We start from the raw sequence: 57,671 nt of genomic DNA, 5'->3' as shown, positions 1-57,671 counted from the left end.
TTCTCAATACGGTTGGAGCCTGGATCGGATTTGCCGGTTTCCGCTTACTGATAGGCTCGCCAAGAAAGACTCGAAGCTGATCGCGCCATGCGATTGCGGTTTCGGGCCTTTTGTCTTTTTGTATAAAACCTAAGTTCAGGTGTTTATAAGGGTTTCTTTTCGGATAAAACATATTAACGGGTGAATTGCTTCACAAGAGAAGAAAGCGAGGTGGGTGTTATCGTTTGGTGGAAGGAAAGTGTGGTATATCAGATTTATCCAAGCAGCTTTAAAGACAGCGACGGAGATGGATATGGCGATTTGCAGGGAATTTATGAAAAGCTTGATTATTTGCAAAAACTCGGCGTGGACGTCATCTGGCTGTGTCCCATCTATGATTCACCAGGTCATGATAACGGATATGATATCCGAGATTACTACGCGATTTTACGAAAATATGGGACGATGGAGGACTTTGACCGGCTGCTTGCTGAAGCGCATAAGCGCGGACTCAAAGTCATGATGGATCTTGTACTGAATCATACTTCGGATGAACATGCCTGGTTTGCGGAATCCCGTTCTTCCAAAACCAATGCAAGGCGTGACTATTACATCTGGCGTTCCGGTAAAAACGGGCAGGTGCCGAACAACTGGGAGTCTTATTTCGGGGGTTCGGTGTGGAAGCATGACCCGGAAACGAACGAATATTATATGCATCTATACTCGGAGCATCAACCCGATCTGAACTGGAATAATCCGGAGATGGCTGAAGAAATGTACGAGATGGTGCATTGGTGGCTGGAAAAAGGGGTGGATGGCTTCCGCTTTGACGCAGTAGCCCATATCGCCAAAGCCGATGGCTTGCCAAATGCACATAACCCGAACAACCTGCCTGTCGTGCAGGCGTATGAGCTGTTTTCCAATCTGGAGCAGGTCCATTCCATCCTCCGCAAGTTGAATCAGATGATTCTAAAGCCGTACGGGCCGATGACGGTCGGAGAAACTTCAGGACTTGGGCCCGAGCAGGCTTTAGCTTATGTAGGTACGGATCGGGATGAATTAAACATGGTGTTCCAGTTTGAGCACATGTTCATTGATGCCCGGTCTTCGGGCATTGGGAAATGGAACTATAAACCTTGGAAGCTCACGGAGCTAAAAGAAATCATGAGCCGCTGGCAGACGGTACTGCATGGCCGGGGCTGGAACGCCAATTATATGGGGAACCATGATCAGCCGCGTCCGGTGTCGCGTTTTGGAGATGACGGGAAATACCGCGTGCGTTCTGCACAGATGCTCGCTACCTGGATGTTAACGCTGGAAGGCACACCGTACATCTATCAGGGGGAAGAGATTGGCATGACCAACGTATCGTTCCCTGAGATTGACCAATACCGGGATATCGAAACAAAAAATTATTACAATCATTATATTGGCCAAGGGAAATCCAAGCATGAGGTGATGGAGGCCATCTGGCTAAAAAGTCGGGATAATGCACGAACGCCCATGCAATGGGATGAATCCGAGCATGCAGGTTTTACGGCAGGTGATCCTTGGATTGAAGTGAACAGCAATTATAAGGACATCAATGTGGCGGATGCGGAGACGGACCCACATTCCATTCTGCATTATTACCGTAAATTAATCACATTGCGCAAGCAAAATCGGGTGTTGATTTATGGAGCATATGAACTGCTTTTGCCAGATGACCCGGAAATTTATGCATATACACGTACACTGGATGATGAGCAGTGGTTAATCGTGATGAATTTTAGTGCAAACGAGCCAGAGATGATATGGCCAGAAGGCTGGAATGCAGAAGACTGCAAATTAATGATTGGCAACGTGAGCAGGCGTTATTCAACCGATGAAGGAGCTATTTTATTGCAACCCTATGAAGCGAGGGTGTATTGCAAGAAGCGCAAGAGCGGCGAGTAAGCAATGCGCAAGCAACGTGTGAAAGTGATTATTCTGTATTGCTGGCTGACGAACGTCGTAACAAGGAATGCAGTTTTGCGCTCGCAGAGCGTTCTGAATTATAATAATTAAAAAATATAGCTTAATATAAGTTGAATTTTTTTGTTCACACAGAGATGTCAAGGACAACTTATATCAATGTCAGGAGGAATCTGAATTGTTGAATATTACGTACCACGGACACTCCAGTGTACAACTGGGCACAGAAAATAAATCACTCGTGATTGATCCATTTTTGCGTGGCAATGAGTTAGCGGTAACCAAACCAGAGGACATCAAGACGAATGTAGTCCTGTTGACACATGCACACATGGATCACATTCTGGATGCTGAACCGATCGCCAAAGCAAATAATGCCAAAGTGGTGGCGATTGTGGAATTGGCTACATATATGTCATGGAAGGGTCTGGATACCCTCGGCATGAATATGGGCGGTACGGTGGATCTGGAGTTTGCCAAAGCGAAAATGATTCAGGCGTTCCATACGTCCGGTATTGTGCTGGAAGAAGAGCAACGGATTATGTATGCAGGTTTGCCTGCCGGATTTATCATTGATATTGGTGGTAAAACGGTGCTGCATGCCGGAGATACAAGTCTCTTCGGCGATATGAAGATGATTGGGGATCGGCATCAAATCGATGTTGCCTTCCTGCCTATTGGTGGACATTATACAATGGGGCCTGAAGATGCACTACAGGCAGCGGAATGGTTTAATGCCAAACTGACGATTCCCGTTCATTATGATACCTTCCCTGCGATTCGTCAGGATGCAGAGCATTTTGTACAGCAACTGGCTTCCAAAGGATTAGAGGGTCGTGTGCTGGCACCTGGTGAGTCCATTTCCCTGTAAAAAGGAAGCTGATTTGAGGTCAGTTTCATAATCATAAAAATTTATAAAAAGCGAATGATGCGTCAAGAAAGATGATGCGTCATTCGCTTTTTTGTGCTGAGTATTCAATTTTGAGGGCAATTATTGGTCACCATCACAAAATGAACGAAATGGCATTGTAGCTTGAAAGTCAGCAATGATATAAAAAGTTACACGGAAACCAACCGGATATCCGAAACGATTGCAAACGGGGGAGCGTTCATGACATTTGTGAAATCTTTATTTTTTCAGATCATTGCAGCAGTAGTCATCGGTATTGGAGTAGGTATTCTGTGGCCCGATCTAGGAAGTCTATTGCAACCCTTGGGTACAGGCTTTATCAAATTAATCAAGATGCTGATTGCACCGTTGATTTTTATGGTCATCGTTACAGGTATCGCCAAAATGGGCGATCTGAAGTCTGTTGGTCGAATCGGACTTAAAGCGATTCTGTGGTTTGAGCTTGCCACAACGGTTGCACTTGTGCTTGGTTTATGCACAGCCAATCTGCTTCGTCCAGGGGCGGGAATGAATGTAGATCCTGCCAGCATTGACGCCAGCGGAATTGAGGCAAAAACAAAGGGGTCCGAGCTTCCGCACACGGTTGATTTTATTATGAACATTATTCCAACAAGTGTGGTGGATGCGTTTGCCCAGAATGCCTTGCTGCAAGTGCTGCTTGTTGCCTGTCTGTTCGGGGTTGCCTTGGCAGCCACGGAGAATAAGGCCAAGGAGAATGTACTGAACCTGGTGGAACAGCTGCTTGGGATCGTGTTCCGGATGATCGGTTATATTATGAAGCTGGCTCCGGTAGGCGCTTTTGGTGCAATGGCCTACACCATAGGGGCGTACGGGGCGTCCACCCTTTCGTCTTTTGGATTGTTAATATTGGCTTGTTACGGTGCTGCCCTGTTGTTCCTGATGCTATTAGCGCTGGCTGCCTGGTGGATTACAGGGCTGAACTTTATACAGTTTGTCCGATACACTCGTTCAGAAGTGATGCTTGCGATTGGAACAGGCTCTTCAGAAGTTGTGATGCCGCGTATGATGGACAAGCTGACGAAGGCGGGGTGTGACCGTGCAGTCGTTGGACTGGTCGTACCTACGGGATACTCATTTAATCTGGATGGGGCTTCCATATATCTATCGTTAGCGACGGTTTTTGTTGCCCAGGCTGTTGGTATTGATCTGACCTTGGGTCAGGAGATCACCATTCTGTTAGTGCTGATGCTAAGCTCGAAAGGCATGGCGGGTGTTCCCGGCTCAGCGTTTCTTGCTCTGTCAGCTACGGCGGCGGCAGTGAATGCTTTTCCCGTAGCAGCAGTGGCTCTGCTGCTTGGAGCAGACCGTTTTATGGATACGATGCGTGTTTTCACGAACTTGATGGGGAACTGTGTAGCGGCATTTGTAGTTGCCAGATGGGAAGGACTGCTGGATCAGAAACGGATGCGTGCTGTGCTCTCCGGTGAGATTAGTGCCGCTGAACTGGAAGCAGAAGAAAAGGCTGCGCGATCTGCTTTGAAGCTGAATCTCCGAGAGAATCAGGGCCAATCTCTAGCAACACCTGAGGTACTTTAATTGTAAAATAGTTTGAAGCTATATCTTTCAACCGTCTGAAAAACCGGGATAAATCCAGGGGAACAGACGGTTTTTTTGCGATGTAATACACATATCATGGAGTTTGCGAGACGAATTCCTCAAATAAATGTTACAGCCAAAACATTAATGGGGAATGAGTAGGAGAGAAGAAGAACAACCATATTTGCGTTTCAACTTGTATATACATGTTTACTTATGTAATATAGATGAAGAAGTTAACAGGTGGGTTAGATAAGAGCAATACGACATATTGGAGGCGTTAACATGAGTTCAAAACATAAGGAGCCGTCCACATGGTGGAAGAAGTCAACGGTATACCAGGTATATCCGAAGAGTTTCAATGATACAACGGGATCGGGAACGGGGGACATCCGGGGGTTAACCGAGAAGCTGGATTATTTGCAGCACTTGGGGATCGACATTGTTTGGCTGCAGCCCGTATACGTATCCCCGCAGCGGGATAATGGGTATGACGTAGCAGACTATTACCGCATCAACCCTGACTATGGAACGATGGAAGATTTCGATGGATTGCTTGCCGAGTTGAAAGCGCGTGACATGAAGCTGATGATTGACATTGTGGTGAATCACTCCTCAACCGATCATGAATGGTTCAAGCAGTCTCGTTCATCGAAGGATAATCCTTATCGGGATTATTACATATGGAGAGACCCCGCGCCGGACGGTGGTGTACCGAACAACTGGCAATCCAAATTTGGCGGGCCAGCGTGGCAGTATGATGAGCAGACCGGACAATATTTTCTAACGTTGTTTGATCAAACGCAGGCAGACCTGAACTGGGAGAATGAAGAAGTACGCAAGGCTGTACGCGACATGATCAAGTTCTGGGCGGAAAAGGGAGTCGATGGATTCCGGATGGACGTCATTAACCTCATCTCCAAAGACCAGCGTTTCCCGGACGACGATGGCAGCGTGTCGCCAGGCGATGGACGCAAGTATTACACGGATGGACCGCGCGTGCACGAGTATATTACGGAAATGTACGATGAGGTATTTGGACCCTATAACATGGTGACGGTGGGGGAGATGTCCTCAACCACGCTTGCGCACTGTATTCGTTATTCCAATCCGGCTTCAAGAGAGTTCTCGATGACCTTTAACTTCCATCACCTGAAGGTGGATTATCCGGATGGACAGAAATGGGAGCTCATGCCATACGATTTTGAATCCTTGAAGCAACTGTTCAGTGAGTGGCAGACCGGAATGCAAGCTGGTGGCGGCTGGAATGCGCTTTTCCTGAACAACCATGATCAACCTCGTGCGTTATCCCGTTTCGCAGATGATGGAGAATACCGTGTGGAGAGTGCCAAAATGCTGGCGACGACTCTGCATGGATTACAAGGTACGCCTTATGTCTATCAGGGCGAAGAGATTGGTATGCCCAATCCCGTTTGGAATGATATTAGCGAGTTTCGCGATATTGAGTCCACGAATATGTATCGTTTGTTGCAGGAAGAGCGGGGCAAAACGGCCGAAGAGGCTTTCCATATTGTGAAGGAGCGTTCCCGGGATAATTCCCGAACACCGATGCAGTGGGACGGTACGGCTAATGCTGGATTCACAACCGGAACACCTTGGCTCAAGGTGGATGAGAGATATCCGTCCATTCATGTGGAAGAACAGATGGCCAACCCGGATTCCATCTATCATCATTACCGGAAGTTGATCGCTCTGCGCAAAGAGGTGGATGTGCTGACTGACGGTTTGTACGAACGGTTGGATGATGCGCACCCGGAGGTATTTGCATACGCACGAACCAATGGGAACGAGACATTAGTTGTGGTGTCAAATTTCCGCAAACTGGATACAGCATTTCAAGTTCCTGAAGCGGTCTGGAACAACCATATTGCAGATAAATCACCTGAGCTGCTTATCAGTAATACCGAAGTTAAACCTGAGCTGAAGCAGCAAATCACGCTCAGTCCGTATGCCTCTTATATGTGGCTAATCAAGCAGTAACAGAATAAATTCCATTTTATAAATAGGAAGTGACACTATGGCAATCGATAAAAAACAGGTCGAAGAGATCGTCCGGGCCGTCGGCGGCAAAGACAATATTGAAGCGGCGACACACTGTGTGACACGGCTACGGTTTGCTCTATATGATGAGGACAAAGTGGATACAGAGCTTCTCGATCAGAATGATCTGGTGAAGGGGCAGTTCTCCTCTCAAGGTCAATTCCAGGTCGTCATCGGACCAGGTCTGGTGGATAAAGTTTATGAAGAGATGATTCAGATTACCGGAGGCGAACGGTCTTCCAAAGATGATGTGAAGGCAGCCGCGGGCAAAAAGCAGAATCCGTTGCAGCGTGCGATCAAAACGCTCTCGGACATTTTCATTCCGATCTTGCCAGCAATCATTACCGCGGGTCTGTTGCTCGGGATTAACAACATTTTGACAGGCCCCGGTATCTTCTTTGATGGAAAATCATTAGTGGATGTGTACCCGGCATGGAAAGACCTTGCCTCCATCATTAATACCATAGCAAGCACTGCGTTTACATTCCTGCCAGCTTTGATCGGTTGGTCAGCGGTGACCCGATTCGGCGGCAGTCCGCTGCTCGGGATTGTGCTGGGTCTGATTCTGGTACATCCCGATCTGCTGAGTGCATATGGTTACGCTGATGCGGTGAACAAAGGCACGGTTCCGACTTGGAATCTGTTTGGCTGGGAGATTGAGAAGATCGGTTATCAGGGTCAGGTTCTACCTGTATTGGTATCGGCTTATCTGCTTGCCAAGATGGAAATTTTCCTGAATAAAAGAGTGCATGATTCTATTAAATTGCTGGTCGTAGCTCCTGTGACATTGCTGGTTACCGGTTTTCTGGCATTTACGATTATCGGACCGGTTACATTTGCAATTGCAAACGCCATCACATCCGGTTTGATTTACATCTATGATTCGTATGCTGCGTTAGGTGGTTTGATCTATGGTGGTCTGTATGCGTTACTTGTTATTACCGGTATGCACCATACGTTCCTTGCGGTAGACGTACAGCTGATTGGTAGCCAAGGTGGTACTTTCCTGTGGCCAATGCTGGCTTTGTCCAATATTGCGCAGGGTTCGGCAGCACTTGCGATGATGCTGGTATTACGTGAGAAGAAAATGAGGGGGCTTGCAGCAACCTCGTCCGTATCCGCTTTCCTCGGTGTGACCGAACCAGCCATTTTTGGTGTGAATATTCGTTACCGTTACCCGTTTATCTTCGGTATGGTCGGTTCCGCCATTGGTGGTGTACTGCTTACGATGAATAATGTTCAGGCCACATCCATCGGTGTAGGCGGTGTGCCTGGATTCCTGTCCATTTTCCCGGATAAATGGGGCGTGTTCTTTATCGGTATGGCCATCGTTCTGGTAGTTCCGTTCCTGTTGACCGTTGTGTTTGGACGGGCGAAGTTGAGAAAAGAAGATCAACTTACGGCGAAGGGAGGGTCGGCTTCGGGAATCACATCCACTGAGACAGCAGCAGGAACAGAGATGGCTGAACGTAATCGTAGTGCAGCGAAGCCTGGAAATGCATCTGCCAAAACAATCGAAGTCATGGCGCCATTGACGGGTACAGCGGTACCGCTGGAGCAAGTTCCTGACCCGGCTTTTGCTGAGAAACAAATGGGTGCAGGCATCGCAATCGAACCTTCGGGGAATCAAGTGGTTGCCCCGTTTGATGCAAAAGTGGCACATGTGATTAAGAGTAAACACGCGGTTATATTGGAACATGCGAGCGGACTTCAAGTGTTAATTCATGTCGGCATTAATACGGTATCACTTAAAGGTGAAGGTTTCTCTATGTACGTAGACACGGGTGATCGCGTGAGAGCCGGGGAGAAGCTGCTTGAATTTGACCGAACCGTCATCGAAAATGCGGGTTATCCACTCATTACGCCTGTCATTATCCCGGATGGTCAGGATATGGTTGAACGGGTTGAAACGGTGACAGGAGATGTCACTTCAAGTCAGAACGGCGTTCTCAAAATTTATCTGAAAGGATAAATTGATATTTGCTTGTAGTCAAAAGGAGCTGTGAAACCTACAGCTTCTTTTGGCATTTACAGGTGTGATTTTCCATAGGCATCATGATAAAATAGTTATGTGATCAAGTAATTACAAATTTTGATAATAAGTCGAAGTGGGCACGTTTGGCGTTTAAGTTGAATGTCAGTCATACGGAGAAAAAGCAGTTCATACAGTGGGTGTACAAGGAGCGTTCCTAGTCAAATGATAAGGAGGAGAGCCATGACTCGGGTAGCGGTGATGGTCATTCATGGACTGGGTATGCAAAAAGAAGACTACGCTGACAAGCTGATCGCTTGCTTGAGCAGAGAAATGGAACGTGTCATGGTGCTGCCAGGCGCCGCGAAACAGATGCTCGATATTGAACCCGTCTTCTGGGCCGACGTGTTCGAGGAGCGAGAAGAGGCTTTGTTTCAACAGTTGGTTCGTTCACCGGGATTAAACTACCAGGCATTACGCCGTTTTGTCATTCATTATCTCGCCGATGCGGTGGCATATCAGCCCGTAGAGAACCAAGGACATCATTATGATGCCGTGCATCGAACGCTACATCAGGCCATGCACGTTCTCGCACAGCGTAATGGGCCAGAAGCGCCGCTTTGTGTCGTCGCCCATAGTCTCGGAGCTGTCATTGCAAGCAACTTTTTCTATGATCTGCAGTATCCGTCATCTAATCGAATGCCGGAAATTGTGGATGTGAACTCGGCTTTGGAGCGTGGAGATACGCTGACCAATTTTTACTCCTTTGGCACAACACTGCCGCTATGGAGTTTGCGCTATGAACATTTCAGCCGGCCCATTCAGGTGCCTGCGCCGCAAGCCACGCATCACTTTCCACGACTGGAAGGGGAGTGGGTTAATTTTTATGAAAGCAACGATATTCTGGGCTATCCGCTACGTCCTATCGATCCGGCTTATGCGTCGGCTGTGAAGGAGGATATTAAGGTTCACGTCGGTGGACCAGCTACAAGTTGGAATCCACTGAGTCATGGAGGGTACTTTACCAGTGAGCATATGAACCGCAGAATCGCTCAAGGGTTAGCACGAACATGGACATGGGTAAATCGCTCAAAGTAACAGCGTGTTATAAGAGGCAAATGAAGGAGGAAATATCATGGAATGCAGGACGGGATGTGCCGCATGTTGTATTGCCATATCCATATCATCACCGATTCCCGGCATGCCTGAAGGCAAACCCGCGGGAGTGCGATGTATCCAACTGACGGACGATAATCGTTGCGGTATATTCGGTCAGGCGGGCCGCCCGGCGGTATGTAGTGGATTGCAGGCTGAGGAAGAAATGTGCGGCCGCACCAATCAGGAAGCATTTCATATTTTGACACAGTTGGAACGGCAGACAGCACCAGGCCTAAGGTGAAAGGACTTGTTTGATTATAGAAGGTTAATTATACTTAATATGGAATATTATTGATTATGAAAGGGGGATTAATAATGGATTGGATAAAACGTCTACTGAAAGTGGTTGGCCATATGATGAGCGATCTGTGGATGGGGTCTTATCGCCGCAACTCCGATCATTATGATGAACAAGCTCCAAGTCCAGAAAATAAACCGAGATATTACACTTTTGTTGTTCTAGCAACGTTAGTCACGGTGGGTATAGTCGTTCTTATGTATAATCCAAAATACTGGTAGGTCATCAAGGGGAAATAATCAGAAAAAAGAGAGTATCCTGTGAATGCTGCAGCATTCACAGGATACTCTTTTTTTAGTTGTATATGATTAGGATCTGTCTGCAAGAACAGCAACAGAAGGCTTGGGCTCTCTAAACATAAAGAAGTACATCAGGGAAGAAATGACGTAGAGACAACCCGTAATGCTGAACGTAATCGCGTATCCCCAATAGGTTCCATATGTAGTAACCAGATATGACTGTACTGGTCCCATCGTAGCCCAACCAATCATAAACGAAGTTTGCATCATAGAGTTAGCTATCCCGCGGCGTTTATCCGAGATCCGATCCACTAATATGGCAGAATGAATTGGATTAGCAGCATTCATGAGGGCTTGTCTGAACAAAAAGCTGACAGATGCAATGAAAAGCAGGTTCGTAAAACCTGTGAATAACAGGAAGGGCAGCGATAATACTTGAAAAATAACTACGGCTCGTACACTGCCAACTTTGGCAGCTAACGTTGGGCCAATCAGCATGGATACAATGGTCATAATCTGACCGAGTGCAATCAGGATGCTCATGCCGCTTAACGATACGGCGAAGCGATTCGTAAAATACAAATTCAGATAAGGCACAACGAGCCCTGATCCTAAGCCGATCAGCAACTGTGTCACAATAAACTGACCAATCAGCTTGCTATCTCTTTTTTTAATACGTGTGTCATCATCAATGGGCAATGGTGTAATCACAGCACGAGTAAGCTCTGCTTCAGCCCCCCGAACAGAGTGTTGGCGAGGCTGAAGCTGTTTCGGTTTTAGATCTGTCCGAGACTCCTGATTCTCGGTTACAAAAAGCAACGGAATAAATGCCGCTAGTGTCGCAGCTCCGCCCATAAATAGTACCGTCTGCAATCCGGTGACTTTGGCCATGCCGGCAGAATGAAGCACGTCTGCAAGCACGCCTCCGCCCAGACTGCCAAGAACCTGAGAAGCCAGCACCAAAGAGGAATAATAACTGAACATTTTGAGGCGCTGGCTTTTTTTGACGTTCTCTGCGAGATAAGGAATGGCAAGTACCTGGAAAACACCAGCAAACAGGCCGGAAAATACAGCAAACCAAATCAACCCGCTCGCGGCATAATCGAAGGATCGTCCGATTAGAAAAGCACCGCTGAATAGCGCCCCGATAATCAACAGTTTTTTGCGGCTGAACTTGTCACCGCTAAATCCAATAGGAATGAACATAATTGCTGTAGCAAGAGATTGGATACTGACAATTTGGCCATTCATGGTGTCATCGTAACCTAAGCCTTGAATGTACAGATTATAAAGAACCGAGAACATGCCGTTTCCGATCTGATACAGCAGACTTGCCAGAAAGAACAGTTGAATATTGCGAGACCACCCGCCAATTTCAACATGAATCTGTCGTAAAGCTCTCAAGTAACTCCCTCCAGTCTGCCTGTGCAGTGATACCAGTGTAACAGGAAAGGCAGATTTTCGGAAGAATTGACCACTGTTTATTTTGTTGCAGGGGTATCTGTGACACGAGCAATCACAAATCCGTCGTATCCTTTACTGCCTACGGTTTGTAGTGCCGTGGCTTCAAGATGGGGGTGATTTCCGATGCATTCGAGAAAGGTTCGAACCCCTTGAACTCTTGCGTCTTCACTGTCGGAGTGAATGACTTCCCCATCCCTGACAATATTATCTCCGATGATCAAGCTTCCTGGTCGTGTCAGACGTAAAGCCCATCTCAGGTAATCCGGATTACTCGGTTTATCAGCATCGATGAAAATCAGATCAAAGGGTTCAGGGTACTCTTCCTTTATATCGGGGAGGGAGGTTAGTGCCGGGCCTACTCGAAGATCTACTTTGTGCATTAGTCCAGCTCGGGTCAGATTGGCTTGTGCAATTTCCGCATGTTTAGGTTCTGACTCCAGCGAAACGATTCGTCCATGGTCTGGCAGAGCTCTGGCCATCCAGATGGTGCTGTATGCACCTAGAGTTCCAATCTCCAGTACGCGCGAGGCCCCCTGTATTTTCAGCAATAGCTGAAGGAACTTTCCTTGATTCGGTGTGACATCATGTGACGGTAGTCCTGCTGCAGCATTGGCTTCAAGTGCAGCTTCCAAGTCTTTGTCGTTTGGAATAAGAAGGCTGTTGATATAATGATCGACCTCATTCCAACGGGCCGGCTGGTTAACCTTGCTATCGTTCAAATCATACTTACTCATTACACATCTTCCTTTCTATGTTGCTGAATTAATATTTCTTATAATTCAACTATAGAGGTGGTTAACGTATAAATAAAATATATATTTTGTATGTTAATATATAAATAAGTTATACAATATGATGGTTAAAATTCTGGATCAATATTCCAGTAAGCAAGGAAGAGGCGAAAATGTATGAACTTGCATGGATTACGACTGTTTCACGCCATTGTGAGGTACGGCGGAGTTACCCGGGCTGCGGAAGAATTGAATATCAGTCAACCAGCGGTATCTTCTCAGGTAAAAAAGTTTGAGCGTGAACTAGGCATAGGGCTGTTCGGTTCCGAAGGGCGAAAGCTTGTACTCACAGATGCAGGAAAACAATTAATGGAATATGCCGAGCGTTTGTTCATGCTGGAACAGGAAGTGGAACAATTTGTAGAGGACATGAGGGAGGGGAAAAAAGGACTGATTCGCCTTACCGCGACTTATCTGCCGTCCAATTTTTTGCTGCCGCGTTGGATTGCCACGTTTAAGCAGACACATGAGGAGGTCGAGCTTGTCGTAAGCACAAGCAATACACAGATGGCTTTTGACCAGTTGCTTCGTTATGAAGCCGAGATTGCGATATACGGAGGAAGTGGAGTCAGTCATCCGGGTGTGCATTGGGATAAGTTATTCGAGGATGAAATGTGGTTTGTGGTGCATCCGGATCATCCGTATGCAGGTCAAAACATTACATTGCACGAGATGATGGCTGAGCCATTCATTATGCGTGAGAAAGGCAGTGCGACAAGAGAACGACTGGCTGCCTTGTGTACGACCAATAACCTGCCCTCTCCACGAATAACACTTCAGTTCAACGGATTGAACGAAACGATTAGTGCAGTAAAGGCAGGATATGGTGCCAATTTCATCTCATCCCTTGTTGTAAGAGAGGACGTTAATCAAGGCAAACTTGCCCGTGTATATGTACAAAACGTACAGTTACAGAATACGATTGCCATCTGTACACGGGCAGGAGAACAGTTGTCGCCAGCGGCAAAACAATTGGTTCAATGGATCAGGCAAGAAGCACTTGCCATGCATTCTTGAATAAATTGTTCAATATTGTGAACGTGTTTCAGCAGCACATAATCGCAAGATGTCCTCTCACTCAGGATTACGATGTAGCTCCAGCTCTTTCCCCCAAGACGCGAATCTTGCTTGAAATGTAACACCGGCGATGACCAGTACAGGAATCCAGACCGCTATTAGAGGCATATGATGGAAAAGCAATGCTGCGACGATGACCCCGCCGAGATAGATCACAACGGCACCTGCTCGCAGGTAGGCGTCAGTGGACAGTGCTTTGGGCAAGGAGCGGATATTGGCATGTTTTAACCGATGAAGGATGCTTACAGCATCTTCAATCACGGCTGCCAGATTATTGGTGAGCACCGTTGTAGAGATTCCCGCAATACCAATTCTTCGGGCAACCGTTGTTTGCATCCCCATGGCGACCGCAAGCAGTACAATTAACAGATAAGATAATGGCTCGGAAAAGGGACTGATCATAAGGATTGCAAACAGCAGAAGCAGTATGCTTTCAACGGAGAATACGGCAGTAACACGCGGGGACCAGCCATTTATGGTTTTGGTCTTTCCAAGCATATGTGCCGCGATTGCATTCCCCGCAATAAACCCGATGAGGGCAAGCAAAGAACGCAGTACGACAAATTCCTGAGCACGGGCAATCGCGATGCCTAGCAGTACAATATTTCCTGTCATATTGGCTGTGAGTACATGTCCAAGCCCTAGATATCCGATGACATCGACCATACCGGCGGACATGCAGAGCAGTAACATGGCGTATTTCTGGAGGTGATTGTGATTCATATTTTCCCGTCCTTTCAAGCAAACATAACTTCTCCAGTATACAGCTATTGTACCGCCTTCTTCAAAACGAAATCTGAACCAAAGCGGCACACGTACATTTCTAATATTCGTTTATTCATGTCAGATGTTTTATAATGTTATAGAAGACATGTCATAAGACCAGCGTTCGTACGAACGTATACATGTTGGTTATCAAATCATAGAGGTGTCAAAAGAAAGGAAGAAACTGATGATGAATGCTCCGCATCCGATTGACCAGTTCAAGAAATTCAAATACGAAATTACACGATTTATGATGATTTATAAATTTGCGTTGGATCAGATGGAAACTAAGATTGAAGTGCTAAAAGAAGAGTTCCAGTCCCTTCATGACTATAGTCCGATTGAGCATACCAAGTCGAGATTGAAGTCTCCCGAGAGCATTATGAATAAAATGTTCCGTAAAAATCACGAGCTGACGTTTGAAAGCATCAAGGAGAATATTAAAGATATTGCCGGTGTGCGTATTACATGTTCGTTCATTTCTGATATTTATCGAATTAAGGATATGCTTTGCAACCAAAGTGACTTGCGTGTTCTCGAAGTGAAGGATTACATCCAAAATCCGAAACCGAACGGGTATCAGAGTTTGCATCTGCTTGTTGAAGTTCCGGTATATATGTCCAATGGTGAGGAACGTGCCTGTGTGGAAATTCAGATTCGTACGATCGCGATGGATTTCTGGGCGAGTCTGGAACATAAAATCTTTTATAAATACAACAAAGATGTTCCGGAACATTTGACAAGAGAATTGAAGAATGCGGCGGATTCTGCCAACGCATTGGATCACCAAATGGAACGCTTGCACCGTGAGATCCAGGAGATCAAAGACGCCGAGAACGAGCGGGATGAAGAGGAGCTACGCCGCATTATTATTAATAACCAGCAGTTTACCTTACCGAACAACTTGCTAAGATTGCTTGGAGGCGGAGAGGACTAAGAATGGGCACTAGAGCACAATCTGAAGGCAAAGGAAATGTTTTTGGATGAAAAGTAAACCTGCGTCATTACACATCCCTGCTACGCCGCGAGTGAGAATGGCGCTAATTCTTGGGACGCTATCCGCCTTCGGACCGCTGTCTCTGGATATGTATCTGCCAGCCCTGCCAACGCTGGCGGATGAATTCGGCTCGTCCACTTCGTACGCTCAGCTAAGCCTGACAGCATGTATGATTGGGCTTGCGCTGGGCCAGCTGCTTGCGGGACCATTAAGCGATGTGAGAGGTCGCCGCATACCGCTGATTGCAGGACTTGTGCTATATACGATTACGTCGATATTATGCCTTGTCAGCCCAACGATGGGCTCGTTTGTTGTGTTACGTTTTATTCAAGGATTGGCCGGAGCGGCGGGGATCGTCATCGCGCGAGCGGTGGTGAGGGACGTATACGAGGGGCCAGAACTAACCCGGTTCTTTTCTTTGTTAATGCTTATTAATGGAGTGGCACCTATTGCAGCACCAATTATAGGTGGACAAATCCTTACGTATACTTCATGGCGAGGCGTTTTTATTTTGCTAAGTCTTATCGGTGCGCTCGCGCTTTTCGCGGTCATCTTTGGTTTGGGGGAGACGCTTCCGACACAAAAAAGATCGAGCGGGGGGCTTAAGCAGACGTTGCTGACGTTTGGCAGCATAGCGAGGAATCGCCGTTTTATGGGTTATGCTCTAACACAAGGTTTCGCAATGGCAGGCATGTTCGCTTACATATCGGGATCACCATTTGTTCTTCAGAAAATATACGGAGTATCCCCTCAAATGTTCAGTATATGTTTTGCCATTAACGGATTAGGCATTATTTTTGCCAGCCAGATTGCAGGTCGGCTTGCCGGTAAGGTATCGGAGACACGGCTGCTAATCGCCGGATTACTTATGGCGGCTGTCGGAGGAACTTCTTTACTTATTGCGATCCTTGCTGGAGGCGGGCTGATTTCAGTTCTAATCCCCCTATTTATGGTCGTGTCCAGTGTGGGGTTGATTAATACAGCATCGTTCGCGCTGGCTATGGCGGATCAGGCGAAAGCTGCTGGAAGTGCATCGGCGTTGATTGGTGTTATGACCTTTCTGTTCGGTGGACTCGTAGCTCCCCTTGTTGGTCTTGGAGGAGAACATACGGCTGTACCCATGGGAATTGTGATTGCATGTGCTGATCTGGGGGCATTGTTCTTGTATTTTGTCATGATCGGTAGAAGCAAACCGAAACAGACCATTTCTACAACTCCATAGTGCTTTGGTATAACCAGGAACGGCCCGCAGGGAAGCATAGTCTTCCAATGCGGGCCGTTTCAGTTTGTCTGCCACTAACAAAGGGCGAATAATATTTGGGTGTTGAGCAGAATTCCTGGTGTTTGATATGGATAGAAATAGCCGACAACGAAGCCGAACAGATTAATGGCAGGCCACATTAAATACACATCATTATACGTAAAAACGAGCGACCAGCGGTTATAACAGAAGTTAGGGAGTACACGCTGCTCTTGGTCGCGTGGCGCGGCTGCACCTGTCTGTGCAAATTGAACGGCTTGTGTCAAGCTTTGCGGTTGCTGCTGGAGGAAGAGTGGCAGTAGACCAGGACTGCTTTTGATAAGGTTATACAAAAATAACATCTCCGCTGGCGGCTGACCAACCGGGCGAGGATAGGCACTTAGCAAGGAAGGAAGATTTCCCTGAGCTAGCTGTGCGGGTACACCTGGAGCTGGGCCCGGACCAGGACCCGGCATGCCGCCAGGGAAATAGGGACCCGGAGGGGTACCTACACCGGGAACGAAAGGAGGATAGGAGCCTGGGCTTCCGGGAATGCCTGGCGGAGTTTGCCCTCCAGGGAGACTGCCTCCACCCGGGAAGAGTGGAGGGAATTGAATGGAACGATCTTCTCCGTAACTTGTATAACGACCATCATAATAACCTGCATAAGGGGAATAAACATGGTTCATGTTCCAGAACATCCTTCCTGTCATCTTATTCTGAAAACAGTCTATGACGGTATTCGCCTAGATGTGATTGTTTAACAAGTGTGTATTTCTAAACATGAGCAGTAAAGATGGGACATTCATGATTGCCGGCAAGTCTATACAAGTATTTTTTTGTTTTTATGGACAGTATGCATATATAATAACGATGAAGAAAGTAGAGGATTAAGAAGATGAGGATCAGCCTCATGCATGCGAGTAGGAGAGGGGACTTACATATGTATTCACTAAATCCGGAAGAACTTACGCCTAAAGATAATTATAAATTAATGAGCGGTTCGATCGTGCCCCGCCCGATTGCCTTTGTGACCACGCTCTCAGATCATGATGGAATCATTAATGCAGCGCCGTTTAGCTTTTTCAATGTCGTGAGCTCGGATCCGCCACTGTTATCCATCTCGGTTGGACGTAAAAATGGTGTAATGAAGGACACGGCACGCAATGTCCTCGCACATAATGAACTGGTTGTGCACATTTGTGACGAAAATATTATTGAAGACGTCAATGAAACGGCGGCTTTACTGGAACCGCATGAAAGTGAATTGGAAAGAACTCGTCTGACAACTGTACCCAGTTCCGTGGTCGCTGTACCCGGAATTCAGGAAGCCTTGATTCGGATGGAGTGCAAACTGTATCAGCATATTCCGATCTCGAATGATGCAGGCGTGCCTGTAAGTGACCTGCTTCTCGTGCGCATTGTGCATTATCATTTTAGCGAAAAGGTCTATCTTGCGGATAAAGGTTATATCTTGATGGATCAGTTAAAACCGGTCAGCCGTCTGGCAGGTAATGATTATGCCAAACTTGGTGATCGATTCACTGTCATTCGACCCGAATAAACAGCTGTGAAATGAACAGTGAGGACAGACAGCCCCATGTAGCATATACATGAGGCTATTTGTCTTTATTTCATTAGGAACATAATCATGTTTGATCATGAATAGACTTGTACTACATCAAGCATATCTCATGGTGTTAATCATAATTAAAATCCAATTTATATGCAGAGGAGCCTGGGTATGGGATATCGAAGTTTGGCTACTCTCATCAGTCGATATCCGCGGTTTATTATCATCTGCTGGGTAGTTATCATCGGGATGTCAGTCGCCTGGGCGTGGAAGCTGCCTGACATGGTTCAGGATCACGGGTTAAAGCTGGCTCGGGGACAAGCCCAGGCCGTAGAACTGATATTGGAGCAGGAATTTGGCTCCCCGCCTGATCCGGTCGTGTTACTTTTTAATAAACATCCGAATACTTCTGAGATCGCCTTCAGAACGTGGATTCAGGAACGGCTTGCCGCAGTCCGCACCTTGCCAGCGATATCGTCAGTAGTTTCCCCTTTTGATGTGAACACACAGGGAAGAATGCTGCGTGATGATCAGGCTTACGCTCTGGTACACATGGACATCCCGCCTCACCGGATGAAGCATCCACTAGCTCAATTACGCGAGGTTCTTGAAGTGGACAAGCAAGCTGATCTGCCTGGAACCGTGCAACTTACAGGGAAAACCGTTGTGCAAGAGGATGTAAATCGACTGAGCTTTCAGGATTTAGAACGAGCAGAGATCATAGGGATACCGATCGCATTAATCATTCTTTGCTTTGCATTCAGAGGACTGTATGCGGCATGTATTGCTGTCATGATGGGGATCAGTGCAGTGATTACGGCGATGGGCATAACGTCTTTGCTGGGTCATTATCTGGAGTTATCCAACTTTATTATTAACGTGATTCCAATGGTCGGAATGGCGCTCAGTATTGATTTTGCACTGATCATTTTAAGCAGATACAGGGAGGAACTACAGCAGCGTTACGCAAATAGAGGCAAGTCCAACGTCGAGCGTAACATCCACATGCAACGTGAACTTTTGCAACAGACATTACGCACAGCTGGCCGCGCCGTGCTGTTTTCAGCAGCATGTGTGTTTCTGGGTTTGCTGGGTCTGCTCTGGATCAGGCTGCCTATGTTTCTCAGTGTGTCGCTTGGAGCTACCATTGTTCTTGTGCTGGCGTTGTTGTTAAACGTAACCTTGTTACCTGCTATTCTTTGCCTAAGTGCAGACCGAGTATTTGCTCGCATAACACGCACATCCGGAGTTACAGGACAACAAACAAGGGATAGCACACTTGAACACAGCTTCTGGCACCGCTGGTCAGCGATCGTCATGAAACGTCCTGTATGGATGGGACTCGTAGGTACGACACTATTGCTGTGTTGCGTGTTTCCCGTTACAAGGATGGATTTGTCCGTACCCGATGCTTCTTCCTTACCTGCCAGAATGGAGTCCCGTCAAGCATCTGAGCAGATCGAGCAAAATTTCGGTCAGCAGCATATTTCTTGGCTTGATATTATCATCGGGAAAAAGGAGGAGCCGTTAACAGCCTCTCACTGGGAGACGGCCAAACACAAAGTAACCAAGCTTCAACAGGATGAAAGAGTGGTGAGTATCCACTCCCAAGGAGACGTTTCGAATTCTTTTATCCGATTAACGGTTGGTGTATACGGGGAAGCGGGTTCAGATGAGATGAAAGAATGGTTGCGGCAGACAAGGACAGATGATGTAACAGCTATGCCAGAGACCATTCCGATTCGTTATGGTGGTGAAGCAGTTTATGAGGATGAGATTATGCATGAAATTGCCCAGCAACTGCCCAAAGTACTGGTATTTGTCATGGTAAGCAATTATCTGGTGCTGCTAGTGGCATTCCGTTCTCTACTAATACCACTAAAAGCGATTCTGATGAACTTGCTTAGTCTGGCCGCTTCGTTTGGCATACTTGTATGGGTCTTTAACGAGGGTCATCTGGGAATGGAAGTATCATCAATCGCCATCATGATTCCGGTATTTATTGCTGGGCTGGTATTCGGCATATCGATGGACTACGGTGTTTTTATGTTGAGCCGGATACAGGAAGTGTACAGACAAACAGGGGACAGTGACACAGCGGTTCAACAAGGCTTGGCTTCAACAGGGCGTTTAATTACGTCTGCAGCAGGTATTTTGCTGGCGGTAACGGTTCCTTTTGCTTTTGCCGAGGTCGAAGGGGTAAGGCAATTGGGCATCGGCATCACGGCAGCCGTGCTTATTGATGTAACAATCATTCGGCTTGTGCTTGTCCCGTCCTTGATGAAATTGATGGGGAGATGGAACTGGTGGATGCCTGGTCAATAACAATAAAAGCTTAGAAGAAAATTTGAAGAAAATCGCTTGTAAGTATAAAACGGATATGAAAATTTCACGACAACACATAAAGGATATTCCGAAGCCTGAATCAGGGGAGGGAGTATCTTTTTTTTATTAAAATCAACGCCCACTTTTTAAAGTAAACTTTGTATTCAACTGAAGTATAGTCTCAATAATATCGTTCAGAAGAAAAAAATTGTCAAATTTAGAGTGAAAGTGACTTATATTATATAACTCTCATAGTAAATATTCTATTATTTGGTTGTATTAAATATTTTTTGATCAATATATCTAATTTTATTCAAAAAAGGAGGCTGTGGTTGGTTTTTTGTAGGATACTTTAATTTTTCCAAAAACAATTTATGAGGAGGAAAAAACATGGATCAACAAATTGGTACAAACAGTTGGTTGTGCAGTGTTACTTGCTTCGGAGGTTGTTTGGTGGGTTGTGCAGCAGGATGTGCAGTGGATGGACCGGTGCCGATCTCGGATGTGATTGGTGCAACGGCAGTTAATGCAACAGCAACAACGGTTTCTACAGGAGCTACCAAGTCAGCATTATAGAGTAAATGTATATAAATTGAAATCTTAACCATTTAATTAAATCTAGGAGGAAGTAAATATGGATCAACAAATTGGTACAAATGGCTGGCTCTGCAACGTAACTTGCTTTGGTGGATGTCTAGTAGGCTGTGCTGCAGGATGTGCAGTAGATGGACCTGTGCCGATCTCCGATGTCATAGGTGCGACCGCTGTCAACGCAACAGCCACAACTATTACTTCAAGTAAGACAAGCTCTGCACTTTAAGTTCTGAGCTGTTGGTGGGGGCATTCCGAACACGTGGTGCGGGATGTCCTCTTTAGTACATTTTTAATCCAAGTTAAGGTGGGTTGCATAATGAATAATATAGGTGTATTTGAAACCAGGCAGGGAAACAAATACATTTTCGATGGTGCGACGAATATGGTTCTTTCCGCAAGCGAAGAGCTGGCTCATACGATTGAGAGTCACGACAAACTGGACAGAGAACTTATATATGAAAAAGCAGATTTACCGTTGAGGCAACTCATGAAGAAGTGGGATCTTTTCAAATTGCATGAGGTGGAACTGAGCCAAGATATGATTTTGGATGAGCTTAGGACCTATCCTTATCCGCAGATGATCCTTGGACTTACGGAGAATTGTAATTTGAGGTGTAAGTACTGCATTTTCTCCGGAAATTATGAAGAAATGAGAACACATACATTTAAACGTATGGAGAAAGAGACTGCGTTAAAAAGCGTACAAAAGTATATCGATTATATTGAGGAATGGAGAGCGTATGCTCCGGATAAACAGCCTGTTATTTCATTCTATGGCGGGGAACCGCTGCTCAGATTTGATCTCATTCAAGAAGTTGTCGCCTATGTAAAGCAAACGGGTTTCAAGACCATGTTTTCTATGACGACAAACGGAACATTACTTACAGATCGCATTATTGAATTTTTAGTCACGCATAACGTCATGATATCAGTCAGTTTAGACGGTTCGAAGGAAATGCATGATAAAAATAGAGTTTTTGTAAATGAGCAGGGAACGTTTGATGTTGTCTATGGGAATATTCGTAAGTTGCTCGCAGAAATAAAGAGACAGGGGAAGGAACAGATTCTCCCTATGATGATACTTAGCTGTTATGAAAATGAAACCGATATGGTTGCGATGAACGATTTTTTCGTACGTGAAAAACATCTCTTGAAATCGATGGGCGGAAGACTATCCAAAATTTTGGATACTGAATTAGGTGAGAGTGGAGCTGTTCATGAGAGTATGTCTGTGCTGCTCGATGAATACCTTCAGGAAATCAGTACACCAAATAACGAGGAGCAGGTTTCCGAGCTATTCTTCAAAGAGAGACTCTTTGGCTCCAGTCTTAAAGTGAGCCATAACCGTAACATTAACCCATATGGCAGAAACTACTCTTCAATCCTTGGTAACGCCTGTATCCCGGGGAGTCGAATGTTCGTAGACGTGGACGGTACCTTTCATATGTGTGAGAAGATAAGTTATCAATTCCCGATTGGAAACTGTGAAGAAGGTCTGGATATTAACGCGATCAGTCGAATCGTTGAAAAGTGGAGCGAAAAATTTACAGCACAATGTAAAGAATGCCCCTATCAATCGATTTGTGGACTATGTTACGCCAGCTGCGCTTCAGGAGATAATTTCGATATACAAGGTATCTGTACTACACGAAGAAAGGATATTGAGAGACAGTTGTCTATCTTATACAGCACTCTCGAGCAGAATCCAGATGCTATGCGTGATTTTTCAGCACATAAAGACAGTATCGACCGTAAGTATGATTCGTTTCGTTTTGTTATGGATAAATGCTGAGGTCGTTTCTAGCAAAGGGACATACAAATGGAGGTGTCTAATGTGTATTTTAAAACCGGGTCACATTGTTACATTGTACAGGGGGAGCGTCAAGCTTCATTATATGATTTGAGTGAAAATAATATGTTGAGGATATCACCAGCAGACGCATCAATGCTGCTTGAATTGAATAGGGGCGTACCTGTCGAAGAGGTAGACAACATAAATTACATCCTGCTCTCTCAGCTTATAGAGCAAGGCATGGGCAGCTACTATTCCCATAACGCCTATATCGAAAAGGTTCGTTTTGGCCTTCCGCCATCCATTCGAGATTTTGCCAAGAATAGAGTAAGAATATCTAATCTGTATCTCAACATTAACGATGAATGTAATCTGGAGTGCAGTTTTTGCAATACGGATAGTATGGTGCACCGAATGACCGGGTGTAAACGTTATGGCGGGTTTAGTCAAGATAATCTTATGGAGGAGAAGGATTATCGTATCGTATTGCAGCAGAGCCATAAGATGGGATGCAGATCATTGCATATCATTGGTGGAGAGCCTTTGTTGAAGTGGGAACTTCTCTCGGTAATCCTCGCTGAGGCGCGTCAACTCGGTTACAGTAACATCTTTATCTATACGAATTTAATGGACACAGGAGAGCTGAACTGGGAAGAGTTATCTGGTGTCAGCTTGGTTATCCATACGTCTTCCCATAATCAGGATTTAACCAATCGTATGATAGAAAATCATCCTGACTTCTCAAATTTCTACGAAAATATGAATAAATTGAAAAAAACAGGAATTTCCTTCTATTTTAATGTAGTATTGAATAAAATGAACTATATATTTCGAGAGGAGATTGTAGACTACTATAAACATTTCAATCCATTGGGTATGCAGCTCAGTTTTATTCATGAAATTGGTGATGACCCGGTGTATAACGAGCTCTTATTTAGCGACAAGGGCGCTCAAAGCTGTTTTACAGATCTCAGTTTTTTTCATAACGTCGACTTTCATCCTTGTTTGAATGGCAAGTTGTCCGTATTTCGAAACGGCGATGTATCGGTGTGTCCCATGATGAGAAATGAAACGATCGGGAATGTGTTGAAAGACTCTTTCAAACGGATTGCTGATCAACGAGACTACCAGGAGTATTGGACGTATACGCTGGATAGAGTAGATTCTTGCCGGAGCTGTAGCTCGCGGTATGCATGCTCGGATTGCCGGGCGATCGAGAGTAGTGCAGGTGGATCATTATCCTCCAAGGTGTATTGTAAACAAGCTTTAAAGGAGAGCTTGGTATGAACAATATAATTATGGTTTTAAGTATTGTGGCCATAGGTATACTGACGGTCTTTCTGAACAGGAAGGTCAAGAACAAAAGCAGGATGAGCATGATTCTGGCCATCGTTTTTGTCCTGTATATTGCAACATTTATGATTATTGGCATGTTCAAAAATTAATGATGAAAAAAATGTTTAGCAACCTTATGTACCTCAGGCCGTATCTTGAGGGCAGCAGGTTGCTTCTGGTACTCTCTTTTGGAGCTTTGGCAATGGTATCCCTAATTGCGATGCCAATTCCGCTTATTACAGGCAAAATTATCGATAATCTTTCTTCACCACAGGGAACTACGCATTTTCTCTATCAACAGGTCATCATTATTATCTGTCTTCATGTCATAAGATACGTTCTCTCTCTTATAGGTAAATACTATATTGTCAAGGCGGGAACTCGTGCTTCGAATGTGCTTCGAATGAAGATGATTGGACATACGGTAGATATGCCTATGGAGTTCATCGACAAACATGATAAAGGTTATCTGATGTCAAGGATTTCAGAGAGTGGAAGTATAGGGAGTCTTTTTTCTCCATCTGTAATTAACATTCTCATTGGGGTATTGGACGGTGTGATCTCGGTTATTTTGCTCGTGCGAATCCATTGGAAGCTATCGCTTATTGTTCTGGCCATTATTCCTCTATATGTTGTTGTTACTGTCTGGTACAGTCGACGGATGAGTGATAGCACAAGAAAAGTCAGTGAAAGCTCAGCTGAGATGGCGGGAGTTATGTTTGAGACCCTTAACGGAATTGAGGAAATTAAAGTTCAGGGGGCCAAGCAGCGCTACATATCACGGATTTATACCAAAACGGATCAGGTCATTACTGCGATTCTGAAACAGAACAGAAACATTAACGGATACATGGAAAGTTCTTCACTTCTCAGTTCCTTATCCGGAGCTATAGTATTACTGTTCTCCGGAATCATGATTTTGGGGAAAACGCTAACTTTAGGTGAATATGTATCTTTCACAGGTTACCTTGCAAAAGTACTGGGAAATGTCCAGGCTGTGGCTACCTTTGGAGTAACTATAAATCCTATAATGGTTAGTATTGATAGAGTAAGGGAGTATATGGATAATAAGGATGAGGAGTTTGGAAGACGGATGGTTCTCTCCGAACCTATTCATTCGGTTAACATCCATAATATCTCCTATGCATATATTTCCGGAATTGAAAAGCGATCTGTGCTGGATCAGCTTAATGTCAACCTGTTTACAGGTGATATCGTTATTTTGAATGGAGCCAATGGCTCGGGCAAAACCACCTTTGTTAAATTGCTTCTAGGTCTTTACCCTGTGAATAAGGGAACGATCCTTTATAATGGCATGGATATATCATGTCTTAAGCTATCTGATCTGCGCAGAAGAGTTTCCTACATATCACAGAAGACCTATTTGTTTCAGGGTACGATTCTGGACAACATACTTCCGAATGCTCAGCCGGAACAACTAGTTCATCTGAGAGCATTGCTGGAGAAGTATCAGCTTCAACCATTTATCTCCGATTTTCCAAATGAATTGGATACGGAAATCGCCCACGGAGGAGCTAACCTTTCAGGTGGTCAGAGACAAATGATTGCTTTTTTAAGAACGGTGCTCGCAAATAAAGAAATGGTGATTTTAGATGAACCAACAGCGAACATGGATGCTATCATGAAGAGCAGAGTTATTCAAATGATAGAGAATGAAGCGTTCTATAAGATTCTGGTTGTCATCTCCCATGATCCCGATTTGTTCTATTTAGGCAAACCTTTAAATCTTGGTGAATCATCCAGAGAAGATGGTGGGCAGCAGTTTTATATGAAAAATGAAGACCGTTAGTGATCATCCTTAGAGGGGGGAAATTATGGGATCTCAGATTATTGAAACACGTGGATTAAATCTGAACCTACAGGGAAGCCATGTGCTCAAAAATATTGACATCACTACGCACTCCGGGCAAATCTGCGCTTTGATCGGGGAGAACGGAGCGGGCAAAACGTCAACGATTCGCTGCATTACAGGACTTTACCCTCCTACAACAGGGGGATGTTCCATTTTTGGCGAGCCGGCGTATAACATGAGTCAGAAGAACAGGAACCGATTTGGTATCGTGTTTGACGAGGGAGGGCTGTATAGTGAAATGTCGGCCTGGGAGAACGTCCTTTTTTTTGCGAGCCTGCGCGGAATGGAAAAAGATAAAATTGCAGAACGCTACAACAGACTTGTACAACATTTCGAATTAAAGACTTCTTTAAAGGTCGGACGTTTTTCCAAAGGTATGAAACAAAAACTTATGATTATACGTGAATTAGTACACGAGCCTGAGTTGCTTATTCTAGACGAGCCCTTTAACGGCCTTGATCCAGACTCCAAAATTTTTTTAAGAGACAAACTCAGCGAAATCTGTTCCGATCGGGGCACTTCGATTCTCATCAGTTCTCATGATTTGTTTGATTTAGAGAAGATCGCAGATCAGGTTATTATGATACACCAAGGCCGAATTGTAGCAGATCAAGCACTTCAGACTATCACTGGAATCAGCGAACGTTACATTGTTACCTGTGACAACTCACAATTGGTGGTGAGTATTCTTCAGGGTATTGAAGGAATTACGGTGGTGAATCATACTGAGCAGTCTGTGACATTCATGGTTGAATCGGAGGTTATTAAACAGCCGTTGCAAGTTTTAATGCAGCATGGCATAGAAATTCAGGAATTTTTTAAGGAAAAAAGCTCATTAGAGGACTTCTACAGAACAACCAAACAAGCAGCTGTACAAAACTAACGTTAAAGTAATCTTTTTGGGGAAGGGAGAGGCTGTACTTGCTGCCGTTATTAAGAAAAGATGTACAAACCCTCAATTGGAAAAGGTCTTTGACCATGCAAGTATTGATGTTTGGAATTTTTTTTGTGTTTACGATCGGTCAACTGGGGGAGTTGGAAGCAAGTCTGGGTTTGACGATCGATGGTCTTGTTCCACTGTTGCACAAGTTGAATGAGACCCGGGAACATCGTGTCATGTTTACCAATTCATTGATTGCTGTTGGTCTCCTGTCTTCTGCATTGGTATTTGCATTGTATGTCGGTATTCCTCACGTTCTCCAGTTTTTCACAAAAGAGAAAGCTGAAAAGAACTTGAGTTTCCTGCTTGCGGTGGTTTCAAAACCCGGTAAAATCATGCTGGCAGTATGGTTATTTGCTCTAATCCGTGTTGTAGCTATGGCTATCATTAATGGTGTTCTAATCTGGTTTATCTTTACTCTGCTTGGGTTTAGATCGGTGTGGACGACGAGTCTTTTCTCTTCGGGTCTGACCATTATTTTGTGTATAGCTGCTTTTTTGTATATGGCCAATGCTATTGTTTGGGCAACAAATGGAAGTGAAGCCGTGCTGAAAATTTTCAGAATATTCATTCTGGTGGGTATTGTCGCAGCATTTCCAGCGGTTAACTATCTTCGGATGGATTTCAGCTTTCTGGATTTTCGTTATGTTGCATACAGTGGAATGATCTGTATCGTGGCAGCGTTCGTGTCACAGTTTCTGATGAGGTTATTTAAGGTTGAAAAAATCGTCTAGACGATGATTAATGTTATTTTTTGAGTTTAATAAAATGAATTCTCATCTGATCAAAAATGGGAATTCATTTTTTTATATGCATAAGAGATTCCTTATTTTTACTTTTAGTTCTATAATGGATAAGAATATGAGAAAACAAGTCAACCATTGGAATGTAACCCACGACAAGCAGGAGGGACACAAAGCTCATGCAGGATATTGATAACTACTTGTACCAACAAACCAGTCTTCGCGGGCACTCCGTTTACGATGCAGATCAGGATTTTACAGCATGGTCTAGGCAATTGCGAGACAGAGTTCAGGAGCGACTTGGCGGATTTCCGGCGGAAGCTGCCGAACTACAACCCGTTGTGCTGGAACGTACATCATGTGATGGTTACATCCGGGAACGGATTGAGATCACAACCTACACGGGGTTACGGATGCCAATTTATCTTTTAACCCCCGAAGATGTAAGCGCTACCGATGTGAAGAGGCCAGCTATTGTTGCTTGTCATGGACACGGCTACGGGAGCCGGGAGATCTGCGGAATGGAACCGGATGGTTCGCCGCGGGCAGGGGAGCCTGGATTACACAAAGATTTTGCTGTTGCGCTTGTGAAGCGTGGGTACGTTGTGGCTGCTCCAGAACTGCTTGGGTTTGGGGACAGAAGACTGGATGAGGATCGAGAGGCACCGCCGGGCGCAAGTTCCTGTACGAAAATCGCTGCACATCTGCTTATGGTAGGCCAGACACTTGCAGGACATCGGGTTTATGAAACAACGCGTGTGTTGGATTATTTATCCACCCGACCTGAAGTTGATTCAGAGCGGATCGGAAGCATGGGCATTTCCGGCGGGGGGCTGGTTACAGCCTTTACAGCCGCAATGGATGAACGATGCAAAGCGGTCGTGGTTAGTGGTTACGCAAGTACGTTTCATGGCAGCATTCTGGACCGCAATCATTGCCTTGACAACTACATTCCGGGTATTCTGCAGGAAGCAGAGCTACCGGATATCATCGGTCTGATTGCTCCGCGGCCTCTATTTCTGGAGATCGGAAGTGAAGATCTTGTATTTCCGCTTCATTCGGCACGGGAGGCTCACGAACGTTTGAAAATGATTTACAAGCATGCTGGAGCAGAACAAGCACTGGATGCAGATTATTTTGACGGTGGACATGAGATTAGTGGTGCAAAAGCTTATGATTGGCTTGAACAGGTATTGTAATTGTCATTGTAAAATTTCATCATGATCTGCATTCGGATGGGTACAAACGGTATCATTTTAATTCGAGAGGAGCATGGATTATATGATGAAATGGTCAACTTCTTTACGAATGATGTTATGTACTGTACTTGCTACAAGTATGATCGCGGTTGGGTTAGGGACTGACAGAGTTGAGGTGGCCGAGGCTGCATCGGATCATTACAAATTCGATTTCGGTGCAGGAGCAGTAACGAACGGATATACTGGAGTGTCTGCCTCGACGGCTTATACAGCTGCAAGGGGTTATGGATTCAACACACCGGCGAATATGAAAAATGTTTCCGCATCTGGTAGTGGTGTTGCAAGTGATGCCGTTCAATTTCTGAAATTTGGTACAAAAAGTGATAATACCTTCAATGTTGACCTGCCGAATGGTCTATATGAGGTCAAAGTGACGCTGGGTAACACGGCCAGAGCTAGTGTGGCAGCCGAAGGGGTATATCAGATCATGAATATGACGGGCAACGGCGCAACGGATCAATTCCAGATTCCAGTGACAGACGGACAGCTGAATCTGCTGGTAACGGAAGGCAAAGCAGGTACTGCTTTTACGCTAAGTGCCCTTGAAATTCGCAAACTGTCCAACCAGCCTGTCACGAATCGTACGATCTATATTGGTGGAGATTCAACGGTGTGCAACTATTATCCGCTTGCTAGCAGCGTACAGGGTGGCTGGGGGCAGTTGCTTCCCTCTTATGTAAACAACACCACTTTCCAGGTACGTAACATGGCCACGAGTGGGCAGATTGCCAGAGGATTCCGTGATGATGGTCAGATGGAAGCAATTCTGAAGTATATCAAACCGGGTGACTATTTTATTCTGCAGCTCGGAATTAATGATACGAACGCCAAGAACAATACAACTGAGGCTCAGTTCAAAGAGATCATGCGGGATATGGTTCGTCTGGCGAAAAACAAAGGGGCAACTGTTATTCTCTCGACACCTCAAGGGCGGGCAACAGACTTTAATTCGTCCAATGTGCATCAGGCGGAGAACCGTTGGTATAACGCGTCTACGCGTGCACTGGCACAGGAAGAGGGAGTAACACTCGTAGATCTGAACAAGCTCAGCTCGGCATACTTCACTTCCATTGGGCCAGCAGCTACGCTTGCTCTATACATGAATGGTGATAGTTTGCATCCGAACCGGCAAGGAGCATCGCAACTTGCTCGAATCGTGGCTGCGGATCTAAAACGCCAAGGTTTAAACGGTTTCTGATAAGAAAGTAGTTTGGTGGGTAAGTTCTATCTGTATCGAAGTATACAAACGATATTTAGGTTATATAAGAAATCCCCCGGAGGAAAGCCGCTTACGAGCGATATCTCCGGGGGATTTTTTACTTATTTTCGCCAATGTATAAGTTAAATTACTTTTACACATTAACGGAGAGGACAGAAAAAACCTGAAGAAGCGCAAAGCGTTCGCCTTTATCACCGGATTTTTCCATTTGGAAAAGGGAGTCAAAAAAATCCGGGGATAACAGCGATCGGAAGGTTATTCTGTCATTGGAGTGTTCCGTGTAAACTATTCATTAAATTTATATAAACTACTCCATCATATCTTTTGCTTCGTGATTCATCTTTTTCCCTTTTAACAACGGTTCAAGTTCGTCTTGTACACTTTGCTCCCAGAGAGGCACGTCGGTCCGGTAGGCAGCGCGGCCGTTCAGGTGTCCCGCAACAGGCGCAGTGATGAAAACAAACACAATACCGAGCAGCAGGCGAGCACTGATGTAGTTGTCAAAGTACCAAAAGAAGAAAAATGCACCGCTGAGCACACAAAACACGCCGAGTGTCATGCTTTTGGTGGCAGCATGGGCTCTCAAATATACATCAGGGAGACGAAGGAGTCCGAAGGCACTGAGTGCACTAAGGAGGGCCCCAAGCAGCACCAGCAGCCCAATTCCCGTTTCAGCGGTGCTACTAACGATCTCCTTCATTTTTAAACACCGCCCCTCGTTCAATATAACGCGCAAATGCGACTGTGCTTAGAAAAGCCAGAATGCCGATCAGCAAAATGATGTCCAGATAAGCCTGCGTCTGCAACATCATCGATAGTACAGCCACAATTGCAATGACATTGATACCGATCGTATCAAGAGCTGTAATCCGGTCAGCCATGGACGGACCGCGAAGAACACGATACAAACAGGCCAGAATCGCTAGAGATAGAATGAGCAGTGAGATAAACAGTAGTGAGGATAACATTAACGTGTCACCTCCATGATTGCTTTTTCAAACGTATTCTGAATATCGTTTCGCAGTTTCTCTTCATCTTTGATATCCAGTGCATGGATGAACAGCTTACGCTGATTGCCCGAGATTTCAAGTGGCAGTGAACCTGGCGTCAATGAGATCAGCAGACACAGCAGCGTCACTTCCCAATCCGAAGATAACTGTGTGCGATAGGTGAAAATACCTGGACGAATGTCAAGCCGCGGTTTGATAATCTCTCGAATGACCTCGATGCTTGCTCGAACGAGTTCTTTGAACAGCAATCCAATCAATTTGAAGATAGCCCAGACTCGAACGATGTAGAAGCGCTGCGGGAAGAAACGTCGCATGCCTCCGATGAGGAGCAATCCAAGCATAAATCCAACGAGAAAACCAACACCATTCCAGGCGTTATTCAAAAACATCCAGACAAAGGCAATGATCAGATTGAGTACAATTTGAAAGGCCATAGACATCTACTCCTTCAATACGGCATCAATATAAATGTTGGGATGTAGCAGAATATCACCTGCGCGGGACGTGAGTTGGAACATACCTTCAGCCCCGAGGCCCATGACGATGATAAAAGCAAACAGAATTCCGGCAGGGATCAGCAGTCCGTTCACCGCATAAGGACGTCTTGCCATGCCTGCAGGAGGCTCACCCCAGAACGCCTGAATGAAAATGCGTAGTACCGAATACAGCATGAGTAGACTAGAGAGAACTGCAACGCCAGTTAAACCGTATAATCCGGCTTCGAAGCCGCCCTCAAAAAGCATCAATTTTCCCGGGAATCCACTGAACGGAGGCAGGCCCGCAAGCGCAAGCGCACTGATGAAGAACATCCATCCCAGCACGGGATAACGTTGAATTAGTCCGCCCATGTTATCGAGCCTTGAAGTTCCCGCAACAGCAATGAGAGCACCGCCGAGCAGGAAAAGCAGTGTTTTGATCAACATGTCATGCAGCATATAGAACAGTAATCCTTCCAGAGCACTACGGCTGGCCGCAGCCATACCAAATGCTACGAAACCTACGCCAGCGACGACATTATAGATCAAAATTTTGTTCACATCACGATACGAGATCGCTCCAATCACACCCAGAATCATCGTGGCACCCGCCATCCAGCCGATCAGAGCATTAAAGAAGTCTGGATCATGATAGAAGATCAACGTAAATGTCCGCACAATGGCATACAGGCCTACCTTGGTGAGCAAACCAGCGAATAACGCCGTAACGACGGCGGGCGGAGCCGCATAAGACCCGGATAACCAGAAAAACAGGAACAAGCCTGCCTTGATGCTGAATACGATTAGGAAAAGAACTGCAATCAGTGTGACTACTCCGCTCTGTCCTACTTCAGCAATGCGTACCGACAAGTCGGCCATATTCAGCGTACCTGTAATGGAATACAGAAAGCCGATGGAGGCAACGAATAAGGCGGAAGACACGATATTGATCAGTACATATTTAATGGTTTCACGCAGCTGTCTTTCCGTGCCTCCGAGTACAATCAGAGCGTAAGAAGAGATCAGCATCAATTCAAAGCTGACAAACAAATTGAACAGATCCCCGGTTAGAAACGATGCGTTCACGCCGGCAATCAAAAAATGAAAGAACGGATAGAAGTGATGTTGCTCCCGCTCCTTGTTGATGCTTCGAAAAGCATAGAGCAGGCAAGCCAGTGCAATGATGGAAGCGGCTACTACCAGCAGCGCTGCAACCATATCGGCAACAAGTACGATTCCATAAGGTGCTTTCCAGCCACCCATATTAAGTGTCAAAACACCGGATTGCGCAACACGTGTGATGAGTATGGTTGAAACCATTGCTGTGGCTAACAGACCAATCACGCTAAAGGAACGTTGTATATTGACTTTACGGAAGAACAACAGGGTGATCACGCCCGTGATTAGTGGAAGCAGGATGGGCAGAACCACAAGATTATTCATATGGACGCCCCCTTACTTCTTCCATATCATCCGTTCTCAGCTTCAGATAAGAACGGTAGGAAAGGACAAAAAAGAAGGCTGTCAGACCAAAATTGATGACAATTGACGTTAATATCAACGCTTGAGGGAGCGGGTCGACGTATTTCTCCGCCATCTCTCCCAGTAGTGGAGGAGCGCCCGTCTTGAGACGTGACATCGTAATTAACAACAGGTGCACTCCATGTGTGAGAATGGACATGCCTAGTACGATACGGAGCAGGCTCCGTGACAAGATTAGAAAGACGGCAACCGCAAACAAAATGCCTACGGCCACACACATCAAAATTTCCATATCAACGATCCTCCCCGATCTGTAAAATGATAGTCATGGTGACGCCGAGCACAGCGAGGTACACGCCTAGATCAAACAGCATGGCTGTAGCAAGCTCTGTTTCGCCCAGCAGAGGCAGTTCGAAATATCCGAACGTCTGGCTGAGAAATGGAACACCGAAGAGGAATGAACCTGCACCAGTAAGCAAAGCTATGCCTAAGCCTATGGCTGTCAAACTCCGAAAATCGATGGGCAGCGCTTTGCGTATCGTATCCGTGCTGAAAGCCAGAGCGATAAGTACCAGGGCTGCTGCTGTGACGAGTCCACCGATGAAACCACCGCCAGGATTATGATGACCAGCAAAGAACAGATGCATGGAGAAGGTTAAAATGATAAACACAACCACTTTCGTGGTGGTTTGCAACAAAACATCATTACTTTGCAAAGGAACCGTGTCCCAGGACAATGTACTGCGTTCGCGGTTTCCGTATTTTTTGGTGTTGTCCGCTTCATCGTCGAGTTCGGGTTCTTCGTCCTTCTTCTCCTCATTTTTACGAAATTTCAATCTGGCTCCGAGATCCTTCGCTTCGAGATTCAGGTTGATCATGGAATAGATCGACAATGAGGCTACCCCAAGAACCATAATCTCAAGTAACGTATCATAACCTCGGAAATCCACTAGCAATACGTTTACGACATTTTTACCACCCGCGGAACTGTAGGCTTCCTGAAGAAAGAAAGCCGAGATGCTGTCCAAAGATACTGTGCCGCTTGCAGCGAGTGCTACGAATGTCATCACAACGCCAACGGAAACAGCAACAATTGCATTCACTGTGAGATAGCGGGAGCTGGACTTGCCGCGTTGTAACTCGGGTAGATGGTAGAAGCAGAGCAGGAACAATGCGACGGAGACCGTCTCCACAATCATCTGCGTCAGCGCAAGGTCGGGTGCCCGAAACAGGACAAACAGCAGTGTAACCAGGTAGCCGACAGCGCCGGTCATAATGACAGCAGATAATCGGTTTTTGGCAAAAGGAATGGAAATGGCAGCTGCAATCAGCGTAACCAGTAACACGACTTCGTAGAATGAGTAGGGTGCATTATCCTGCACATTCCAGGTAATATTTTCACCAGAACGGAAGAAGGCGTAAACGAGCAGCGCAACGGTAAATGAGAAAATATAAACCAGATAATTGCGGACGGAGCCGTTCATGTAGGCTTCTGTCCACTTCCGTGCATAGTGCTGTACATTGTCAAGAACAACATGGTACATATTGTTAATCGTTAATCCCTGTGGATAATGCTCATAAATATTCCTCCATCGTGGCAGTAACTTGTATAGCATGACCCCTAGCACAATAACAGCGATGGTCATGAACAATTCGGGAGTCCAGCCATGCCATAGGGAGAAATGTACATCAAAGCGTTCATTCCCATTCAGAAGGGAAGGAAGAACGGCAGCCATTGCTGGTTCGATCAATGAACCGGAGAGTAGATCCGGAAAGAGTCCAAAACCGATGACCAGCGCGCCCAGAAGGAGCGGTGGGATGAGCAGGCCGATAGGCGCTTCATGTAATTTCTCGGCAGGCAGCTCACTTCGGCTACGACCGAGGAATGTTTTGAACACAAAAATCAGGGCATAGATCAGTGTGAAAACGCTGGCAAGCCACGCGATGACAGGTAGTAAAATACTCCAGGAGCCCATTCCAAAAATACGGAGATCTGTAATCTGTACCATCGCTTGAAAGAACAATTCCTTACTGAGGAATCCGTTAAAGGGCGGGATGCCTGCCATGGCTAGTGAACCGATTAGCGCCAGGCTGAATGTGATGGGCATGAATGCTGCCAGCCCGCCAAGCTTGCGAATATCTCGTGTACCTGTCTCATGATCTACAATGCCGGCGACCATAAATAAAGCAGCTTTAAAGGTACCGTGGTTGAATAAATGGAGCAGTGCAGCAGTGATTGCTACGGTGTACATGGCAGAGGATTCACCATATCCGAAATAGAGAGCAGCAGATCCGATCCCGAAGAGGGACATAATCAGACCAAGTTGTGAAATGGTGGAATACGCAAGAATGGCCTTGAGATCGTTTTTCTTCACTGCTAAAAATGATCCGTAACCCAGTGTGAGCAGTCCGACGCCAGTTACAAGCCAGAACCAGAGTCCCTGTCCACCGAAGATGGGTGTGAAGCGGGCAACAACATACAGCCCGGCTTTGACCATGGTGGCGGAGTGCAGATATGCACTGACTGGAGTGGGAGCTTCCATTGCATCAGGCAGCCAGATGTGAAACGGGAATTGTGCCGATTTGGTGAACGCTCCAATTAGAATAAGAACGAGAGCCGGCAAGAACAGATTGCTGTCCTGAATATGCCCCCACTCGGTAATGGTAGCACGGATACTGAATGTACCTGTCATCAGGTACATCAACATGAATCCGGCAAGCATGGCGAATCCGCCAAAAACCGTAATCAGGAACGATTTTTGTGCACCGGATGTGGAAGCTTTACGCTTGTAGTGAAAGGCGATTAACAGAAATGACGTAATGCTGGTGAGTTCCCAAAACCCATAAAGCACGATCATATTATCTGATAATACGACGCCAAGCATAGCGCCCATAAACATTAACAAGTAGAGATAGAAACGGTTTAACGCTTCTGTTTTGCTCATATAAAAGATGGAATAAAAGACGACAAGCACGCCTATCCCGCTGATCAGCAACGTTAACAGTAGACTCAGTCCGTCCAAATATAGATTAAATCCGATGTCCAGGGACGGAATCCAGGGAATCTGTCCGGATACCGGGTGACGCTGGGACACGGCAGTAATCTGGCTTGCAAAATAAACAAATAACGATGCCGGTACGACGAGTACCAGCCATCCCAGATGAATTTTACTGAAAAGTCTGTGCATCAATGCGAGTAGGATGCCAGCTGCAAAAGGCAAAATAACAGCAATGTGAAGCAGGCTCAAATAATTACACCCCCAATGTTTTTCTCGTTATTCTCTCTCTGACATACAGGCGCAATCCTCTAAGGATATGCTTGCTCTCTTTATTCATAACCCAAGTTTGTATATACAGAATCGTGACTATTCTTTGAATAGAAGAAACTCGGTCGGTTTTGGGTAAATTTTGTATGGGTACATATATAAAAAAAACAATGAAAAATACCGATATAGTTCAAAATAAGTGAGAGCTATTTCTTATCATTTTTTTGCAGCATAGCGCTGTGGATGGGTGGGATTGTAAGAGCGGTTCACCGGATGTGCAGGAGGAATTATGTCATTTAAACTTAGAACGGTGCTCACCGTCATTTTTGCCGGATTATCTCTGTTTGTTATCTTAACCATCGGATATGTTTTCAGCCAAAGATCATTTGATGCGGTGGAGACCGAAATTGGTCACTCTTTAGAAGGTACGGCTTTACAGACAGCGGACAAGCTGGATCGTTTCATGTACTCTCGTTCTGGTGAAATGGATCTTCTAGGCAATATGGCTTCTATGAACGATCGATTTAATCCAGTGGATATCCAAATGCTTCTGGATCAACTGCAAAATAGTTTTCCCTCATTCTCATGGGTTGGATTCATGGACCCGAAGGGAAAAGTGTTAGCAGCGACAGACGGCATTCTTTTAGGGGAAGATTTATCGGAGCGGCCGGTGTATCAGGAAGGAATCAAGGGGAAATTTATTGGGGATGTACATAATGCGTTGCTTCTGGCCAAACTGTTGCCTAATCCATCAGGAGAGCCATTACAATTTGTAGATATCAGCCTCCCGCTTAAAGATAGTCAAGGGCAGATTCGTGGTGTACTAGCAGCACATCTCAGTTGGGCGTGGGCGAAAGAAGTCGAGGCTTCCGTGCTCATTCCGTTACAACGTGAAGAGAAGGATATTGAATTTTTTATTGTGAGCAAAAAAGAGCACACCGTGCTTCTTGGTCCCAAAGAGTGGGTAGGTAAACCACTTGCCTTAGAGGGAATTGGAGAAAAACGGAACAGCAAAAGTATATGGTCTACTCAAAAATGGCCAGATGGCAAGGAATATGTTACCGGCCTAGCTTATAGTCAAGGATATAAAGATTATCCGGGACTTGGCTGGACCATTATCATTCGTCAGGGGAAAACGGCAGCTTTTTCATCCGTTGTTGATCTGAAGTGGTTTAACATCTATGCTGGCATCGTTGTGATGCTATTGTTTGCGCCGATTGGCTGGCTTCTTTCCAGACTAATCTCGGCTCCTCTGGTTCGATTAACCCGTGTTGCAGATCGACTCAGCGCAGGAGAGAATATTGATATCCCGGAGACCAAAGGGTTGAAGGAGATTGAAGCATTGTCACGTTCACTGCGCAATATGGTATCATCAATCATGAATAAAGACTCTGAACTGGTCGTGATGCAGAATCTTGCACATTATGATCAGCTGACCGGATTGAAGAACCGTACGGCCCTGGAAACGTATCTTGAAGAAACGCTGGAAATGGAGAGCGAGGATCATACGTTGACGTTTCTATATCTGGATTTGGACGGGTTTAAAAGTGTTAACGATTCGCTTGGGCATCAAACGGGTGATGTTTTGTTGCAAAAGGTTGCTCAGCGCCTTACAGCACTAAGTCATGAGGACGGTATAACGGTTCGCCTTGGGGGCGATGAATTCCTGATTGTGATTCGCTCAGCTTCGGATAATCCACGGCAGGAAGCGGTCCATTATGCGCAAGATATTATTCAAAGTTTGAACAAACCATTTATTATTGAGTATGAGCGAGTTCATATTGGATGCAGCATTGGAGGAGCGGAGTACCCGACGAATAGTAACAATCCGAGTGAAATTATTCGAATGGCAGATGAAGCACTCTACAGGTCCAAGCGTGCAGGCAAGAACAGAGTTACATTTTATTCGGAGTCGGATAGCGAAGGCTAGGATATAATAGTACTATGAAGTTTAAAGTCACTTGAGGATTCAGGCAGGTGTGGATGGACAGCGATGTAACTGAGAAAGGAGGTGGGGCGCTTGTCTGGAAAATATGCAAACGTACCCTTTGGCTATGAGCCTGCTGAGCCTAGTCGCAAGGGTACATTGATCTTCTACGACTCGTTCGAAAACGTAACGGACGAACAGCTTGAGCGTGCAGCTGCGATTATGAATGCAAGAGCTTTCAAGCAGCTAGTGCTCTACCCATTACATGAAAGCACGGTAAAACGAATGAGCCGGGACGCGGTCCAATCCTTTTACAAGAGAGAGGATCGTCTTCACGAATGGCGCCGTGATCACGCGTCTGCACCAATCCGGGTAGAGGGACTAGAGGGGAAACGAAAAAAGTACACGCCGATTGATACAGCTCTGCGACATATTCAAGCTGAATACCCGTCTCCTCTTTTTCTATATATGACTTTGGAGATGGCCAATCAATGGGCAACCTTTGACTCCTTTATGGATTGGATCAAGGAACTTCGCCTCATTATTGACGGTCAGCCTGAAGAGGTCCATCCAAGGCTGGAACAATATCGCCATCGCTGGGAGTGGGTAGCGGAATAAAGAAAGAAACACGGTTCGAACAGGCAGATTCATATGAAAACAAAAAAAGTTGTGTGGTGGTCCGGTTGACGGTGGTGTACCACACAACTTTTTTAATTACTGTCGCCTCAATTATCATGCTAGAACGAGTGAAGTTACGGTTTTGTTTTTACCGGTACGTTTGGCAGCATACAGGCAAGCATCCACTTCTTCAAACAACGTATCTTTACTCGAATCAAGGTTATATGCTTTGAGGCCGATGCTTACGGTAATGGAAGCGCCCCCAAGTTCCAGATGGCCCATTAGTGAAATTTTTTGCCGGATAAGTTCCACCAGCTCATACGCCTGTTCGAAGGATTGTTCGAATAGTAACAAAGCGAATTCTTCCCCGCCATACCGCGCAGCAATGTCACTAGCTGTGATGCTCTCCTGAATGATCAAGGATACCTTTTCCAAAATAATGTCGCCCACACGGTGACCATAAGTATCATTGATCACTTTAAAATCATCAATATCGATCAGCGCTAAATGCAGACTCATCCCGCGATTGGCATACTCAAATGCCTTCTCATAATAATCCTTAAACGAGCTCTGATTATACAGATTGGTTAACCCGTCTGTCTTAGACTGTTTGGCAATAATGGCATTTCTGACGATAAGGTCTTTCTTGGCGTTCACGCTTGTCTGCAAATCGTCCAGTACCTCGATGCCGGTAGTCACAATGATTTGTGCGACATAGGTGGCCAGAATTAGAAATGCCGGAATGGAAACCATGTCAAAGGAGCTAAGATACGCACGATAAGCCGGGTCGATTAATAGGAGACCATATCCTGCCATTTGCAATGAAAAAATAAACCAAACGCGTTTGCTGTCAAAAAACAGCACAGAGGCAAAGATCGGTAAAAGACATATGGCTGGCATAATTCGAATGTCGTAATTGACATGAATAATGGTCCAGGCAATCGCTGTACTGGTTATGGACATTGTGATGAACGAACAGGAAGGAAATTTTCGATCCATATAACTGGTGAGCAAAATACAAAAGACAGCTAGAATTGTGGGCCAAAACAAAACGTTTACGATGAAATCCAGGGGGGCGCGATTATATTGCAAGAAAAGATAACAACCAATCTGAATAAAGAAATGTACGATAACAATGACCCAATAAGCATGAAGCATTTTACGTAACCAATTGGAATGCTTGATCTCATACTCTCTTGGGATATGCCTGCTATGTTCTGATGAACTGTTCATAAATCACCGCTGACTGCATCAAAATGATACGACAGATTACTCTCGTATAAGTAGATTATAAGATAGAATCGGCAAAACGCAAGGGATAAAATTTTAAACATGATAATATACCTTACATAATAATCCAAACAATATCTAAACTTTCGGACGTGGACATACAAATTCCCTGACGTGGCGTCATAGACTGATAACAGGCTCTGTTGCAGCATTCTCATTTTCCGCTGAAGGGGAGGTGAAATCCATTCCTCTTGTCGTTCGTTCAACTGTCAACGCTACAGGTGCAATTACGTTTACGGGCAATACACTTGGATTAAGCCGTTCTGAGACGGCAGGAGTGCCAGGGACACAAGACAGTATCGGAGGATTTACAACGATTAATACGGCTTCCACTTATGGAACGTACCCGGCAGGTACAACCAGTCTGTACCAAAGCAACAGTTCAGCAGCGATTCTGGTTCTGCCTGCGGGAAGTACTGTTCTTTATGCGGAGTTGATCTGGGGCGGAAGTTATATTAACGGAACGGTTAATCTCAGTTCAGCAATCAATAATCCGGTTACGTTTACCACCCCTGTAGGCACATTCAGTGTTACGCCAGACCCGGTCACATACAACCAGTTTGACCTTGGCAACAATGCAGCGGGATATGTCCGATCGGCTAACGTCACCAGCCTTGTACAAAATGGAGGAGCAGGTACATATGTTACTGGTGGCGTTGTGGGCACGATTGTAATCACCAATGATTCTACAGCCAATCATGCAGGCTGGACGCTGGGCGTTATTTATCAAAATGGAAATCTACCTTTTCGTAACATGTCTTTACGTGCGGGAGGCGTACTGGTTCAAGCTAGTTCGGCACCGGTTGTTACAACGCTTACTGGTTTTGCAACGCCTATCTCTGGAGCTTTGGGGGGCAGAGCGCTGTTCAGTGCGCAGGAGGGGGATGCGAACCGGACAGGAGATCAGGCGTTATTTGGAGCGACATCCGCAACTTCAGTTGCACTGTCCGGGCCAAACAATCTAGCGGCCAATTTTTTTGCGTCACAAATTAATGGGGATACGGGGGCCCTGAATACGACAGGTACCTTTGGAACTCGTAACCAGATCAATGGAGCACCCGGAACCAACATTGTCGGGGGACGTCAGGGCTGGGATATTACAAATGTGGATGTGTCAGCAAGGCTGATCAACAATCAGTCTTCAGCCGTCTTGACACTTACCACATCTGGCGATGCGTACATCGTGAATGGTAACGCCATTCAGGTCGATATTAATGCGCCGCGTATTACTGTCGCGAAGTCATTTACAGCAACGGGCGCAGTTGCCGGAGATACAGTCACGTATACAGCCACCATTACAAATGGTGGCTCTGCTAGTGCAGCCAGTGTGGTTCTGTCGGATACGTTGCCTGCGGGTTTAACATTTGTACCTGGAAGCATTACGGTAGGAGGTGTGCCAAGGCCAACACTGGATGTAACATCAGGTATACCTTTGGGCTCGCTCGCTCTCAATAGTAGTGTTGTCGTCACTTACCGTGCTCAGATTACAAACGATACAAGTATATTGCAACTCGTCAATTCCGCGAATGCCGCATTTACTTTTCAAAGTGTTGCTGGCGGCCCGGTCATCAGTGGGGTTATTCCTTCCAATAATTCAACGCTTCCTGTATATTCACCGAACCTCTCTATCGTAAAATCGGCGAATACCACGAATGCAACGGTAGGCGATCAGGTGACCTATACACTTCAGGTGACGAATGGAGGAAATGTAGGAGCAAGTGTGACGATTGCTGACAATATTCCAGCTGGCAGCTCCTATGTAGCTGGTAGTTTCCGTGTCAACGGAACGGTAGTGGCAGGAGCCAATCCTGCTGCGGGTGTAAATTTGGGTACACTGGCTGCAGGGAGCGTGACAACCATTACGTTTCAAGTGCTGGTGACCAACCTGCCGACACCGCCCATATTGGTTGATCAGGCGACTGCATCGTATTCGTTTACCTCACCAGACGGAAGAACCATCACGGGCTCAGCGGCATCTAACACATTAACCATCCCGGTAACCTTGCCGAATGTGACGGTTCTCAAAACTGCAACGGTTACGGATGTTGCTGTCGGAGAGACCTTCACGTATTCAGTGGTTACGACCAATGGGGGCATACAGCCGATCACGAATGTAATTTTATCAGATAGCCTTCCAACAGGACTTAGCTTTGTCCCTGGAAGTGTCACGGTTCGGGGTACAAGTGTATCGTCTGCTAACCCCGCCAGCGGAATCGCTCTAGGAACATTAAATGCAGCGACCTCAGCTACGGTGACTTTCCAGGTTAGTGTCCAGTCCGTACCAGCGGGAGGATCACTTCTTAACCGGGCCTCTGTGTCTTACAGTTCAGGAGCATTTACAGGCATTTCTAATTCTAATTCAATAACTACACCTGTATATCAGCCTGTCATTAACATTGTGAAATCGGCAAGTCAAACCAATGCAACACAGGGAGATCAGCTTGCTTATACACTCGTTGTCAGCAATACAGGGAATATCGCGGCTCAAGTCAATGTGACAGATACGATCCCGGCTGGCCTTACATTTGTGCCGGATTCAGTAACGGTTAACGGTACAGCTAGACCAGGAACAAGTCCGCTGACGGGTATTACACTGGGGAGCATTTTGCCTGGAGGAAGCGCAACCGTGATATTCCGAGCCACATTGACTACAATCCCTTCTCCACCTGTATTAGAAAATCAGGGGTCTGCTACTTACACATATCAACTTCCAAGTGGCCGAAATCTATCTGGCAGTTCCAGTTCCAATATCGTCCGTATCCCTGCTTCCGCGCCTAATATCACTTTGTCGAAAACAGTAAACACCACAGATGCTACAGTTGGAGATGCTCTCACATATAGGGTTGTCATCACAAATGCTGGTGGGGGTGCTGTACAAAATCTGGTGCTCTCCGACACACCTTCATCCGGCTCCGAATTCATAGCGGGAACGGTTACAGTGAACGGCGTGGTGCAAAGTAATGCCAGTCCTGTTGCAGGTATTGCCTTGGGGACTTTGAGTAATTCCGCCAGTGTAACGGTGACGTATCAGACGAGAATCACAGCCATTCCCACATCCGGTGTGGTGACCAACAGGGCAAGTGCTGCCTTCACTTCAGGCAGCTTTAATGGCGTGTCTTCATCAGTGACAGTGAGCACCCCCGTCTATCAACCGGTCATTCAAGTGCTAAAGTCAGCAAGTACGTCAAGTCTGACCGTGGGAGACACATTCAATTACAATGTTCAAATTACCAACACAGGCAATATCCCGGCAGTCGTTACCCTGACTGATCCGGTTCCTGCAGGAGCCATATTTGTGACCAACAGTGTTTTGATTAATGGAAATCCCGCTCCAGGCGTGAGTCCAAATACGGGAATCAGTCTGGGAACACTGGCTGCTGGAGCGTCCGTGACGCTGTCTTTTCTGTCAACCGTCACAAGTCTGCCCGATCCAAGGCAGTTAATTAATCAGTCCGTTGCCTCATACAGTTATACATTGCCAAGCGGAAGAGTTATTGCTGGCTTTGTTCCATCCAATACAGTGACGATTCCGGTATCTTTGCCTAACGTTAGCATTGTTAAAACGGATAACGCTGATTATGCGGTGTCTGGAGATGTAATCCGTTATAATTCTGTGATTCGAAATAATGGAACCACTGCTGTGAACAACGTCATTTTTATCGATCCGCTGCCTTCGAACACCCCATTTATATCCGGAAGTGTCCTGGTGAACGGCATTGCTTCACCGCTCTCCAATCCGACCGCCGGCATCCCAATCGGTACTTTGGCCCCGGGAGCTGAAGTTACCGTAACTTTTGAGGTGAGGATAACTATGCCGATCCCTTCCCAGATTAACAATCAGTCGACGGTCAGCTTTACTTCCGGCTCTTTCTCGGCTTCATCATCTTCCAATACAACACAGACCCCTGTCATACAACCGCAAATTGCATTAGTCAAAACGGCAAACACCATCAACGCAACCGTGGGAGATACCGTTGTTTATACGATAACGGTGAGCAATACCGGAAATCTGCAAGCGAATGTTACCGTAACGGATCCGATCCCGGCAGCGACAACCTTTGTGCCAAATAGTGTTGTTGTCTCGGGTGTACCACAGCCGGGCGTTACGCCGGGCACGGGCATTCCAGTAGGCATTGTAGCGGCAGGGGCAACAGCCATTGTAACGTTTGCAGTCGTTGTGGATTCTTTGCCATCTCCGCAACAACTTAGCAATTTTGCTTCATCGACGTTTACCTTTACACCACCTGACGGGCGAACGTTGACAGGAACTGCAACGTCCAACACTCTTACCTTTCCGGTCTCATCGCCTAACGTAAGTGTAGTTAAAAGCACAGTATCTACAGCTGCAACCGTGGGTGACACCATTGTTTATTCCGTATTGGTGACTAACAGCGGTATTGCACCTGTAAACAGTGTGCAGTTCTCAGATCCGATTCCGTCTGGGGCTTCATTTGTTCCAGGAACTGTAACGATTAACGGGGTGGCACAACCTGCAGCAAGTCCGTCAGGAGGAATACCGCTAGGGACCCTTGCACCAGGCGGAACGGCAACCGTTACATTTAGTGTCATTGTTAACGGAATTCCTACGAACAATCAATTGAGTAATCGGTCGACCGTTACGTTCACTTCCGGAACATTCTCAGGTACAACGTTCTCCAATACTGTCTTAACCCCGGTATTCCAACCGGTATTAGTTGCTCAGAAAACAGCTAGTACTCAGAATGCCACCGTAGGCGACACGGTCAGTTATACGATTAGTGTGAATAATCAGGGGAATTATGGAGCGCAGATTAACCTGACCGATAATTTGCCAGCAGGCACAGTGCTTGTGCCGAACAGTGTTATCGTCAATGGTCAGCCACTGCCAGCTGCGAGTCCGACAACGGGTATTCCTGCCGGGACGGTTGCAGCCGGAGCGACAACGACCATTACTTTTTCTGTTGTTATAGATACACTTCCAAGCCCGCAACAACTTGTGAATCAGGCTTCCGTTGCTTTATCGTTCACCCTGCCGGATGGGAGAAGTATCAACAGATCCGTGCTCTCTAATGTACTTACAATCCCGGTATCTGCTCCTGACGTAAATGTTGTTAAATCTACCACTTCCACAGCGGCTTCTGTGGGTGATATCGTAACCTACAGCATTGCAGTGACCAACAATGGAATTGCTAATGTCAGCAATGTCATATTTACCGATGCTTTGCCAGCGAGTACAGTACTCGCACCTAGCGGTGTATTTGTGGATGGGGTGCTCCGGCCCAATGCAAATCCTTCTACAGGCATTACTTTGGGTTCCATTGCACCTGGTGCAACCGTAACGGTTGTATTTAGTGTGAGCGTTACAAGTCTGCCTTCACCGGCGGTATTGAACAATCAATCAACAGTAAGTTTTACCTCAGGAGCTTTTTCGGCAACTACGTTCTCCAATACGGTTACTACCCCGGTATATCAGCCTATTTTAGCTGCAGTCAAAACAGGGGATCAAGCCATTGCCACGGTGGGAGATACAGTAATCTATAGCATTGCTGTCACAAATACCGGAAACTATGGTGCTACTGTGACACTGACGGATACCATTCCTGCCGGTACAGAGTTTGTACCGAACAGTGTTGTTATCAATGGTACTTCGGCACCTGGTGTTGATCCCGCTTCTGGAATTTCACTTGGTGTGGTATCCACCACGACCCTCGTCACATTTTCTATCGTCATCACAACGCTGCCATTGAGCCAGTCCATTACAAATCAGGCGTCAGCAACCTTTACGTACACGCTGCCTGATGGAAGAACACTTGGGGGAAGTATAACTTCGAACGCTCTGATTATTCAAGTCTCAGCACCAAATGTCACTGTTGTGAAAACAACAACATCTACAGATGCTGTCGTAGGCGACACCATTGTTTATGAGATGGTCGTGACCAATAGTGGTATAGACCCAGTCAACAATATCGTCCTGACAGATCCGATCGATCCGGCGACCACTTTTGTTACGGGAAGTGTACTGGTTAACGGCATACCTCGTGCTTCGGCGAACCCGGCACTTGGCATTGCACTTGGTACACTAGCTCCTGGGGAGTCGGTTGCGGTATCCTACGCGGTCCGTGTGAACTCGCTTCCGACGCCGCCGCAAGTCAGCAGTCAATCTTCTGTGAGCTTTACATCGGGTGTGTTCTCGGGAGCAGCGTATTCCAATACGATTGTTACTCCAATCTATCAGCCAATTATTACCGTTTCCAAAACAGCAAGCACATCGAACGCTACGGTTGGTGACGACATCGTGTATTCATTTACAATTAACAACAGTGGTAACCTTGTTGCGAATCTTACATTAACAGATAACATTCCAACCGGTGCGGTGCTTCTCCCGAACAGCGTCCTGATCGATGGTGTTCCGCAGCCCGGAGCCAATCCCGAAACGGGTATCGTCGTAGGAAACATTCCTCCTGGTGGCTCTGTAAATGTTACGGTCACCCTGGGCGTTACAGTAGATTCGTTACCTCAAAATCAACAGCTGCGGAACCAAGCTGTCGCGAACTATACATTCAGTCCACCAGACGGGCGTGTATTGTCGGGAACGGTATCGTCCAATGTACTTATCATTCCTGTATCAGCTCCAGATGTAAGTGTTGTCAAGAGCACCAGTGCCATTGATGCTGTTGTTGGAGATGTGATTACGTATACCGTAGTAGTGACGAACAACGGTATAGAAACGGTGAACAACGTGGTCATGGTCGACCCCGTGCCTGTCGGAACTGTATTTGTGCCGGGTAGTGTAGCAGTGAACGGTGTGGCAAGACCAACTGGTAATCCGAATACAGGTATCACGCTAGGTTCTATTGCTGCCGGGGCTTCTACTACCGTTACATTCAATGTAGAGGTTGTGGTGATATGAGCGAAATTCCAGGTACGTTGTCCCACTGGTTAAAGAATCAGTCCCTGGTTCGATTCAGCGCGGGTACGACTGAACTGGAACAGGTGGCTTATTCCAACACCGTCGTGACGCCATGGATCGGTCCCAGGCTCAAGGTAAGCAAACGATGCAATGTATCCACTGCAGCAGTGGGTCAAGCTCTGACTTATCAGATTGAAATTGCGAATACGGGAAACCGCACGGCAATTGTCCGTGTGGTAGACCCGCTCTCTCTGGATACATCTCTTCTGCCGAACAGCGTGCTGAGGGATGGCATCCCACTGCCAGGAGTCTCTCCCACGCAGGGATTGCCTTCGGCAGAAATTGCACCAGGTGAAGTATTGACCTATCACTTTCAAGTCGTTATTGTGCGAGTGCCGGCGAATCTCACGTTATTGAACCAGGCAGAAGTGAATTATGAGTTTGTTACTACAGAAAGCAGAACGGTTAACGGGACGGAGAAGTCCAACATTGTTGAAGTTCGTATCGAAACATCGCGGCTCGAAGTGAGTTTGCAAGTGGATCGAAGCAACACGTTTGCTGGAGATATCTTGATGTACACGGTTCTAGTGAGTAATCCCGGTTTTGTAGCGGCATCAGCTGCTGTGTTAACGGTGACATTCCCACAGGGGATCATCTTTATACCGGCAAGTGTGACGATTAACGATATGTTCGCACCACAAGTCACGCCGGATGCTGGAATTGATCTTGGAGATATCGGGCCAGGAAGTGTGGTTCGAGTGCAGTATCGAGTACAGGTAACAAGTTCGCAAGGGCCGGATCAATTATCAAGTGAAGCTGTCTTGAGATACATGATTGCAGGAAAACAAGAAGTTGTTTCTTCCAATGTGGTCACACTGGTTATTGTTGAACCTCAAATCGCTATAGTCAAAACGGTATCTCCTGCAATAACAATACCAGGAGATACGGCGCAATATCATATCACCGTGTCTAACCAAAGCAATTATGCAGTAGATGCCAAACTACAGGATGTTTTGCCTGCAGCGTTAGTCTTTGTTGAAGGTAGTCTCAGCTGGAATGGCGTCAAACGCCCAGGTGCAAACCCTAATACAGGTATAAACCTGGGCACATTAACTGCCCGCTCCGAGCTACATATTCAATTTGAGGCTCAGGTGGAAAGCGAAACGGGCACATCAAGGTCAGTGATTTCCACGCAGCACAGTTATGTGAATCGCGCCGTATTACTGTACACATTCCGCTTGCCGGATTCTCGTACAGTTCAACGCAGAGTTATATCGAATGAAGCTGTTCTGGAGGTCAGATTGCCAGTCATTCAGGTTCATGTGGAGGTAGTTCCCCCTATTGTTGAGCAGGGAGGCACGGTTACTTTTAACGTAAGTGTCAGTAACACGGGTTCCTTGCCAGCACGCGTGCAACTGGGCAATATCCTGCCTCGGGGCGCTAAATGGGTGGGGCAGGAGGGGGGGCAGATGCAGTTAAATGTCCCGGAATATTCGACTCCAAGGTATCTTCATATCGGTGAGCTCGGCGCAGGATCAGAAAAAGAATTTGCGTACCTTGCGCAGCTGGCTCCTGAACAAATTGGTATTCTGCAAGGAACCTTGACGGCCCTCTACACTTACGAGTGGAACGGACAACGGCGCTCAGGAGAGTCTAGATCAAACGAATACACCATACTGGTCGAAGCTCAAGATGAGTAAGGGATGATGGGACTGAACACAAGTAGAATTTATACGAAGGAACTTACCGAAAAAAGGTGTCATGACATTACACAAACGTAAATGAATGGTATACTAATTGAATATGCACTCGGCAAGCAACCGTGGAATCGGGACGTCGGAGTAGAGGAGGCAGCCGTTTTGGCCAAAGCAAAAGTCGCAAAAAGACCCACACGGGATGAGTTCGAACTGGAGGAATTAGGGAATCAACTTGTGGAGGCTTTTCATGAGCGCTCAGAAGTGTTATTGACCGTCTGGGGTAAGGAGGAGCAAATACAGGGAATTATTGTAAAAATGGATTCTCGTACACGCCTTGTACATGTTGAGCATACGGAAGAAGAATTGACGGCGAAGGTGCCTTTTATGGATATTATGCAGGTACAGTCGCCACGGTACTGATTCAAAATGAAGTCAAACGAATTTTAACAATAGGGCATTCGCCCTGTCAAAGTTTCGTTCTCTGCATAAGATAACCCATACCTGTTGCAGAGGAGGTACAATCAATGAGCGAAGTTGTAGGTGGAGAAACAAGAGGTTACGGCTACGGTGGTTTCACTTCTGTAGGCGCGATTCTCGTTCTGTTCATCCTGTTGGTAATCATCTCCAAAGCGTTCTTGGTATAATCATTTCATTAAAATGATAAAAGAAAGCTCTGCCGTCATGGCAGAGCTTTCTTTTGTTAATTTGTGCCTTGAATCCATCCTTTGACGAATAATGTAGAAAATCGGATGCAAGCTACTTTCGTGTTGTGTTAAAATGAAAACATTCCCACAGAAAGAGGTGTTTTTCATGAGTCAAGAACTGACTGCGTCTTTAAACGAGCAGATGAACTTCGAGTTTTACTCTGCTCATGTATACATGGCGATGGCTGCGTATTGTTCCAGCAAAAGCCTGGATGGATTCGCTAATTTTTTCCTCGTACAAGCGGAAGAAGAACGTTTCCATGGCATGAAAATTTATAAATTCCTAAACGACCGGGGACATCGTGCTACACTGGCTGCGATGCCTGAACCGAAAAACGAATACAACTCCATGCTGGATGTGTTTGAACACGGTTATGCACATGAACAGCAAAACACGAAGAAATTTTATGCGCTGGCGGATATCGCGCTGAATGAGCGTGAACACGCAACAATGTATTTCTTGAAATGGTTCATCGATGAGCAGGTGGAAGAGGAAGCTTTGTTTGATAACATCATTCAGAAGCTGCGTCGCATTGAGAATGACAGCAACGCCTTCTATATGCTAGATGCAGAGTTCGGCAAACGTTCATTCACGGCTCCCGCGGAGTAAGCTGAGCTGAACGTCGAAGCGTATATTCGTAACATTACATACCGTATAGCCTATTACCGCATCCATAGAAGGAGTGCCAGGCCGTTTTATAAAATGGTCAGCGCTCCACTCAGGTTGTGACGCATACGGAAGAAAGCTTGCATTCGTGCAAGCTTTTTTGCTGTGTTCAATCCTATTAAATTCATTATAAGCCTATCAGAATATAGAAATAGGGTAATAGATAATATGTCAACATTGATCTATGGATACAGATGCTAAAGTTGGAGATCAAATCTATCAAAATCGTTTTAATTTTTAAGTTTATCTGACAAAAGTGTAACTCATCCGTAGCCTTTGAAGCGAGAAGAGTGAAAGGTGTCTCTGATACTATTAAAATTAATCGCCAAGGGATACGAGTTAAGAGGATACACACACCCGGGTAAAAACACACACAAGGGAGACTATTATTATGCTACAACTTCGTAAATCATTCGTTGCTACACTTGCTATTTTACTTCTGTTTCCGTTGTTATTGTTGCCACAGTCTGCATCGGCCACAGCGTCATCCGCCGATAAATCAAACGCTAAGGCCAGTACGAAAATTCTATATCTGACTTTTGATGATGGCCCTACAGCACATACCGATCAACTTCTCGATATTTTGGATCAATACAAAGTCAAAGCTACCTTTTTCATGCTTGGGCCTCATATGGAACAATTTCAGAAAGCAACGCAGCGTATTGTAAAAGAAGGACATGGACTTGGATTGCATGGTGTAACCCATGTGCCAAGCAAATTTTACAAAAATGCTTACAGCGGATTGAAGGAAATGCAACAAGCCAATGAAAGCTTGAATAAGGTTGCCGGTGTGAAAACGAGTCTTGTACGCACACCCTATGGCAGTAAGCCTTATTTGAAACCGGCTTATCGTAACGTGCTTCTTGCGCAAGGAGGATTTCATTTGTGGGATTGGAATGTTGACTCACTCGACTGGAAATACAAGAAGGATCATCAGAAAGTATACAACAACGTCATGCAGCAAGTTCACAACATCCATAAAAATGGAACCACACCTGTAGTGCTTATGCATGATCAGGAGGCTACATTGAAAGTATTGCCTCGAGTATTGAAAACATTGAAGGCTGAAGGATATCAATTCGAAATTTTAACCAAGAATGTGCAACCGGTGAATTTCTGGAATGACAAGCGTTGAGAACAGGTTACTAGAAACAAAAAACTAGAAACTGGGCCAGTGCAATCATTAGGAGGTATACATCATGAAAAAACAATCGTTATGGATGACCATTCCGGTGACGACAGCCGTTTTGCTCGCGCTGGCTGGATGCGGAGGACCAGACTCTAATCTGACATCGACGAGTGGGCAACCATCTACAACAGCTGGTAGTGAGCAAACGCAGTCTGGAAGCGGGAACTCCGCTTCTTCCGATACTGGAGAGAAGGGCACGAAAACGAACACAGCTTCCAATGATTCTTCTGTTTCAACGGGCAAAAAGGGCACAGCTACTTCAAACACCAGTGGAAGTACAACTCGTTCAGAGTTATCCGATGTTGATGAAGTGATAAAGGCTGTTCGTAGTGAGTTGAAGAATCAGGATGTGTCACTTCCGACAACCTTCTCATTACCTAAGGGTCAGTATTTAGGCGCAGCCATTACAACAAATACGGTAGATGCTACACATGTAAACTTCTATACAGGACACAAACCAATGGCATTAAATGATCCCTCATTTACGAATTCAAACAGTAAAATGCCCTGGTTAGCCAGTTATGAAGTGAAAACCTATGAGAATCCGAATCAAACGGACCTATTCCCCGAAACGGATGTGCAAAACATACCGAAGGATATGAGTATTGATTTGGGACACGGTATCAAAGGTATGGTGGAAGGTGCCGCAGGGAGTCAGTATCTGACATGGCAAGAGGGAAGGTGGACATTGCAGATTCGGTCCGTTTCCGAGGATCGGATGGACAATCCGGCGATTGCGAAGAAAATGGTTGAGTATCTGGAGTCACATACGCTGCCGGCTCCCAAAGACAAAGGATTTGTAGACGTGCAGTATGCTAGTGGCGGAAAAAGCGTACGTGTTACGATTTCATGGCAAGACGGCAAACAAATTCATCAGTTGAAAACAGACCAAGTTCCACTGGATGCGCTTCGCATGGTTGTATCGGTAAAATAATGGGTTATTGTATGGATGTTTCTTCTTGAACACATTAAACCGTCAGACTAAAGGCAAATAACCAAAAAAGCTTGGCACAAGGGGAACTCTCTTGAGCCGAGCTTTTTGGTTATTGCGTTTCTTATGCAAGGTAATGGGAACCGTTTATCTTTTGCATCCATTACCGGCTCTTTCACTTAAACCACCCTTTTTCTTTGGAACGGGTGATCGCTTCAATGCGGTTACTTGCATTCAATTTGTTAAGAATAATCGAGATGTAATTCCGAACAGTGCCCGTTGTGATAAACAAATGTCCGGCAATTTCCTTCGTGTTTTTCCCGTCAGCCATGAGGCCAAGTACAGCGTGTTCGCGTTCGGTTAATGGATTTTCCTCTACATAAGCTTCATCCACCAAATCAGGAGCGAAGATGCGTCTGCCATTCATGACTTGACGAATCGCCTCGGCGAGCTCTTCAATGGGACTGTCCTTAAGCAAATAGCCGCGAACACCGCCTTTTAGCGCGCGTTCAAAATAACCGGTTCTGGCAAACGTGGTGAGAATAATGACTTTGCAGTTCATGCCTCTAAGTTCCTCGGCAGCCTCTAGTCCACTCTTAACAGGCATTTCGATATCCATTAAACAGATATCAGGAGCATGTTGATGTACGAGTGCAAGAGCTTCCTGACCATTGCTTGCTTGTCCAACAACCTCCATATCTTCCTCCAGATTAAGTAGCGAAGATAATGCGCCGAGCATCATGCGCTGATCTTCGGCAATGACGATTCTGATCATTCTTCTGCCTCCTTTATCGGTTTGCGTACCAGCTTGGGCACATGGATGATAAGCGATGTGCCTTGGGTTCCTGCACCCGACCGAATGTCCATGCAGCCATTCACAAATTCCAGTCGTTCTTTCATGCCGAGAATGCCCGTTCCGCGTCGATCCTGCTTGCGGGTGCGTTCCATGCCTATCCCATTATCGTTAACGGTTAAGACATTGTGAGAAGGGGTTTCCTCAATTTCAATAATACACCTCGTAGCCTGACTGTGTTTGACTATATTGGTCACCGCTTCCTTTAAACACATCCCGAGCACATTTTCATTCAATTGAGAGGTGTCCTGCAGCTTGGGGTTGCCTTGTAAAATAAATTCAATGGAAGCGGCTTTCAGAATTTGCTCCGCCCGGAACATCTCATCTACAAGTTGAGTTCCACGCATCGTTGTAACCATCTCGCGAACTTCCTTCAAGGCTGTGCTTGCTGTCTGTCTAAGTTCATTCAGTTCAATGATGGCTTGATCCGGATTTTTGCGGAGCAAGCGCTTGGCCAGATCGGTTTTGAGACCGATCAGCGAGAGCTTTTGGCCAAGCGTATCGTGCAAGTCGCGTGCAATCCGTTGACGCTCTTCCATTTTCACCAGATCATCCAGCCGTTTGTTCGCACTTTCCAGCTGGCCCTCTAGCTGCTCACGCTTGTTTTTATTGTATGTGCTAATCGGCAGAAGGATCGAGGCCATGAGACTGATAAAAACGAAAGGAAATTGGCTGAGAAGCAATGAGCTTTGATTAATGAAGCCATAATTGACCGTCAGGAAGCTTGCACCGAGATTTACCGAGTAAAGGGTGAAAAATCCGGCTTTATTTTTAATATTGCCAATAAAAAAAGCGAGAAACAATGAGAAATAGGCATAATCGTAAGCGATCGTCATCGTAATGGATATGGCAATCAGTAGTCCAATCCACATGTAGACCTGCCAGCCCTTGGTGATGAAGGCCAGTAGATAACAGACGAAAAAAACAAGAATAATGATAATACCGGTCACCATTGTCCACAATTGCGAATATTGAGAGATGTAATAGAAGGGCAGAATGAAAAAAACAAGCCATACATATGGATTCAACCCTGTATTTTTATAAAATAGTTGCGACCACTTCTGAATGTCATTCTCCTCCTTGAAAAAGGTGTTACTGGACTTTAGCCTGACTGTAGCATGACTGCCGTCCGAATACAAGAAAACGAATCCGACAGAGCCTAAGGCTTCTCTGTCAGACCCGCTTGATTGGTCACCCGAATGGGATTCGGAATATATTTTTTGCGTGATGCTTTTTTCAGCTCTTTAAAGCTGATGAATTGTTTGTGTTCTTCATCCCACAGTCGGAAGCGGAGCGCAACCAGACTGGAACGCAGTGTGATCGTTGTGGCCTTCTGCAAAGGCGGTGTTGAGTTATGCGCTTCTTCCAGATAATAGTTCGGTACACGCGGGCTCAAGTGATGCACATGATGGAATCCAATATTTCCGCTAATCCATTGCAACAACTTCGGTAACTTGTAATAAGAGCTTCCTTCTACCGCAGCTTTGACATAACTCCATTCATCTTCATGCTCGAAATATGTCTCTTCAAACTGGTGCTGTACGTAGAACAGCCAGATGCCGAAGAAACCGGAGAAGAAAAATATAGGTGCTTGCACCATGACAAACGCTTGCCATCCAATCAGCCAGCACATAAAGCTATACAGCGCAATGATTAGAACAGTCGTTAAATGGGTATTAATTCTTTCCTTGCGTCTTGCTGCTTTGCGGTTAAAACGATAGGCAATCAGAAACACATAGATCGGTCCAATGCCAAACATGATTACGGGGTTACGATAAACCCGGTAGAAAAGACGCATCCAAGGTGTCGCAGACTTGTATTCATCCACAGTCATTACCCAGATGTCACCTACACCACGTTTGTCGAGATTTCCACTTGTTGCATGGTGAATGGAGTGCTCGGCTTTCCATTGCTGGTAGGGAGTCAGGGTCAATACGCCCGTGATGGTGCCAAGAATATCGTTAGCCCGTTTGCTTTTGAAGAATGAGCCATGACAGCAGTCATGAAAAATAATAAACGTTCGAAGCACGAATCCTGATGCCACGAGTGCAATAGGGAACGTAAGCCAGTACGAGATGGATAAGCTGTAATATGCAGCTGCCCATAATAAAAAGAGCGGGAGTAATGTATTGATTAATTGACGAATGCTAAGTTTGAGATCGTTTTTTTCAAAAGGTGTAACTTCTTTTTTTAGCGCCATTTCTTTGCTTCTACTCATGCATGTTCCTCCTTATGCGTACAAACGATAGTGGTTTGTACCCTGCCGATTCCCGATAATCCTCTTTTGGGAAGCGTTTTTATCATTGTAAAAGAATGCGTGCATGATGGTAAGTCATAAATGTCAGACTGCTGTAATGACAAATATCAAGTATGGACCATGACATTTGTCATGGTCCGTTTCCGTTTTGCATGATACAGAGCGCGAAAAGATGGCGTTTTCAAATTTCCTTTGCACAAATGACGCAACAATTTGTATTATGTATACAAATTTTACGAAGAGCATGGTAGAATCTATCCTGGAGTGTATTGATTTTAGAAGGTCTAGATGAAACTAGATGAAGCATGATTTGATTTTAAAAAGGTCTAGATAAGGTATGTTATTATTTTTGGATGGATTGGATGGAGCGCTGAATGAAAAAAAGAATTACGGATATGTTCTTTCTTATGGCTGGTGCGTTTCTGTTTGCGCTGGCGGTAAACTTGTTTGTCATCCCCAATGATCTGGCAGAGGGTGGCGTGACAGGGATCACGATTATTTTGTATTATCTGTTTCACTGGTCTCCCGGACTGATGAACCTGATCCTCAACGGTATTCTATTACTCGTAGGTTATAAGTTCCTGGATCGAACCACGACCGTATATACGATTATTGCAGTTATCTTTAACTCGCTTTTCCTGCACCTGACAGAAAGCTGGAGTATTGCATCAGATGAGCTGTGGGTTAATACCATATTTGCAGGTGTATTTGCAGGTCTCGGGATAGGTTTAATTGTTAAAGTAGGAGGAACAACGGCGGGCACGGTCATTCTGGCACGGCTTGCGAACAAATATCTAGACTGGAATATCAGCTACGGATTGCTTTTCTTTGATCTGATTGTGGCATTCTCTTCTTACTTTATTATTGGGCCACAGGGCTTGATGTGTACGATTGTGTTGCTGTTTGTTGGAACCAAAACGATGGAGTTTATTATTGAGGGACTGAATCCGAAAAAGGCAGTTATGATTATCTCATCAAAGCAAGATGAGATTGCAAAGCAGGTCATTGAGAAGATGGATCGTGGAGTTACGGTTCTGTCCGGCCACGGTTATTATACGAAGAATCCGAAAGAGATTTTGTATATTGTGATCAGCAAGCAAGAAGTGCCGATGCTTAAGAAAATTGTACGTGCAGAGGATGATATTGCATTTATCACCATTCATGACGTACGCGATGTATTCGGGGAAGGGTTTATTGAGCTTTCGAAGTCATAATATATTCTATTGTACAGGTTCGAGCGTGATCAGGACGAAGTGGGGAAACCATTCCCATTTGGTCCTTTTTGCGTTGTGGAATGAAATTGCCTTCGATAATAAATAGAAGCTTTTCGGCTATTTTTTCCTGATTTAACATGATTGTAGCAGATGTCATTTTCATGAGATGTATCGGCAGAAAATATGCTGTACACACTCCAAAGTGGATGATATATTGAATTTAATTCGTTAAGAAACCTAACTAACTATGAAGTGGAGGTGATAAAATGGCTGGCACACCGCAATATATCCGCAATCTGAACGAAAACTTGATTATGGATGCCCTTATTACACAAGGCACCATGTCGAGAGCGGATATCAGCCGTCGAACAGGACTTAGCAAACCGACAGTATCATCTGCGGTAGAGCACCTGATTGAGCGTAATCTGGTGAAGGAGACAGGCAGAGCTGATAACGCCCAAGGGCGCAAGGCCACGTTAATTCAATTTAATGAAACGGCTTATTATGTCTGCGGTGTTGATATCGGGGCTACACGAATTCGAATTGCCTTGTCTGACCTGAACGGGCAAATCGTTGCCTATGCTGTCTATCCGCCAATGGAGCGAAATCAGTACGTAAAGTCCAACGCAGCAATCGTAAAGTCCTCTGGAGAGGTTAAAGTCGAGGAAGAGCATGTAACAACAGTCCCCTCTGACGTGCCTGTACTTCGTGTGTTACACAGTTATGTGGATCAGCTGCTTCAGGAGAACCGCCTTCAGTGGAGTGATCTTCGCTGCATCGGGTTTGGGATTCCAGGTGTTGTTTTGCCTGTCTCAGGCAAGATTAGCCGTATTGTTGACCCGCTTGCAGACATGGAGCAGGACTTCTCCCGTGATGCTTTAGCTCGTGCTTTTCCATGTGATATTATGCTGGACAATGATGTGAATCTCGCAGCGCTCGGGGAATACAGGAAGGGGGCTGCAAAGGACTCGCCCCTGTTCATATTTTTCTCCATTGGGGCGGGGACGGGTGCAGGGATCATGGTTCAGGGGCATTTGCTGCATGGGTTGGGGGGGCTAACTGGTGAAGTTGCAGAGATGCGGATGCA

The 57,671-nt window shown here is 45.7% G+C and carries 49 protein-coding genes (2 of these 49 running past the window's edge); 35 read left to right on the top strand and 14 right to left on the bottom strand.

Going from position 1 to position 57,671, the window contains the following annotated elements; genetic code table 11:
• From EC604_RS08715 to EC604_RS08675, 9 genes are all read left to right on the top strand, one after another.
• On the top strand, nt 1-80 hold the 3' portion of the coding sequence (locus EC604_RS08715; RefSeq protein ID WP_123063773.1) for a VanZ family protein. Its footprint begins 379 nt before the window's first position; the window shows 80 of its 459 coding nt (coding positions 380-459); its start codon lies beyond the left edge, outside the window; its stop codon occupies nt 78-80.
• A gap of 130 nt (nt 81-210) precedes the next feature.
• The gene (locus tag EC604_RS08710; protein ID WP_123063772.1) at nt 211-1,914 is read left to right on the top strand and encodes a glycoside hydrolase family 13 protein; all 1,704 of its coding nucleotides are present in this window, start codon (nt 211-213) and stop codon (nt 1,912-1,914) included.
• A 196-nt stretch (nt 1,915-2,110) separates the two neighbouring features.
• Complete coding sequence (locus EC604_RS08705; RefSeq protein WP_123063771.1) at nt 2,111-2,803, top strand: metal-dependent hydrolase; 693 nt, start codon at nt 2,111-2,113, stop codon at nt 2,801-2,803.
• A gap of 240 nt (nt 2,804-3,043) precedes the next feature.
• On the top strand, nt 3,044-4,399 hold the full coding sequence (dctA, locus tag EC604_RS08700) for a C4-dicarboxylate transporter DctA (RefSeq protein ID WP_123063770.1): 1,356 nt from the start codon (nt 3,044-3,046) through the stop codon (nt 4,397-4,399).
• A 285-nt stretch (nt 4,400-4,684) separates the two neighbouring features.
• Nucleotides 4,685-6,400 carry an alpha,alpha-phosphotrehalase gene (gene treC / locus EC604_RS08695; protein WP_123063769.1) on the top strand — a complete coding sequence of 572 codons (1,716 nt, stop codon included), beginning with the start codon at nt 4,685-4,687 and terminating at the stop codon, nt 6,398-6,400.
• Between the two features lie 37 nt (nt 6,401-6,437).
• A complete protein-coding gene (treP, locus tag EC604_RS08690) occupies nt 6,438-8,432 on the top strand; it encodes a PTS system trehalose-specific EIIBC component (protein WP_123063768.1) in 1,995 nt (664 codons plus the stop codon).
• Between the two features lie 243 nt (nt 8,433-8,675).
• A complete protein-coding gene (locus EC604_RS08685; protein WP_123063767.1) occupies nt 8,676-9,530 on the top strand; it encodes a chemotaxis protein in 855 nt (284 codons plus the stop codon).
• Nucleotides 9,531-9,567: 37 nt separating this feature from the next.
• Entirely contained in the window at nt 9,568-9,831 is a 264-nt protein-coding gene (locus EC604_RS08680; RefSeq protein ID WP_123063766.1) for a YkgJ family cysteine cluster protein, read from the top strand.
• A gap of 74 nt (nt 9,832-9,905) precedes the next feature.
• Nucleotides 9,906-10,109, top strand: coding sequence for a hypothetical protein (locus tag EC604_RS08675; RefSeq protein WP_123063765.1), 204 nt, complete (start codon nt 9,906-9,908; stop codon nt 10,107-10,109).
• A gap of 87 nt (nt 10,110-10,196) precedes the next feature.
• On the opposite strand, the gene EC604_RS08670 is transcribed toward EC604_RS08675, so the two are convergent.
• Both EC604_RS08670 and EC604_RS08665 read right to left on the bottom strand, forming a co-directional pair.
• Nucleotides 10,197-11,531: an MFS transporter gene (locus EC604_RS08670; protein ID WP_123063764.1), complete on the bottom strand. Its 1,335-nt coding sequence runs from the start codon at nt 11,529-11,531 to the stop codon at nt 10,197-10,199.
• 77 nt (nt 11,532-11,608) lie between these two features.
• A complete protein-coding gene (locus EC604_RS08665) occupies nt 11,609-12,325 on the bottom strand; it encodes an O-methyltransferase (protein ID WP_123063763.1) in 717 nt (238 codons plus the stop codon).
• A 174-nt stretch (nt 12,326-12,499) separates the two neighbouring features.
• On the opposite strand from EC604_RS08665, the gene EC604_RS08660 reads away from it, so the two are divergent.
• Nucleotides 12,500-13,399: a LysR family transcriptional regulator gene (locus EC604_RS08660; RefSeq protein ID WP_123063762.1), complete on the top strand. Its 900-nt coding sequence runs from the start codon at nt 12,500-12,502 to the stop codon at nt 13,397-13,399.
• A gap of 57 nt (nt 13,400-13,456) precedes the next feature.
• On the opposite strand, the gene EC604_RS08655 is transcribed toward EC604_RS08660, so the two are convergent.
• The gene (locus EC604_RS08655) at nt 13,457-14,182 is read right to left on the bottom strand and encodes a YoaK family protein (RefSeq protein ID WP_123063814.1); all 726 of its coding nucleotides are present in this window, start codon (nt 14,180-14,182) and stop codon (nt 13,457-13,459) included.
• Between the two features lie 232 nt (nt 14,183-14,414).
• Between EC604_RS08655 and EC604_RS08650 the strand changes: the two genes are divergently transcribed.
• Nucleotides 14,415-15,161: a GTP pyrophosphokinase gene (locus EC604_RS08650; RefSeq protein ID WP_123063813.1), complete on the top strand. Its 747-nt coding sequence runs from the start codon at nt 14,415-14,417 to the stop codon at nt 15,159-15,161.
• Between the two features lie 46 nt (nt 15,162-15,207).
• Nucleotides 15,208-16,443: a multidrug effflux MFS transporter gene (locus EC604_RS08645; RefSeq protein ID WP_123063761.1), complete on the top strand. Its 1,236-nt coding sequence runs from the start codon at nt 15,208-15,210 to the stop codon at nt 16,441-16,443.
• 74 nt (nt 16,444-16,517) lie between these two features.
• Here the strand turns inward: EC604_RS08645 and EC604_RS08640 are convergent, their stop codons facing one another.
• Entirely contained in the window at nt 16,518-17,150 is a 633-nt protein-coding gene (locus EC604_RS08640) for a hypothetical protein (protein ID WP_123063760.1), read from the bottom strand.
• Between the two features lie 254 nt (nt 17,151-17,404).
• Between EC604_RS08640 and EC604_RS08635 the strand changes: the two genes are divergently transcribed.
• The 12 genes from EC604_RS08635 (at nt 17,405) to EC604_RS08585 (ending at nt 30,093) form a co-directional block, all read left to right on the top strand.
• Nucleotides 17,405-18,025: a flavin reductase family protein gene (locus EC604_RS08635; protein ID WP_123063759.1), complete on the top strand. Its 621-nt coding sequence runs from the start codon at nt 17,405-17,407 to the stop codon at nt 18,023-18,025.
• Nucleotides 18,026-18,205: 180 nt separating this feature from the next.
• Nucleotides 18,206-20,359 carry an MMPL family transporter gene (locus tag EC604_RS08630; RefSeq protein ID WP_161556890.1) on the top strand — a complete coding sequence of 718 codons (2,154 nt, stop codon included), beginning with the start codon at nt 18,206-18,208 and terminating at the stop codon, nt 20,357-20,359.
• A 390-nt stretch (nt 20,360-20,749) separates the two neighbouring features.
• Entirely contained in the window at nt 20,750-20,935 is a 186-nt protein-coding gene (locus tag EC604_RS08625; RefSeq protein ID WP_123063757.1) for a hypothetical protein, read from the top strand.
• Nucleotides 20,936-20,993: 58 nt separating this feature from the next.
• On the top strand, nt 20,994-21,179 hold the full coding sequence (locus tag EC604_RS08620; RefSeq protein ID WP_123063756.1) for a hypothetical protein: 186 nt from the start codon (nt 20,994-20,996) through the stop codon (nt 21,177-21,179).
• 33 nt (nt 21,180-21,212) lie between these two features.
• Nucleotides 21,213-22,745: a radical SAM protein gene (locus tag EC604_RS08615; protein WP_151458061.1), complete on the top strand. Its 1,533-nt coding sequence runs from the start codon at nt 21,213-21,215 to the stop codon at nt 22,743-22,745.
• A 42-nt stretch (nt 22,746-22,787) separates the two neighbouring features.
• Nucleotides 22,788-24,032 carry a radical SAM protein gene (locus tag EC604_RS08610; RefSeq protein WP_161556889.1) on the top strand — a complete coding sequence of 415 codons (1,245 nt, stop codon included), beginning with the start codon at nt 22,788-22,790 and terminating at the stop codon, nt 24,030-24,032.
• Complete coding sequence (locus tag EC604_RS29855; RefSeq protein ID WP_161556888.1) at nt 24,029-24,190, top strand: hypothetical protein; 162 nt, start codon at nt 24,029-24,031, stop codon at nt 24,188-24,190. Before EC604_RS08610 ends, EC604_RS29855 begins: the two co-directional genes overlap by 4 nt.
• A complete protein-coding gene (locus EC604_RS08605) occupies nt 24,190-25,890 on the top strand; it encodes an ABC transporter ATP-binding protein (RefSeq protein ID WP_123063753.1) in 1,701 nt (566 codons plus the stop codon). The genes EC604_RS29855 and EC604_RS08605 overlap by 1 nt, the downstream gene beginning before the upstream one ends.
• 25 nt (nt 25,891-25,915) lie before the next feature.
• Nucleotides 25,916-26,836 carry an ABC transporter ATP-binding protein gene (locus EC604_RS08600; protein WP_123063752.1) on the top strand — a complete coding sequence of 307 codons (921 nt, stop codon included), beginning with the start codon at nt 25,916-25,918 and terminating at the stop codon, nt 26,834-26,836.
• An 89-nt stretch (nt 26,837-26,925) separates the two neighbouring features.
• Nucleotides 26,926-27,627, top strand: a complete 702-nt coding sequence (locus EC604_RS08595; protein ID WP_205127918.1) for a hypothetical protein — start codon at nt 26,926-26,928, stop codon at nt 27,625-27,627.
• 188 nt (nt 27,628-27,815) lie between these two features.
• A complete protein-coding gene (locus tag EC604_RS08590; RefSeq protein WP_123063750.1) occupies nt 27,816-28,835 on the top strand; it encodes an alpha/beta hydrolase family protein in 1,020 nt (339 codons plus the stop codon).
• Nucleotides 28,836-28,920: 85 nt separating this feature from the next.
• The gene (locus EC604_RS08585) at nt 28,921-30,093 is read left to right on the top strand and encodes a GDSL-type esterase/lipase family protein (RefSeq protein WP_192895077.1); all 1,173 of its coding nucleotides are present in this window, start codon (nt 28,921-28,923) and stop codon (nt 30,091-30,093) included.
• Nucleotides 30,094-30,421: 328 nt separating this feature from the next.
• Here EC604_RS08585 and mnhG read toward each other — a convergent pair whose 3' ends face one another.
• The 6 genes from mnhG to EC604_RS08555 are packed head-to-tail and all read right to left on the bottom strand — an operon-like array spanning nt 30,422 to nt 36,330.
• Complete coding sequence (gene mnhG, locus EC604_RS08580; RefSeq protein WP_123063749.1) at nt 30,422-30,814, bottom strand: monovalent cation/H(+) antiporter subunit G; 393 nt, start codon at nt 30,812-30,814, stop codon at nt 30,422-30,424.
• Entirely contained in the window at nt 30,798-31,082 is a 285-nt protein-coding gene (locus EC604_RS08575; protein WP_110896037.1) for a Na(+)/H(+) antiporter subunit F1, read from the bottom strand. The genes mnhG and EC604_RS08575 overlap by 17 nt, the downstream gene beginning before the upstream one ends.
• Nucleotides 31,082-31,558: a Na+/H+ antiporter subunit E gene (locus tag EC604_RS08570; protein WP_123063748.1), complete on the bottom strand. Its 477-nt coding sequence runs from the start codon at nt 31,556-31,558 to the stop codon at nt 31,082-31,084. The genes EC604_RS08575 and EC604_RS08570 overlap by 1 nt, the downstream gene beginning before the upstream one ends.
• Nucleotides 31,559-31,564: 6 nt before the next feature.
• Nucleotides 31,565-33,043, bottom strand: coding sequence for a Na+/H+ antiporter subunit D (locus EC604_RS08565; RefSeq protein WP_123063747.1), 1,479 nt, complete (start codon nt 33,041-33,043; stop codon nt 31,565-31,567).
• Nucleotides 33,036-33,374, bottom strand: coding sequence for a Na(+)/H(+) antiporter subunit C (locus EC604_RS08560; protein ID WP_090920602.1), 339 nt, complete (start codon nt 33,372-33,374; stop codon nt 33,036-33,038). The genes EC604_RS08565 and EC604_RS08560 overlap by 8 nt, the downstream gene beginning before the upstream one ends.
• A gap of 1 nt (nt 33,375) precedes the next feature.
• The gene (locus tag EC604_RS08555) at nt 33,376-36,330 is read right to left on the bottom strand and encodes a Na+/H+ antiporter subunit A (RefSeq protein ID WP_123063746.1); all 2,955 of its coding nucleotides are present in this window, start codon (nt 36,328-36,330) and stop codon (nt 33,376-33,378) included.
• Nucleotides 36,331-36,637: 307 nt separating this feature from the next.
• Between EC604_RS08555 and EC604_RS08550 the strand changes: the two genes are divergently transcribed.
• On the top strand, nt 36,638-38,278 hold the full coding sequence (locus EC604_RS08550) for a diguanylate cyclase domain-containing protein (RefSeq protein WP_123063745.1): 1,641 nt from the start codon (nt 36,638-36,640) through the stop codon (nt 38,276-38,278).
• A 90-nt stretch (nt 38,279-38,368) separates the two neighbouring features.
• Nucleotides 38,369-38,893 carry a hypothetical protein gene (locus EC604_RS08545; RefSeq protein WP_123063744.1) on the top strand — a complete coding sequence of 175 codons (525 nt, stop codon included), beginning with the start codon at nt 38,369-38,371 and terminating at the stop codon, nt 38,891-38,893.
• A 114-nt stretch (nt 38,894-39,007) separates the two neighbouring features.
• Here the strand turns inward: EC604_RS08545 and EC604_RS08540 are convergent, their stop codons facing one another.
• On the bottom strand, nt 39,008-39,856 hold the full coding sequence (locus EC604_RS08540) for a GGDEF domain-containing protein (protein WP_345789261.1): 849 nt from the start codon (nt 39,854-39,856) through the stop codon (nt 39,008-39,010).
• Nucleotides 39,857-40,358: 502 nt separating this feature from the next.
• Between EC604_RS08540 and EC604_RS08535 the strand changes: the two genes are divergently transcribed.
• The 7 genes from EC604_RS08535 to EC604_RS08505 all read left to right on the top strand — a co-directional run bounded on the left by EC604_RS08535 (nt 40,359) and on the right by EC604_RS08505 (nt 52,263).
• Nucleotides 40,359-47,072: a DUF7507 domain-containing protein gene (locus EC604_RS08535; protein WP_123063742.1), complete on the top strand. Its 6,714-nt coding sequence runs from the start codon at nt 40,359-40,361 to the stop codon at nt 47,070-47,072.
• Nucleotides 47,069-48,772 (top strand): DUF11 domain-containing protein, encoded by a 1,704-nt coding sequence (locus EC604_RS08530; RefSeq protein WP_123063741.1) that lies wholly within the window; start codon nt 47,069-47,071, stop codon nt 48,770-48,772. Before EC604_RS08535 ends, EC604_RS08530 begins: the two co-directional genes overlap by 4 nt.
• A gap of 159 nt (nt 48,773-48,931) precedes the next feature.
• Nucleotides 48,932-49,189 carry a YolD-like family protein gene (locus EC604_RS08525; RefSeq protein WP_123063740.1) on the top strand — a complete coding sequence of 86 codons (258 nt, stop codon included), beginning with the start codon at nt 48,932-48,934 and terminating at the stop codon, nt 49,187-49,189.
• 104 nt (nt 49,190-49,293) lie between these two features.
• The gene (locus EC604_RS08520) at nt 49,294-49,413 is read left to right on the top strand and encodes a dihydroorotate dehydrogenase (RefSeq protein WP_111272660.1); all 120 of its coding nucleotides are present in this window, start codon (nt 49,294-49,296) and stop codon (nt 49,411-49,413) included.
• 166 nt (nt 49,414-49,579) lie between these two features.
• Nucleotides 49,580-50,083 (top strand): ferritin, encoded by a 504-nt coding sequence (locus tag EC604_RS08515; RefSeq protein WP_123063739.1) that lies wholly within the window; start codon nt 49,580-49,582, stop codon nt 50,081-50,083.
• 448 nt (nt 50,084-50,531) lie between these two features.
• Nucleotides 50,532-51,275 carry a polysaccharide deacetylase family protein gene (locus tag EC604_RS08510; RefSeq protein ID WP_123063738.1) on the top strand — a complete coding sequence of 248 codons (744 nt, stop codon included), beginning with the start codon at nt 50,532-50,534 and terminating at the stop codon, nt 51,273-51,275.
• A gap of 64 nt (nt 51,276-51,339) precedes the next feature.
• A complete protein-coding gene (locus EC604_RS08505) occupies nt 51,340-52,263 on the top strand; it encodes a hypothetical protein (RefSeq protein ID WP_123063737.1) in 924 nt (307 codons plus the stop codon).
• Nucleotides 52,264-52,435: 172 nt separating this feature from the next.
• Here EC604_RS08505 and EC604_RS08500 read toward each other — a convergent pair whose 3' ends face one another.
• The 3 genes from EC604_RS08500 to EC604_RS08490 form a co-directional block, all read right to left on the bottom strand.
• Nucleotides 52,436-53,035 (bottom strand): response regulator transcription factor, encoded by a 600-nt coding sequence (locus EC604_RS08500; protein ID WP_123063736.1) that lies wholly within the window; start codon nt 53,033-53,035, stop codon nt 52,436-52,438.
• Nucleotides 53,032-54,180: a sensor histidine kinase gene (locus EC604_RS08495; RefSeq protein WP_123063811.1), complete on the bottom strand. Its 1,149-nt coding sequence runs from the start codon at nt 54,178-54,180 to the stop codon at nt 53,032-53,034. The genes EC604_RS08500 and EC604_RS08495 overlap by 4 nt, the downstream gene beginning before the upstream one ends.
• Nucleotides 54,181-54,272: 92 nt before the next feature.
• A complete protein-coding gene (locus tag EC604_RS08490) occupies nt 54,273-55,331 on the bottom strand; it encodes a fatty acid desaturase (protein ID WP_123063735.1) in 1,059 nt (352 codons plus the stop codon).
• 413 nt (nt 55,332-55,744) lie between these two features.
• On the opposite strand from EC604_RS08490, the gene EC604_RS08485 reads away from it, so the two are divergent.
• Together EC604_RS08485 and EC604_RS08475 are read left to right on the top strand one after the other, a co-directional pair.
• A complete protein-coding gene (locus tag EC604_RS08485) occupies nt 55,745-56,584 on the top strand; it encodes a YitT family protein (protein WP_123063734.1) in 840 nt (279 codons plus the stop codon).
• A 266-nt stretch (nt 56,585-56,850) separates the two neighbouring features.
• Nucleotides 56,851-57,671 carry the 5' portion of an ROK family transcriptional regulator gene (locus EC604_RS08475; protein WP_123063732.1) on the top strand. It continues 418 nt past the right edge of the window, so only the first 821 of its 1,239 coding nucleotides appear in the window; its start codon is at nt 56,851-56,853; its stop codon lies beyond the right edge, outside the window.

Origin of the sequence: Paenibacillus amylolyticus (genome assembly GCF_003719335.1) — a bacterium.
Taxonomy (GTDB): Bacteria; Bacillota; Bacilli; order Paenibacillales; family Paenibacillaceae; genus Paenibacillus; species Paenibacillus amylolyticus_D.
Note: the sequence above shows the minus strand (reverse complement) of the source record. Positions and strands in the feature narration are given on the sequence as shown.

Excerpts from the sequence above, each read along its gene's own strand:
- dctA (WP_123063770.1), top strand. The coding sequence starts at position 3,044 with ATGACATTTGTGAAATCTTTATTTTTTCAGATCATTGCAGCAGTAGTC.
- treC (WP_123063769.1), top strand. The coding sequence starts at position 4,685 with ATGAGTTCAAAACATAAGGAGCCGTCCACATGGTGGAAGAAGTCAACG.
- treP (WP_123063768.1), top strand. The coding sequence starts at position 6,438 with ATGGCAATCGATAAAAAACAGGTCGAAGAGATCGTCCGGGCCGTCGGC.
- EC604_RS08685 (WP_123063767.1), top strand. The coding sequence starts at position 8,676 with ATGACTCGGGTAGCGGTGATGGTCATTCATGGACTGGGTATGCAAAAA.
- EC604_RS08680 (WP_123063766.1), top strand. The coding sequence starts at position 9,568 with ATGGAATGCAGGACGGGATGTGCCGCATGTTGTATTGCCATATCCATA.
- EC604_RS08675 (WP_123063765.1), top strand. The coding sequence starts at position 9,906 with ATGGATTGGATAAAACGTCTACTGAAAGTGGTTGGCCATATGATGAGC.
- EC604_RS08665 (WP_123063763.1), bottom strand. The coding sequence starts at position 12,325 with ATGAGTAAGTATGATTTGAACGATAGCAAGGTTAACCAGCCGGCCCGT.
- EC604_RS08660 (WP_123063762.1), top strand. The coding sequence starts at position 12,500 with ATGAACTTGCATGGATTACGACTGTTTCACGCCATTGTGAGGTACGGC.
- EC604_RS08655 (WP_123063814.1), bottom strand. The coding sequence starts at position 14,182 with ATGAATCACAATCACCTCCAGAAATACGCCATGTTACTGCTCTGCATG.
- EC604_RS08650 (WP_123063813.1), top strand. The coding sequence starts at position 14,415 with ATGAATGCTCCGCATCCGATTGACCAGTTCAAGAAATTCAAATACGAA.
- EC604_RS08645 (WP_123063761.1), top strand. The coding sequence starts at position 15,208 with ATGAAAAGTAAACCTGCGTCATTACACATCCCTGCTACGCCGCGAGTG.
- EC604_RS08640 (WP_123063760.1), bottom strand. The coding sequence starts at position 17,150 with ATGAACCATGTTTATTCCCCTTATGCAGGTTATTATGATGGTCGTTAT.
- EC604_RS08635 (WP_123063759.1), top strand. The coding sequence starts at position 17,405 with ATGTATTCACTAAATCCGGAAGAACTTACGCCTAAAGATAATTATAAA.
- EC604_RS08630 (WP_161556890.1), top strand. The coding sequence starts at position 18,206 with ATGGGATATCGAAGTTTGGCTACTCTCATCAGTCGATATCCGCGGTTT.
- EC604_RS08625 (WP_123063757.1), top strand. The coding sequence starts at position 20,750 with ATGGATCAACAAATTGGTACAAACAGTTGGTTGTGCAGTGTTACTTGC.
- EC604_RS08620 (WP_123063756.1), top strand. The coding sequence starts at position 20,994 with ATGGATCAACAAATTGGTACAAATGGCTGGCTCTGCAACGTAACTTGC.
- EC604_RS29855 (WP_161556888.1), top strand. The coding sequence starts at position 24,029 with ATGAACAATATAATTATGGTTTTAAGTATTGTGGCCATAGGTATACTG.
- EC604_RS08605 (WP_123063753.1), top strand. The coding sequence starts at position 24,190 with ATGATGAAAAAAATGTTTAGCAACCTTATGTACCTCAGGCCGTATCTT.
- EC604_RS08600 (WP_123063752.1), top strand. The coding sequence starts at position 25,916 with ATGGGATCTCAGATTATTGAAACACGTGGATTAAATCTGAACCTACAG.
- EC604_RS08590 (WP_123063750.1), top strand. The coding sequence starts at position 27,816 with ATGCAGGATATTGATAACTACTTGTACCAACAAACCAGTCTTCGCGGG.
- EC604_RS08585 (WP_192895077.1), top strand. The coding sequence starts at position 28,921 with ATGAAATGGTCAACTTCTTTACGAATGATGTTATGTACTGTACTTGCT.
- mnhG (WP_123063749.1), bottom strand. The coding sequence starts at position 30,814 with ATGAAGGAGATCGTTAGTAGCACCGCTGAAACGGGAATTGGGCTGCTG.
- EC604_RS08575 (WP_110896037.1), bottom strand. The coding sequence starts at position 31,082 with ATGTTATCCTCACTACTGTTTATCTCACTGCTCATTCTATCTCTAGCG.
- EC604_RS08570 (WP_123063748.1), bottom strand. The coding sequence starts at position 31,558 with ATGGCCTTTCAAATTGTACTCAATCTGATCATTGCCTTTGTCTGGATG.
- EC604_RS08565 (WP_123063747.1), bottom strand. The coding sequence starts at position 33,043 with ATGAATAATCTTGTGGTTCTGCCCATCCTGCTTCCACTAATCACGGGC.
- EC604_RS08560 (WP_090920602.1), bottom strand. The coding sequence starts at position 33,374 with ATGGAAATTTTGATGTGTGTGGCCGTAGGCATTTTGTTTGCGGTTGCC.
- EC604_RS08550 (WP_123063745.1), top strand. The coding sequence starts at position 36,638 with ATGTCATTTAAACTTAGAACGGTGCTCACCGTCATTTTTGCCGGATTA.
- EC604_RS08540 (WP_345789261.1), bottom strand. The coding sequence starts at position 39,856 with ATGTCCATAACCAGTACAGCGATTGCCTGGACCATTATTCATGTCAAT.
- EC604_RS08530 (WP_123063741.1), top strand. The coding sequence starts at position 47,069 with ATGAGCGAAATTCCAGGTACGTTGTCCCACTGGTTAAAGAATCAGTCC.
- EC604_RS08520 (WP_111272660.1), top strand. The coding sequence starts at position 49,294 with ATGAGCGAAGTTGTAGGTGGAGAAACAAGAGGTTACGGCTACGGTGGT.
- EC604_RS08515 (WP_123063739.1), top strand. The coding sequence starts at position 49,580 with ATGAGTCAAGAACTGACTGCGTCTTTAAACGAGCAGATGAACTTCGAG.
- EC604_RS08510 (WP_123063738.1), top strand. The coding sequence starts at position 50,532 with ATGCTACAACTTCGTAAATCATTCGTTGCTACACTTGCTATTTTACTT.
- EC604_RS08505 (WP_123063737.1), top strand. The coding sequence starts at position 51,340 with ATGAAAAAACAATCGTTATGGATGACCATTCCGGTGACGACAGCCGTT.
- EC604_RS08500 (WP_123063736.1), bottom strand. The coding sequence starts at position 53,035 with ATGATCAGAATCGTCATTGCCGAAGATCAGCGCATGATGCTCGGCGCA.
- EC604_RS08490 (WP_123063735.1), bottom strand. The coding sequence starts at position 55,331 with ATGAGTAGAAGCAAAGAAATGGCGCTAAAAAAAGAAGTTACACCTTTT.
- EC604_RS08485 (WP_123063734.1), top strand. The coding sequence starts at position 55,745 with ATGAAAAAAAGAATTACGGATATGTTCTTTCTTATGGCTGGTGCGTTT.